This is a genomic window from Streptomyces termitum (assembly GCF_014650175.1).
In the GTDB taxonomy this organism is placed as follows: Bacteria; Actinomycetota; Actinomycetes; order Streptomycetales; family Streptomycetaceae; genus Streptomyces; species Streptomyces termitum.
This window is the reverse complement of sequence record NZ_BMUL01000005.1, coordinates 55,965-110,702: the sequence shown is the minus strand read 5'-3', so window position 1 is coordinate 110,702 and position 54,738 is coordinate 55,965. Positions and strand designations below refer to the sequence as shown.

Genomic DNA, 54,738 nt, shown 5'->3' with positions numbered 1-54,738 from the left:
AGGGGACGGTGACGACGACCTTGCCGTGGAGGCCGCCCGCGGCGTTGGCGCGCTGGGCCTCGGCGGTCTGCTCCAGCGGGAAGGTGCGGTCCACCCGGACGGTCAGGACGCCCTCGTCGGCGAGGTCGGCGAGCGCGGCCAGGTCGGCGGCGTCCGGCCGGACCCAGTAGTAGCGGCCGCCGAGCGCCAGCACCTCGCCGTCGGCGATCGAGGCGAGCCGTCCGCCGGGCGCGAGCAGCCGGGCCGCGTGCGGGAGGAAGGGCCCGCCGAGGGTGTCGAGGACCGCGTGGACGCCGTCCGGGGCCAGCTCCCGGACCCGGCGGGTGAAGGTCTCCTCGTCGAGGTCGACCGGCTCGGCGCCCAGCTCCGCCACCCGGTCGCGGCCGGACGCGCGGGCCGCCCCGAGGACCCGGCAGCCGAGGTGCCGGGCGATCTGCACGGCCAGGGAGCCGACCCCGCCGGCCGCCGCGAGCACCAGGACGGTCTCGCCGGGGCGCACCCCGAGCGCGGTGTGCAGCGACTGGTAGGCGGTGAGCCCGGCCAGCGGCAGTCCGGCCGCCTCCTCGAAGGAGTACGCGCGCGGCTTGCGGGCCAGGGTGCGGATCGGCGCGGCGACGTACTCGGCGAAGGTCCCGTGGCAGAGGAAGTCCTCCCGGACGTACCCCATGACCTCGTCGCCCTCGGCGAACTCGGTGACGGAGACGCCGGGCCGGACGACGACGCCCGACACGTCCCAGCCGGGGACGACCGGGAAGACCGTCTCGAACATGCCGTCCAGGTATCCGGCCTGCGCCTTCCAGTCGACCGGGTTGACGGCCGCCGCCCGGACCCGGACGAGGACCTCGTCCGGGCCGACCTTCGGGTCGGGCAGCTCGCCGTACTCCAGGACCTCGGGGCCGCCGTACCGGCGGTAGCTGATCGCCTTCATGCCTCGACCCTCGGCGGGGTCGGAGGACCGCGCAAGCGGGGCACGGCCAGGCGGGCCCCGGGCCGGTCCGTCGTCGGATTCCGGCCACCGGGCGGGCCGCCGGATGGCAGGCTTCGCCCTGTCCGTTCGATCTTCGTCTTCCGGGGGGAACCACCGTGCCTGCCACCGATCCGTACGTGGTCGCGCTCGCGCCGCGCGTCCACGCCTACGTCCAGCCCGACGGGGGCTGGTGCCTGAACAACGCCGGCTTCCTCGGCGACGCGGACGAGTCCCTGCTCGTCGACACGACCGCCACCGAGCGGCGCGCCCTGCTGCTGCGCGAGGCGGTGCTCGCCGAGGGGCTGCCGCTGCCCCGCACGATCGTGAACACCCACCACCACGGCGACCACACCTACGGCAACGGCGTGTTCCGGCCGGAGGCCCGGATCGTCGGGCACGAGAACTGCCGGTCCGAGCAGCTCGACGCCGGGCACCAGCTGCACCTGCTGTGGCCGGGGACCGACTTCGGCCGGGTCGAGATCACGCCGCCGGACCTCACCTACCGCGACCGCCTGACGCTGTACGCCGGCGGGTTCGAGGTGCGGGTGCTGCACCCGGGTGCCGCGCACACCACGGGCGACTCGATCGTGCACCTGCCGGAGGCCGGGGTGGTCTTCACCGGCGACCTGGTCTTCCAGGGCGGGACGCCGTTCCTGCCGATGGGCTCGCTGGCCGGGTCGCTGCGCGCCCTCGACGTGCTGCGGTCGCTGGACGCGGAGCGGGTGGTGCCGGGGCACGGGCCGGTGACCGACCCGTCGGCCTACGACGCGACCGAGCGGTATCTGCGGTGGGTGCGGGAGCTGGCGGCCGAGGGGCACGCCCAGGGCGATCCGCCGCTGGAGACCGCGCGCCGGGCGGAGCTCGGCGACTTCGGCGCCTGGCGGGAGAGCGAGCGCCTGGTGGCCAATCTGCACCGGGCGTACGCGGAGCTGGACGGGCTGCCGGAGGGGCATCCGCTCGACCCGGTGGCGGTCTTCGGCGACATGGCGGCGATGAACGGCGGCCGGCCGGTGGCCTGCCACGCCTGAGCCGTACGCGGGTGCGGGAAGGGGTCCGGGGAGCGTCCCGGGCCCCTTTCCCGTGCCCCCGGCGAGGCCGCCCGCCCCGGCTCCTCTTCCGGTCCCCGGGAGAGACCCCCGGAGGGCCCCTCTGGAGAGACCCCTCGGAGAGCCCCTCTGGACGACATACCGACTGGTCGGTCATCATGAACGCCGACCCGTCGCCCCACCGGAGGTACGCCCCATGAGCCCCGCTCCCCCGCCGCCCGGCCTCGACCCCGAGCGGCTCCGCCGCCATCTGGACCGCGAGCGGCCGGGCCTGGTCGCCGGCCCCCTGGAGGCACGGCTGATCGAGGGCGGCCGTTCGAACCTCACGTACGCCGTCACCGACGGCACCGGCCGATGGGTGGTGCGCCGCCCGCCGCTCGGCCACGTGCTGGCCACCGCGCACGACATGCGGCGGGAGCACCGGGTGATCACCGCCCTCGGCCCGAGCGCCGTACCGGTGCCGGGGACGGTGCTGCTCTGCGAGGACGAGGAGGTGCTCGGCGCGCCGTTCTACGTGATGGAGTTCGTCGAGGGGACCCCGTACCGCTCGGCCTCCCAGCTCGCGCCGCTGGGCCCGGAGCGGACCCGCGCCGCCGTCCTCGGCCTGGTCGACACCCTCGTCGACCTGCACGCCGTGGACCCGGCGGAGGCCGGTCTCGCGGACTTCGGGCGGCCGGAGGGCTTCCTCGACCGGCAGCTGCGCCGCTGGGGCAAGCAGCTCGCCGCCTCCCGGGGCCGCGAGCTGCCCGGCGTCGAGGAGCTGCACGCCGCCCTCGGCCGCGCGCTGCCCGGCTCCCCCGCGCCGGCCGTCGTGCACGGCGACTACCGCCTCGACAACGCCCTGGTCGGCGACGACGACCGGATCAGGGCCGTCCTCGACTGGGAGATGTCCACCCTCGGCGACCCGCTCACCGACCTCGGCCTCCTGGTCATGTACAGCACCCCGCTGGACCTGCCCGGCTCGCCGATCTCGACGACCGCGACCGCCGCCGGCCACCCCGCCGCCGCCGAGCTGGCCGAGCGGTACGCGGCCCGCTCCGGCCGGGACGTCTCCGCCCTCTCCTGGTACACGGCCTTCGCCTGGTTCAAGCTCGCCGTGATCCTGGAGGGCATCCACTACCGCTACACCCTCGGGCAGACCGTCGGCGCCGGCTTCGACCGCATCGGCGAGCTGGTCCCGGTCTTCATCGAGCACGGCCTGACCACCCTTCAGGAGGGCTGAACCGCCATGGACTTCGCCTACGACGCCCGCACCGAGGAGCTGCGCGGGAAGCTGCTCGCCTTCATGGACGCGCACGTCTACCCGGCCGAGGCCGTCGCCGAGGAGCAGCGGGCCGCGCTCGCCTCCCCGTGGGACGAGCCGCCGGTGGTCGCGGGACTGAAGGCCGAGGCCAGGCGGCAGGGCCTGTGGAACCTCTTCCTGCCGGACGAGGAGTACGGGGCCGGGCTGACGAACCTCCAGTACGCGCCGCTCGCCGAGATCACCGGCCGCAGCCCCCAGCTCGCCCCGACCGCCCTCAACTGCGCCGCCCCCGACACCGGGAACATGGAGCTGCTCGCCCAGTTCGGCGACGAGGCGCAGAAGAAGCGGTGGCTGGAGCCGCTGCTCGCGGGCGGGATCCGGTCCGCCTTCGCGATGACCGAGCCCGAGGTGGCCTCCTCCGACGCGACCAACATCGAGACCCGCATCCGGCGGGACGGGGACGCGTACGTGGTCGACGGCCGCAAGTGGTACATCTCCGGGGCGATGCACCCCGACTGCGAGATCTTCATCGTGATGGGCAAGACCGACCCCGACGGCGCCGACGTCCGCCGCCAGCAGTCGATGCTCCTCGTCCCGCGCGACACCCCGGGCGTCACCGTGCGCCGGGCGATGCGGGTGTACGGCTACGAGGACCACTACCACGGCGGCCACGCCGAGGTGCTCTTCGAGGACGCGCGGGTCCCGGCGTCGCACCTGATCGGCGGGGAGGGCGACGGCTTCGCCATCGCGCAGGCGCGCCTCGGGCCCGGCCGCATCCACCACTGCATGCGGCTGATCGGCATGGCCGAGCGGGCCCTGGAGCTGACCTGCCGCCGCGCCGTCTCCCGTACGGCCTTCGGCAAGGCGCTCGCCCAGCAGGGCGTGGTGCAGAACTGGATCGCGGACGCCCGGGTGACCATCGAGCAGCTGCGGCTCCTGGTCCTGAAGACGGCCTGGCTGATGGACACCGTCGGCAACAAGGGCGCCCACACCGAGATCCAGGCCATCAAGATCGCCACCCCGCGCGCGGTGGTCGACATCGTCGACAAGGCGGTGCAGGCGCACGGCGCGGGCGGTGTCTCGCAGGACTTCCCGCTGGCCGAGCTGTGGGCGGCGGCGCGGACGCTGCGGCTGGCGGACGGCCCGGACGAGGTGCACCAGCGGTCGCTGGCCCGCCGCGAGCTGAAGCGCTACCTCTGACGGGTCAGGGGCGCAGGGCCCGCAGCAGGAGGTCGGCGAGGTGGTCGGCGACCTGCTGCGGGGCCATCGGGCCGTCGGGGCGGTACCAGGTCGACAGGTGGTGCACCGAGCCGAAGTGGTAGTCGACGACCAGGTCGGCGGGGGTGGCGGCGGAGAAGACGCCCGCCCGCTGGCCCTCCTCGACCAGGGCGCGGAAGCGCTCGTGGTAGCGGCGGCGCTCGGCGCGGACCTGCTTGTTCTTCTCCGGGCTGAGGTGGTGCATGGAGCGGAAGAAGATCGAGGCGTCGTCGAGGTTGTCGATGGTGGTGACGACGACGTCGGCGGCGGCGGACCGCAGCCGCTCCTCGACCGGCGCGTCGGCGCCCGCGAAGGCGTCGAGCCGCTCCTGCTGGAGCCGCAGCACGCGCGCGTAGACCTCCTGGAGGAGGTCCTCCTTGGAGCCGAAGTAGTGGTAGAGGGCGCCCTTGGTGACACCGGCCGCCTCGACGATCTCCTGCACGGAGGTGCGGTCGTAGCCCTGCTCGGCGAAGAGCCGGGTGGCGGCGGCGAGGAGCCTCTGGGGGACGGGGGAAGCACCCTCCGCGTCCGTCGTCCTGGCCATGCTCCGTCGTCCTCCTGCTCGCCGTCCCCGGCCGGTGCGGCCGGGGGTTCCCTCGGTAGATCTTCCCATCCGCCGCCGGGTGCGCTACCGCGCGCCCGCCTCCCAGCTCCGCTGGAGCCGGTTCATGCCGCTCAGCCAGCGCTCGGGGTCCTGCGCGCGGGCCCGGTGGAAACCGGCGACCTCGGGGTGCGGGAGGACGAGGAAGCGGTCGGCGGCCATGGCGTCGAGGAGGGCGTCGGCGACGGCCCCGGGCTCGATGGCGGTGGGGGCGAGGACGAGGTCGCCGGCGGAGCCGGAGGCGGCGAGCATGTCGGTGCGCACGCCCTGCGGGCAGATGGCGTGGACCTTGAGGCCGCGGTGGCGGTAGGTGAGGGAGAGCCATTCGGCGAAGGCGTACGCGCCGTGCTTGGAGACGCTGTACGGGGCCGCGCCGATCATGGTGAGCAGGCCGGCGGCCGAGACGGTGGAGACGAAGCGGCCGGTGCCGCGCTCCAGCCAGTCGGGGAGCAGGGCGCGGGCGGCGCGGACGTGGGCCATGACGTTGACGTCCCAGGCGGCGGCCCAGACGTCCTCGTCGGCACAGGCGTCGCCGGGAGAGGCGAGTCCGGCGTTGGCGCACCAGACGTCGACGGTGCCGCCGAGGGCGGCGCGGGCCTCGTCGACGACCACGGAGGCGTCGCCGGGGACGGCGACGGCGCCGATCTCCGCCGCGACGGCCTTCGCGCGCGCGGCGTCGAGGTCGTTGACGACGACGCGGGCGCCCTCGGCGGCGAAGCGGCGGGCCAGGGCGGCGCCGATGCCGCCGCCCGCTCCGGTGACGACGACTCCGGCGCCCCGGATCTCGTGCGTGCCCGCGGTCATGGGTCCCTCCAGGGGTCGGGGCGGGCCGGGCCGCCCCGGCCGGGGCGGTTCCGGCGGCCGCGGGGCAGACTAACCGGTCGGTATGCGCGGGCGGAAGCCCCGGACCGGTCGGCGCCGGTCTCCGCACGCCTCGTTCCCCCGGGCCTCCCGGGGCGCTAGCCTGCGTGCCCATGTCACCCATGAGGCGTTCGGAGCTGTCGCGTCGGAGTCTGCTGGCCGCGGGAGGGGCCCTGGCCGTGACGGCCGCCCCGGCCGCCGCCGATCCGGGGCCGGGGCGGGGGCACGCGCGCGTGCGGACCGGTTTCGACCGGCTGGCGGCGGACGGGTACGCCGCGCTCGCCGGCGAGCGGGTCGGGGTGGTCACCAACCCGACCGGGATCACCGCCGACGCCCGGCACCTGGTCGACGTCATGCACGCCGACGGGCGGGTGGACCTGGTGGCCGTCTTCGGCCCCGAGCACGGCTTCCGGGGCACCGCGCAGGCGGGCGGTTCGGAGGGCCGGTACGACGACCCGGCGACCGGGCTCCCGGTGTACGACACGTACCTCAAGAGCGGGCGGGCGCTGGCCGATGTCTTCACCGCCTCCGGGGTGGACACCGTCGTCTTCGACATCCAGGACGCGGGCGCCCGCTTCTACACGTACATCTGGACGCTGTACGACTGCATGGTGGCGGCGGAGCTGGCCGGGAAGCGGTTCGTGGTCCTGGACCGGCCGAACCCGGTGAGCGGCCGGGCGGCCCTCGGGCCGGTCCTGGAGCGGGAGTTCGCGACCTTCGTGGGCCGCGAGCCGATCGCCCAGGCGCACGGGATGACGGTCGCGGAGCTGGCGCTGCTGTTCAACGCCGCCTTCCTGGAGCGGCCGGTGGAGCTGGAGACGGTCCGGATGACGGGGTGGCGGCGGGCGGACTTCTTCGACGCCACCGGGCTGCCGTGGGTGCCGCCGAGCCCGAACATGCCGACGCCTGAGACCGCGCTGGTGTACTCCGGGACCTGTCTCTTCGAGGGCACCAACCTCTCCGAGGGGCGGGGCACCACCCGGCCGTTCGAGCTCCTCGGCGCGGAGGGGATCGACCACCGCTGGGCGGAGGCGGCGAACGCCCTGGAGCTGCCCGGGGTCCGCTTCCGGGAGGCGTACTTCGCGCCGGTCTTCTCCAAGTTCCAGGGGCGGACGGCCGGCGGGGTGCAGCTGCACGTCCACGACCGGGAGGTCTTCGATCCGGTGCGGACCGGCATCGGGCTCCTGGTGACCGCCCGCCGCTCCTGGTCCGGCTTCGCCTGGCGGCCCGACCACTGGATCGACCGGCTGACCGGGTCCACCCGGGTCCGCACGCTGATCGACGCGGGCGCCGGCACCGACGAGGTGACGGGTTCCTGGGCCGAGGATCTGGCGGCCTTCCGGGCGGTGCGGCGGGAGCACCTGCTGTACCGGTGAGCCCCGGTGCCGCCGATCCTCCTCCCCCTTCGGAAGGATCAGTTCCGCATCTTCCCGGAACGCGGCGGCCCCTTCGTTCGTCCCTCTGATACCGCGGATGCGCGAAGCAACAGCGACGGAGGTGGCGGGCATGGCCGGTTTCCGGAGTCTCGCGAGACAGGTGCGCGACCCCGACTGCGACACCGCACTGCGCAGGTACTCGCTGCGCAAGTGCCTGGAGCGGTTCGCCCCGTACGGGCACCGGGCGACCTGGGACCACCTGTGCGTCAGGCACGGGTTCGGCCCCGAGGACCGGGAGCTGGACCCGGCGCGGCTGGTGGCCGCGCTGGAGGAACTGGAGGAGGCGCGGGCGGTCTGGCTCGCGTACGAGGAGGAGTTCGCGGCCCGGCGGCGGCGCGAGAAGCACGGCGGTCTGCGCGGTCTGGCGGCCCTGGACGACTGGCACCGGGACGTGTGGGGCGGCAACGGGGTGGTGCGGTGCGGCGATCCGGCCGTACACCCGAAGGACCCGCTGCCCGTGGTGGTGCGGCGGCTCGTGGCGGCCCTCGGGCGCGGCCCGGCCGAGGAGTGCCCGGTCTGCGCGGGGACGCGGATCGCCTGGGGCGGCGGCTCCGGGGAGGAGTGGTACGGGCCGGTGTGCGGGGACTGCGGGGTGGAGGTGCCCCGGGCGGTCCTCACCCCCCGCGTCCTGGCCCGCGCGCGGGAGGCGCACGGCCGCCCCCTGGTGTCGGCGGCCTGACACCGGGGCGGCCCGGCGCGACGGCCCCCGCCGTCCGGGCACCGGCCCGCCTCCCTCTTCACCGGCCGGCCCGCGGACGCGTACGCCCGGCTAACCCGCCTGCTCGCACACCGGCTCGCATGCCGGTTCGCCCGCCGGTTCGCCCGTCTGTTCGTCCGTCCGGTCGTCCGTCCCTTCGTCCACGGGGAAGCGGATGGGGAGCAGCCGGGAGCCGGCCATGGTCTCGCCCACGACGTCGTCGGGGTTGGAGAGCACGCAGGTCTCCAGAGAAAGGCAGCCGCAGCCGATGCAGTCCGTCAAGTGGTCGCGCAGCCGGCCGAGCTGCTGGATGCGGCCATCGAGCTCGGCGCGCCACGCGGCGGAGATCCGCGCCCAGTCCTCGCGGGTCGGCGTGCGCTCCTCCGGGAGGGAGGAGAGGGCCTCGCGGATGGTGGCGAGGGGGATGCCGACGCGCTGGGCGGCGCGGATGAAGGCGACCCTGCGCAGGGCGTCACGCCCGTATCTGCGCTGGTTGCCCGGGGTGCGCGTGCTGCTGATGAGGCCCTTGGTCTCGTAGAAGTGGAGGGCGGAGACGGCCGCGCCGCTGCGGGCGGAGAGCTGGCCGACGGTCAGTTCGTGGATCTTCTCTGGAATCTGCGGCACCCCGCGAACCCTAGTGGTCCGTTGACAGGGCCATCCCCACCCCACATGCTGAGCAAGCGCTTAGACACAGACCGCCGGGTATGCCGTACGAGAAGGGACCAGGGAGATGGCCGAGCCGAGGATCTTCACCTCCGCCGAGGAGCTGCGCGCGGGGGTCGGCGAGCAGCTGGGGCACAGCGACTGGCTGGAGGTCGACCAGAAGCGGATCGACCTCTTCGCCGACGCCACCGGCGATCACCAGTGGATCCACGTGGACCCCGAGCGCGCCGCCTCCGGCCCCTTCGGCTCGACCATCGCGCACGGCTACCTGACCCTCTCGCTGCTGCCGCTGTTCGTCCCGCAGGTGCTGCGCGTCGAGGGCATGCAGATGGGCCTCAACTACGGCACGGAGAAGGTCCGTTTCCCCGCGCCGGTGCCGGTGGGCTCGCGACTGCGCGCCACGGCGGTCCTGACGAAGGTGGAGGAGGCCGGCGGCGGGGTGCAGGTCACCGCGAAGGTGACGGTGGAGCGCGAGGGCGGCGACAAGCCGGTCTGCGTCGCCGAGTCGGTCTCCCGCTACTACTTCTGAACCCCTCGGGGGCCGTACCCCACCATGCGGAGCACGAGGTCGGCGTAGAGGGCGCCGACCTCGTCGGGGGTGCGGCGGCCCCGGGGGTTGAACCAGCGGGCCACGTCGATGCAGAGGGAGAGCACGGCGACGGTGGTGCCGGGCGCGTCCGCGACGTCGAACTCCCCGGCGGCCACGCCCTCCTCGATGATCCGGCACACGGTCGCGTCGGTCTCGCGGCGCAGCTCCACGATCTCGGCGCGGTGCTCGGGGCCGAGCGCGTCCAGCTCGTACTGGACGACCCGGGCGGTGGTGTGGTGCTCCGCGTGCCAGCGGACGAAGGAGCGGACGGCGTCGGCGAGCCGGTCGGCGGCGCCCGCCTCCCGCAGCTCGGCGGCCCGCAGGATCTCCAGGGCCTTGTCGTGGCCGATCCGGCTGATCCGGTGGAGCAGCTCTTCCTTGGTCTTGTAGTGGATGTAGAGCGCGGCCGGGCTCATGCCGGCGCGGCCGGCGATGTCACGGGTGGTGGTGGCGTGGTAGCCGCGTTCGGCGAACGCCTCGACGGCCGCGACCAGCAGCCTCCGGGCGGCCTCGGGCACGACCTCGTCCCAGGACGCGTCCTCGCCGCCGGGCGTCTGCTCCGCCGCGCTCATCCCACACTCCTCCTCGGACCGGTCAGGACGAACACCATACAACGAAGCTGAGCAAGCGCTTAGAGAGCGTGGGGGCTCAGAGCTTCTGCTGGAAGGGGTCGTGCTCGGCCAGGAGCTTCTCCAGGCGGGCCTGGTCGACGCGGCTGACGATCCGGTCGGTCTCCTGCCGGTCGCGGACCACCTTGGCCAGGGTGAAGGCCGAGGTGGTGAGGTAGAGGACGGAGACGGCGAGGAAGGCGCGCACCCAGCCGCTCGCCTCCAGCTGGTAGACCCCGACGGAGACGGCCGCCAGGGCGATCGCGAAGGAGGCGACGGCCTGGGTGTGGTAGGCGCCGGTGTTCTGCTGCTTGACCTGTGACTCACTCATGCCGCCAGGATCCGGCCGTGTGGCGGGTGCCACATCCGTGCGGATACTCACCCCGGCTGGGCCCCGGGACTCACGGACCGGACCGGGGGCCGCGGCCCCCGGAGGGCTCAGAAGGCGGAGACTCCGGTGAGCGCGCGGCCGATGATGAGCTTCTGGATCTGGCTGGTGCCCTCGTAGAGGGTCATCACGCGGGCGTCCCGCAGCAGCTTGCCGACCGGGTACTCGTCGATGTAACCGTAGCCGCCGAAGACCTGGAGGGCGTTGTTGGCGCAGCGGACGGCGGCCTCGGAGGCGTACAGCTTCGCCTGGGAGGCGGCGGTGGCGAACTCCTCGCCCCGGTCGATCAGGTCGGCGACCCGCCAGGTCAGCAGCCGGGCGGCCTCCACGTCGACGGCGATGTCGCTGAGGAGTTCCTGGACGAGCTGGTACGAGGCGATGGGGCGGCCGAACTGCTCGCGCTGCCCCGCGTAGCGGACGGCCGCGTCGAGGGCCGCCCGGGCGATGCCGACGCAGCCGGCGGCGACCGACATGCGGCCCTTGGCGAGGGCGGACATGGCGACGGAGAAGCCCTTGCCCTCGGGGCCGAGCATCGCGGAGGCGGGGACGCGCACGCCCGCCAGGGAGAGTTCGGCGGTGGCCTGGCCACGCAGGCCGAGCTTGCCGTGGAGGGGGCGGCGGGTGAGGCCGGGGGCGTCGGCGGGGACCAGGAAGGCGGAGACGCCCCGGTGGCCGGGGGCGTCGTTGGTGCGGGCGAAGAGCAGGACGACGTCGGCCCAGGTGCCGTTGGTGATGAAGGTCTTGACGCCGTCGATGACGTAGTCGCCGCCGTCGCGGACGGCGCGGGTGGCGAGGTTCCCGGCGTCGGAGCCGGTGCCGGGCTCGGTGAGGCCGAAGCAGCCGAGGGCCTCGCCGGAGCAGAGCCGGGGCAGCCAGGCGCGCTTCTGCTCCTCGGTGCCCCAGGCGGCGACCGTCTTGGCGACCAGGCCGAGGGAGACGGAGACGATGCCGCGCACGGAGGAGTCGCCGCGCCCCAGCTCCTCGGTGACCAGGCAGTACGCGAGGTGGTCGCCGCCCGCGCCGCCGTACTCCTCGGGGACGGTGAGGCCGAGGAAGCCGACCGCGCCGAGCTTCCGCACGATGCCCCGGTCCACCTCCTCGGCGCGGTCCCACGCGACGGCGTGCGGGGCGACCTCGCGGGCGACGAAGTCCTCGGCGAGCCGCCGGACGTCCCGCTGCTCCTCGCTCAGCGCCAGATCCACGGTGCCACCCCGCCCTCCATTTAATTACCACTGCTAGTTTTTAGGTGCGGGCCTACTATGTGCGCCATGGCCCGACCGCGCAAGCCCCTGCTCAGCCGAGACCGCATCGTCGAGACGGCGGGCGCGCTGGTGGACGCGGAGGGGCTCGCCGCCCTCTCCACCCGGCGGCTGGCGGCCGAGCTCGGGGTGAGCGGGCCCTCGCTCTACAACCACTTCCGCACCAAGGACGAGATCCTGGACGCGGTCGCGGACGCGGTCAGCGCCAAGATTGACCTGCGCATGTTCGCGCCCGACGACCCCCGCGACTGGCGGACCGCCCTGCACGACTGGGCGCTCTCCTACCGGGCCGCCCTCGCCGACCACCCGCACATCGTCCCCGTCCTCGCCCAGGGGCCCGGCCGACGGCCGGCGGGGCTCCGGGTCGCCGACGCCGTCTTCGGCGCGATGGTCCGGGCCGGCTGGCCGCCCGCCCAGGCCACCCACATCGGGGCCCTGATGCGGTACTTCGTCACCGGCTCGGCCCTCGGCTCCTTCGCCCGCGGCTTCGTCGACGACGAGACGGCCTACGACCCCGCCGACTATCCGCACCTCGGCCAGGCCCACCGCCTCGCCGAGCACCGCGAGAAGGTCGACGAGGGCGCCTTCGCGACGGGGCTGCGCGCCCTCCTCGACGGGCTGGCGGCCCAGTACCGGCAGTACGCGCACGTTTCGGGCGCGGCCGAAGCGTGAGCGGGGGACGCTGGAGCCATGGGAGCCAGTGATCTCGCCGCGTTCGCGGCACTCTTCGCGGAGGAGAGCCGGGCGGCGATGCTGCTCGCCCTGCTCGACGGCAGGGCCTGGACGGCCGGGGAACTCGCCCGCCACGCGCGCGTGGCGCCGTCCACCGCCACCGAACACCTGGGGAAGCTGGTCGCGGGCGGGGTCCTCGCCGAGGAGCGGCAGGGGCGGCACCGGTACGTGCGGCTGGCCGGGCCCGGCATCGCGCACCTCGTGGAGGAGCTGGCCGGACTCGCCGGCCCCGGCCCCGACCGGCCGCCCCGCTCGCTGGGGGCGGCGACCGCGGAGCGGGCCCTGGCCCGGGGCCGTACCTGCTACGACCATCTCGCCGGGCGGCTCGGCGTCGCCGTCACCGGGGCGCTGACCGCGCGCGGACTGCTCGACCAGGAGGCGGGGTTCGCGCTCACCGGGCCGGGCCTGGAGTGGTTCGCGGAGCTCGGCGTCCCCCTCGCGGCGAAGGGGCGGCGGCCGCTCGCGCGCGGCTGCCTGGACTGGACCGAGCGCCGCCCGCACCTCGCGGGCCTGGCGGGCGCGGCGCTCTGCGCGCACGCGCTGGACGCCGGCTGGTGCGTACGGATCGGAACCGGGCGCGCGGTGAAGGTCACCCCGGCCGGGGAGCGGGCGCTCCACCGCGCGCTGGGCATCGAGCCGGACGCCCTGCGCTGACCGGACGCCCTGCGCCGACCGGGAGGCCGGAGCGCGGCACTCCGCGCAGGGGGCGGGGCGGAACGCGGGGTTCTGTGAAGAGTGCGGTGCGGACCGAAGGGTCGGGGTCCTACCGTCGTGCCATGCCTGCTTCCGCGTCCTCCTCCGCCCGGCTCGCGCTCGCCGCCGCCGGGGTCACCGTCGTCCTGTGGGCCTCCGCCTTCGTCTCCATCCGCAGCGCGGGGGACGCCTACTCCCCCGGCGCGCTCGCCCTCGGGCGGCTGCTCGCCGGGACGCTGGTCCTGGTCGCCGTCCTCCTGTTCCGGCGCGAGGGGGTGCCGCCCCGGGCCGCCTGGCCGGGGATCGTCGTCTCCGGGCTGCTCTGGTTCGGGGTGTACATGGTGGTGCTGAACTGGGGCGAGCGGGAGGTGGACGCGGGCACGGCCGCGATGCTGGTCAACATCGGACCGGTGCTGATCGCGCTGCTCGGCGCCCGCTTCCTGGGCGAGCGGCTGCCGCCCCGGCTGCTGGCCGGCATGGCGGTCTCCTTCGCGGGCGCGGTGGCGGTCGGCCTGTCGATGTCCGGCGAGGGCGGCCACGCCTCGGTGCTCGGCGTCGTCCTCTGCCTGCTCGCGGCGGTCGCGTACGCGGGCGGGGTGGTCGCGCAGAAGCCGGCGCTGGCCCACGCGAGCGCGCTCCAGGTGACGACGTACGGCTGCGCGATCGGCGCCGCCGCCTGCCTCCCCTTCGCCGGGCAGCTGGTGACGGAGGCGGCGCGGGCGCCCCTGGCGGCGACCGCGAACATGGTCTACCTCGGGGTGTTCCCGACCGCGCTGGCCTTCACGACCTGGGCGTACGCGCTGGCGCGGACGACCGCCGGGCGGATGGGCGCGACCACCTACGCCGTGCCCGCCCTGGTGGTCCTGATGGCCTGGGCGCTGCTGGGCGAACTGCCCGGCGCCTGGACGCTGGCGGGCGGCGCGCTGTGCCTGGCCGGGGTGGCGGTCTCCCGCTCCCGGCCCCGGACCCGCGCGGCCGCGCCCGGCGCCACAACGCCCGAGGAGGCGCCGGGCCGGGCGGGGACCTGAGGCGTACGCCCCCGGCCGGAGGGCGTCGCCCCCGCGACCGGAGGGCGTACCCCCGCGATCAGCACACGTACCCCTGGGGTCGGAAGACGTGCTCGCGTGGTCAGAAGACGACGAGGGCGCGGCCGCCCCTGCCCGCGAGCATCGCCTCGAAGGCGCCGGGGATGCCCTCCAGGGTGATCCGCTCGGTGACGAGCGCGCCCAGGTCGAAGCGGCCGTCGCGAATGTGGGCGGCGATGACGGGCAGGTCGGCGGCCGGGTCCGAGTTTCCGTAGACGCAGCCGGAGAGCGTACGGCCCCAGTGGAAGAGCTCCAGGGCGTTGAAGGAGACCTGCTGGTCCTTGCCGCCGATGCCGACGACGGTGGTGCGCCCGCCGCGCCGGGTGGACTCCCAGGCGGTGCGGATGGCGACGGCGCGGCCCGCGCACTCCACGGCCACGTCGACGCCGTGCCCGCCGGTCAGCTTCCGGATCTCGCGGGCGGTTCCCTCCGACGCCACGACGTAGTCGGTGGCCCCGGCGGCGCGGGCCAGTTCCTCCTTCTCCGGGGAGACGTCCACGGCGACGATCGCGGACGCCCCGGCGATCCGGGCGGCCTGGAGGGTGGCGAGGCCGACGCCGCCGACGCCGAAGACGGCGACGGTCTCCCCCGCCCGGACCCGGGCCGCGTGGTGCACGGCGCCCCAGCCGGTGAGGACGGCGCAGCCCAGCAGCGCCGCGTCGGTGAGCGGGACGCCCTCGGGGGCGGGCAGCACGCAGTGCGCGGCGACGACCGTCTCCTCGGCGAAGGCCGCCACGTTGAGGCCCGGGTGCAGCTCGCGGCCGTCGGCGGCGCGGGCGTGCACGTCCGCCGCGCCGTTCAGGGCGTTGACGCAGAGCCACACCTCGCCGAGCGAGCAGGGGTGGCAGGAGCCGCAGGAGGGCGCCCAGTTGAGGACCACGCCGTCGCCGGGGGCGACGTGAGCGACGCCCTCGCCGACCGCGACGACGGTCCCCGCGCCCTCGTGGCCGAGGACGGCCGGGACGGGCACCCGCATGGTGCCGTTCGAGAGCGACAGGTCGGAGTGGCAGACGCCGGCGGCGGCGAGGCGGACCCGGACCCGGCCGGGGCCGGGTTCGGGCAGCTCGATGCCGGTGATCTCCAGCGGGGCACCGACGGCGGGCAGCACGGCGGCACGGATCACGGGTGGCTCCTTCTGCGGGGGCGGGTCCGGTGGGGTGGTGCGGGGCCGGCGGGAATCCGGCGGCGCGGCGGGCGCGTCAGAACTGGAGGGACTTGGTCTGGAGGTACTCGGCCAGACCGTGGGCGCCGAGTTCGCGGCCGACGCCGGAGCTCTTCCAGCCGCCGAAGGGGGCCAGCGGGTTGAACCGGCCGCCGTTGACGTCGACCTGGCCGGTCTCCATGCGGCGGGCGAAGGCGACCGCCGCCGCCTCCTCGCCCCAGACCGCGCCGCCGAGGCCGTAGTCGGTGCCGTTGGCGAGCGCGAGGGCCTCCTCCTCGTCCTCGTAGCGGAGGATCGACAGGACCGGGCCGAAGATCTCCTCACGGGCGATCGTCATGTCGGGGGTGACGTCGGCGAAGACCGTCGGGGAGACGTAGTAGCCGGTCTCCAGGGGGGCTTCGGGGCCGCCGGTGACGAGCCGGGCGCCCTCCTCGACGCCCCGCTCGATGTAGCCGCGGACCCGGTCGCGCTGGCGGGCGCTGACGAGCGGGCCGAGCCGCTCGCCGGGCACGTACTTCGCGGCGGCCTCGGCGGCGAGGGCGACGGCCTCCTCGTACCGCTCGGCGGGGACCAGCATCCGGGTCCAGGCGCTGCACGTCTGGCCGGAGTTGGACATGACGTTGCCGACGCCGACGGCGACCGCCTTCGCGAGGTCGGCGCCGGGCAGGATCACGTTGGCGGACTTGCCGCCGAGTTCGAGGGCGACCCGCTTGACCGCGCCGCCCGCGAGGGCGCCGATGCGGCGGCCGACGGCGGTGGAGCCGGTGAAGGAGACCAGGTCGACGCCGGGGTGCTCGGCGAGGGCCTGGCCCGCGACCGGGCCGAGGCCGGTGACCAGGTTGAAGACGCCCGCCGGGAGGCCCGCCTCGTGGACGGCCTCGGCGAAGAGCTGGGCGGTGAGCGGGGTGTCCTCGGCGGGCTTGAGGACGGTGGCGCAGCCGGCGGCGAGGGCGGGGGCGACCTTGGCGACGATCTGGTGGAGCGGGTAGTTCCACGGGGTGATCGCGGCGACGACGCCGACCGGCTCGGAGTAGACGGTGGAGTTGCCGACCTTCTCCACGAAGGGGTGGGTGGCGGCGAGTTCGGCGTACGAGCCGGCCACCGCGACCGGCAGCCCGGCGTGCACGGCGGCGGCGAGCTTCGGCGGGGCGCCCAGCTCGGCGGTGACGGTGGCGGCGATCTCCTCGGCGCGGGCGGCGAGCACGTCGCGCAGGGCGGCGATCCGGGCGGCCCGCTCGGCGGGCGGGGTGGCGGCCCAGCCGGGCAGCGCGGCGCGGGCGGCGCGCACGGCGGCGTCGACGTCCTCGGCGGTGCCGGCCGGGACGTGCGCGATGACCCGCTCGGTGGCGGGGTCGGTCACGGGGATCGTCCCGGAGGAGGCCGCGGGCCGCCACTCCCCGCCGATGTACATCGCGTCGTGGGCCTTCATCCGCTTCCCTCTCCACTCGCCGGCGGGGCCGATCGCTTCGGCCCGCCGCCCCAAACTAGCGCTGTTAGTTTTAGGGCGCCAGGGCCGGTGGGAGTGGGCCGGATCTCACCCGCACGCGCGCGTGCGCCCCCGCGACGGACACCGCGCCCCGGCGAGGGCGACGGTACCCGGCACGGGGGCGGGGCGGGGGGCGGGCCGGACGTCCTGCCCGCCCCGGCGGCCGGACGGGTGCGTCGGGGCCGGGTCAGATGGACGTGTCGGTGCCGGTGAGGTGGGCGAAGACCACGATGTTCGCGTCGTAGCCGGAGTCGCGTTCGTAGGCTCCGCCGCAGGTCAGCAGGCGCAGTTCGGGGCGACCCGTGGAGCCGTACACCTCCTTGTCGGGGAAGGCGGCCTTCGGGTAGGTGCGGACCCGGTCCACCGTGAAGACCGCGACCCGGCCGTCGGCGCGGGCGACCCGGACGGTGTTGCCCGGCCCGAGCGAGTCGAGGTCGAGGAAGACGGCCGGTCCGGTACGGGTGTCCCGGTGGCCGACCATGACGGCCGTGCCGCGTTCGCCGGGCGCCGGGCCGCGCGCATACCAGCCGACCCGCTTCGGGTCGTCCACCGGCGGCACCCCGAGCCGGCCCCGCGCGTCGAGCCCGAGGTCCAGGACGGGCGCCTCGATGGTGATCGCGGGGACGGCGAGGGCGGTGGGGCGGGAGCGGGCGAGCGGGGCGGGGTCCGCCGGAGGGGACGTCCGGCGGCTCGCGGGGGCTTTGGCCCGGTGGGCGGCGGCGGACGGGGCGCTCCCGGGAGCCGCCGCCGGGGTCCCGGCGCCGGCGGTGGGCTTGGCGTCGACCGCGGGGCGGGACGGGACGGGGTCCGCGTCGCCGCTCCACCACACGCACCCGGCGGCCAGGGCCGCGGCGACCGCCGCGGTCCTGGCCAGCCGGAGGAGCCGCCGCTGCCGGCGCGTCGGGCGGGCCTTACGCCGCGCCATCGGTGCGGCGGCGAGAGCGGCGGATCAGCACCACGCCGGCGGTGCCCGCGAGACCGGCGGCGACGGCGGCGCCGATGCCGAAGGCGGAGGAGTCCTGCTCGGCGGCGATCTGGGCGGCGCCGCCGCCGCCCGCGCCGACCGGGCCGTGCGGTCCGTGACCGCCGGTGCCGCCGCTGTTCCCGCCGTTGCCGTTGCCTCCGGTGGTGCTGCCGCCCGTGGTGCCGTTGGGGCAGTCGACCTGGAAGACCTTGTGCTTGCCCGCGCCGTTCTCACCGGCGAAGGTCCAGGTGAGCTTGTACATGCCGTCCGGCAGGGCGAGGGGCGCCGTGTGGCCCGTGCCGGAGAGCAGCGTGATCCGGCCGCTCAGTTCGGCGCCGCCGGGCTTGGCCGGCTGGGGCACGATGTCCCACTGGACGTCCTGCAACACGTCGAAGCCGAATCCGGCGAGATAGAAGGCGCAGACCTTCGGCTCGTTGCTCTGGTCGTCGAAGGGGGTGCCCACCTTGTGGATCTTCACGTCGCCGTTGTCGCCGGGGGCGGCGTACGCGGCCGGGGCCCCGCCCGCGAGAGCGAGGCCGGCGAGGGCGAGACCGGAGACGGCGGCCAGCGGCCGGGCGGTGCGAGCGGACATGCGGGTTCCTCCACGAGGGGACAGGGAGACGGCCGGGACTTGTAAGCCGATAATCCGACTATCTGTCACCCTTGGTGCGTTCAGGCCCCTTTCGTTCCCGCGCCGCGCCGCCGGTCCCCCGTCCGGCCGATCCCGCTCCCGGTCAGACGATCCCGAAGAGGGCGGCGGCCCCCAGGGCCACCAGCGATGTCAGCGCCGCCCACTTCACGGTGAACCGGGTGTGGTCGCCGAACTCCACCTTCGCCATGCCCACCAGCACGTACACGGCGGGGACCAGCGGGCTCGACATGTGCAGGGCCTGGCCCGCGAGGGAGGCGCGGGCGATCTCCAGCGGCGAGACCCCGTGGGCGGCGCCCGCCTCCGCGAGGACGGGCAGGACGCCGAAGTAGAAGCCGTCGTTGGACATGAAGTAGGTGAGCGGCAGGCTCAGTACGCCGGTCACCAGCGCCATGTGCGGGCCCAGCGCGTCCGGGATCGCGCCGACCAGCCAGTCGGCCATGTGCTCGACCATGCCGGTGCCGGTGAGGACGCCGGTGAAGACGGCCGCGGCGAAGACCATGCCGGAGACGTTGAGGACGTTGTCGGCGTGGGCGGCCAGCCGCTCCTTCTGCTCGGCGGGGCGCGGGAAGTTGACGGTGAGCGCGAGGGCGGCGGCGATCAGGAAGAGCACCGGGATCGGCAGCAGTTCGAGGATCATCGCGGTGAGCAGGGCGACGGTGAGGGAGGCGTTGAACCAGTACAGCCGGGGCCGGAGGGTGGCGCGGTCGGGGTCGAGCCCCTGGAAGCCGCCGCCGGGCACCTCGTCGGCGTCCGCCCCGGCGGAGGCGCCCGCCCCGGTGGTGCCCGCCCCGGTGGTGCCCGTGCCCTTCGCGCCCGTGCCCTTCGCGCCGGAGTCCGCGCCGCCGCCCGCGCCCACCAGGACCGTCTCGTCCGCGGTCTCGTGGACCAGGGCCTCGTCCAGGGTGAGGTAGCCGAGCCGCTTCCGCTCGCGGCGGCCGAGGACGTACGCGAGGGCGGTGACGAAGAGCAGGCCGACCCCGAGGGCGGGGATCATCGGGACGAAGATGTCACCGGCGTCGAGCTTGAGCGCGGTCGCGGCGCGGGCGGTGGGGCCGCCCCAGGGCAGCGTGTTCATCACGCCGTTGGCCATGGCGGCGACGCCGGTGAGGATCACGAGACTCATGCCGAGCCGCTTGTAGAGCGGGTACAGCGCCGAGACGGTGATCATGAAGGTGGTGGAGCCGTCGCCGTCGAGGGAGACGATCGCGGCGAGCAGCGCCGTACCGACGACCACGCGCATCGGATCGGCCTTGCAGAAGCGCAGGATGGCCCGGACGATCGGGTCGAAGAGGCCGACGTCGATCATGACGCCGAAGTAGACGATGGCGAACATCAGCATCGCGGCGGTGGGGGCCAGCTTGCCCACTCCGTCGATCACGTAGTCGCCGAGCTGGGCGCCCTGTCCCACGGCGACGCAGAAGAGGGCGGGGATCAGGACGAGCGCCGCGATCGGCGACATCCGTTTCGTCATGATCAGGACCAGGAAGGTCGCGATCATGGCGAAGCCGAGGACGGTCAGCATGGAGGCACCTCACGTTCGCCGTGGCACGGCCGCCGAGCGGCGGTGCGCACGACGGTAGGTGCCCCCCGTCGGCCTCAACAAGGGGTCGACGCATGAGCAATACGAGCAAAACCCCAGGTCACAGCGGTGATGATCGGGGCGCGGGCCGGGACGGCCACCCAGCGGCCCCGACGGCCCCGGGCCCGGACGGCCTCAGACCAGGGAGGGCGCCAGGTACGCGTGGAGGAGCTGGCGCGTCTCGGCGATCAGCGCCGGGTCGCCCTCCGGGTCGGCGCGGAAGGCCCGGCGGACGAGGGTGTCGGCGGTCTCCACGCCGACGAGGACCTTGCGCATCAGGGTCTCGTCGGCGGTGCGGCCGAGGTGGGCGGCGAGGAGGCCGCAGAGCCGTTCGGCGACCAGGCCGTTGGGGTCCTCGGCCCCGCTCCCGTCGGTCTCCTCGGCGGCGGGCGGGCCGAAGTCGACGAGGGCGAAGCCGGGGACGCTCCGCTTCATCGCGATGAACTCGTCGAGGACGCCGTCGATCGCGGCGCGCGCGTCGAGGACCTCGGTCCGCTCGAAGCGGGCCGAGATCCGCTCGGCGTACCGGTCGAGGTTGCGGTGGGCGAGCGCGGCGACGAGGGCCCGCTTGTTGCCGAAGAAGCGGTAGACGGAGCCGATCGGGACGCCGGCGCGGGCGGCCACGGCCCGGGTGCTCAGCTGTTCGTAACCGGTCTCGTCGAGGAGTCCGGCGCAGGCGTCGAGGATGCGGGCGAGCCGTTCGGCGCTCCGCTGCTGGACGGGGGTGCGGCGGAGGGCGGGCGGCGGGCCGTGCGGATGGGTCTGGGGCACGGGGTCCATGATGCCGTCCCGGTCGGTGTCAGGCGATGAGCAGGCCGATTCCCCCGAGGGTGTACGCGATCATCAGCACGAACAGCGGGAGTTGGCCGGCGACGGCGCGGGCGGGCGGGAAGAGCCGGACGGCCCGGTCGTGCGCGGCGACGACGCCGAGGACGTGGCCGGTGACGATCGCGGTGACCTGGAGGACGGCGAGGCCCGCGGGGCCCAGGGGCGGGGCGGGCGCGGCGGCGTTGTCGGTGCCGACCGCCATCATGACGGTACGCGGTCCTTCGACCGCGAGGAGTGAGAAGTAGTGGGCGGTGAGGTAGCCGAGGGCGATCGGCAGGAGCGAGTGGGCGAAGGAGGTGAGGGGGGTGGTGAGCGCGCGGTTCAGCAGGCGCAGGGTGCCGGCGCAGAGCCCGTAGCAGACGGCGGCGAGGGCGACGGCGGCGAGGAGGCCGAGGGTGGCGGTCGGGGTGGGGCCGAGCGGGGAGGTCTGGAGGGTGGTGATCCAGCGGGGGTTGTCGGAGAGGCCGTCGTAGGCGGTGGTGCCGAGGAGGACGCAGACGGCGGCGACCAGGCCGGGCGTCTCGGGGGTGGCGTCGAGGCCGTTGAGGGGGGAGCGCAGGACGAGGCGGCCGTCGGCGCGGCGGCCGAGCGGGGAGAGCCGGGCGAGGAGCGAGGAGTACGCCTCGAAGGGGTCGGCGTGCGCGAACCAGGCGGCGCCGTGGCGGGCGGCGCCGAGGAGCTGGACGGCGAGGTGGACGGCGAGGGCGGTGAGCAGGACGGGGCGCGCGGTGTTGTCGGGGGCGACGAGTTCGAGCCAGGCGAAGAGGAGGAGTCCGGCGGCGGCGGGCCGGATGCCGACGGCGGCGGGGACCGGCCGGGGGGCGCGCGGCGGGCGGAGCGCGAGGAGGGCGCGCAGGGGGTTGAGGAGGCGCCAGACGGGGCCGAGGAGGAGGGAGGCGGGGACCAGTCCGACCCAGAGGAGGACGTAGAGGGCTCCGGGGGCGGGGTTGCGGTCGGGGTCGTCGGGACCGAGGACGAGGTGGAGCAGGAAGAGGAGGGCGAGGGCCGCGCCGAGGACGCGCAGCGCGGTGCGGGTGGCGGGGGCGTCGGCGCACCGCTGCACGGCGGCGGGCAGGGCCCGGCCCGCCCGGTCGCCCCGGAAGCGGGAGGACGACCAGAGCAGGCCGAGGCCGAGGAAGGAGACGAGGAGGGCGGTGAAGGCTCCGGCGTAGGCGTAGAAGGGCGAGAGGGGCAGGTCGTGCTGGGCGCCGACGCCGTGGGCGAGCGGGAGGAGCGGGGGCGGCGGGGCGGTCACCGGACGACCAGCTGGGTGAGGACGAGGCCGGACTCGTGGGTCTCGACCTCGAAGAGGCCGGTGCGGTCGGCGGTGAGGGTGAGGGTGGCCGGGGTGCCGGGGGCGAGGGCCGCCTCGCGGTCGTAGCCGTGCACGTGGACGGTGTCGGCGCGGTCGGAGGTGACGCGGAGGGTGAGGCGCTCGCCCTTCTTCAGCTCGACGCGGGAGGGGGCGGGCGTGACGGTCGAGCCGGTGACGCGGATGTCGAGGGTGCGGGTGGCGGGGGTGGCGGGGGGCTCGGGGGTGCGGGACGGCGTGGCGGAAGGGGCGGAAGGGGTGGCCGCGGAGGCGGCGAGGGGGACGGTGGTCTGGACGGGGGCGCCGCCGGTGGCCCAGACGGTGTGGTCGTCGGCGTACAGCCGGACGGTGAGGGTGCGGGCGCCGGCCGGGACGTGGAACCAGGGGCCGTAGGCGCGGGCGGTCTCGCGGCCGTCGACGAGGAGGCGGGCGTGGCCCCGGCCCGCGAGGGCGGCGCCGCCGGTGGACTCGGGGGTGAGGCGGAACCGCTCCAGGGCGAGGTGGACGTTCCAGCCGCCCTCGGTGTCGGGGCGGACCTCGGCGCGGACGGCGGGGGCCTCGGCGGCGGGGAGTTCGCGGAGCCGGTGGCCGGACTCGTCGCGGGCCGCGAGCAGGGTCCCGTTGCCGCCGGTGGCCTGCTCGTGCCTGGTGCCGGGCTTGTGGTGCGTGGTGGCCCGCCCGCCGCACCCGGCGAGGGCCAGGAGCAGCACGGCGGCGAGGGCGGCGGCGGCCGGGACGGTGCGGCGGAGACCGGGGGCGGTTGCCTTGGGGGCGGTCGCCGGGCCGGGGGCGGGGGTGGTCACAGGGGTGGGGGTGGGGGTGGTTACAGGGGCGGGGGCGGGGGCGGGGGTGGTCATGCGGCGGGCTCCTCGGCGGGCGCGGGGGCGGTGCCGGCGGGCTGGGCGGGGGCGGTGGGGTCAGTGGGGTCGGCCGGGGTGGCGGGGTCGGCGGGGGTGGGGCGGGTACCGGCGGCGACGACGGCCCAGAGGACCCAGACGACGCCGAGGAGGAGCCGGAGCCAGGCGGGGCTGACGGGGGTCCAGGGGATCATCAGGACCGCCTTGTCGAAGGCGTCGAGGAGGGTGAGGAGGCCGAGGGCGACGGTGGTCCAGCCGAAGACGGGGCGGGCCGGGCGCAGCAGGAGGCCGGTGACGGTCCACCAGGCGCCGGTGAGGAGCAGCGCGAGGGCGGGGACGTACGTCGGGGTGAGGGAGAGGGTGGAGCCGGCGACGTCGAGGGCGAGTCCGGCGAGCCCGGTGGCGAGGGCCGCGGCGGCGAGGCGGCGGCCGCGCAGCCTGCGCCACCACAGGGCGGTGCCGACGAGGGCGAGGAGGACGGCGGCGGCCAGGGCGATCTGGGTCTCGACGCGCTGGAGGCCGCGGGCCCCGTACCAGTCGCAGCCGGCCGGGAGGCGGCGGGCCTGGACGTTGTAGTCGGCGCAGACGAGGAGCTGGGCCAGCTTGACGGGTTCGCCGACGAGCCGGGCGGTGGCGCCGGAGACCTCGCCGCGCGCGGTGCCGCAGGCGGGGAGGGCGCGGGGGCTGGAGGCGCCGGCGTCGTCCTGCCAGCAGTTCTCGCGGCCCTGGCCGTCCCACCAGACGTCGGTGCGGTTGGGCCGGGGGTTGCCGGCCTTGTCGACGCCGAGGCGGTTGTTCGCGTAGCGGTTGTGGTGGGAGGTGTCGGTCTGCTTGGCCCAGGCGGACTCGCCGCGGATGAAGGCGGGGACGGCGTTGAGGTAGAAGCCGGTCCGCTGGTGGCCGTAGACCCAGTTGTCCTCGTAGAGGTTCCAGTTGCCGCCTGCGGTGATGATGCCGGTGCCGGGCGGCATGGAGATCTGGGGGCAGACGACGCCGTTCTCGTAGCCGCGCTCGGCGGGCGGGCGGGCGCAGGTGCCGTCGGCGACGTACCGGTAGTAGTCCTCGTTGTTGTCGTGGATGGCGTTCCGCTCGAACTTCGCGTGGTTCTGCGGGAGTCCGGGGTGGCCGGGGAAGGCGGAGTCCATGGAGGCGCCGCCCATGTTGTGGTCGAACTCGTTGTCGTGGACCCAGACGGAGTCCCCGGCGGTGCCGGAGTAGCCGACCATGTTGTGGTGGCTGCGGCAGCCGGTGATCTCGATGGAGTGGCGGGGGACGTCGAAGCCGTAGCCGTCGTTGATGTTCGAGGCCGAGCCGGGGTAGATGCCGGAGTCGCCGTTGCCGTACGACTCGCAGTTCTTGTAGAGGCCGTGGTCGGAGGCGAAGGTGAGGAAGCCGTACTCGTCGTTCCAGCGGGTGAGGACGTCGTCGATGACGAAGCCGTCGGCGGCGAGCACGTACAGCGAGTTGAAGGTGGTGCGCTGGGCGGTGAAGTTGCGGAAGTAGACGCCGTCGGACTTGTCGGCGCGGATCGCGTTGAGCTTCGTGTACTTGGCGTCGATGACGACGTCGAGGCGGGAGGCGCCGGTGCCCTCGATCTGGAGGTCCTTCTTGCCGAGGATCGCGACCAGGTTCTGGTTGTGCGGGCACTGGGCCTGCTGCTCGTAGCTGAGGATCTGGTAGCCGAAGGAGGACTTCGGGGCCTTCAGGGAGGCGCAGGCTCCGGTGGGGGCCGGGAGCGAGGGCTCCTCCTCGTAGAGGCCGGGCAGGATCGCGATGGTCGTGCCGGGCTTGTCGACGGCGTCGACGGCCTGCTGGAGGTGGCGGTAGCCGCTGCGGCCGCAGCGGGCGAAGAGGTCGAGGTTGCGGGCCTTGAGGCCGGCCGGGAAGGCGGCGATCCGGCGCTCGAAGTCGGCGCGGTCCGTCTTGCAGACGAGGAGGTCGGGCTCCCCCGCGCGGTGCTTCGGCACGCTGCCGGAACCGTCGGGGAAGGTGACGGGCCGCTCCTCGTGCGCCTGGGCGCCGGGGGCGGTGAGGAGGCTCGCGGCGAGCACCGCGAGCACGATCGAGAACAGCGAGACGAACCTTCGGGTCCAGGGCATGGCCGCGAGAGTAGAGCATTGTTCATCTTTTTGACCCCGCCGTGCGGGCACGGATCACGAGTGGATCCGGGGGCGGGCCGCGACCTGGTCCGGAGGCGGTTCCCGACCGGGCCCGGGGGCGGGCCTCGCCCAGGCCCGGGAACGACTCCCGCCCGGGCCCGAGCCCGGATCGCGGCCGCCCCCAGGGGCGGTTCCCGGCCGGATCCGGCGGCGGGCCGCCGCCGGGCCCGACCGGGCCGCGGGCCGGGCCGCGGCTGCCCCGACCGGCCGGTCCCCGGCGGAACCGGGGCCGTATCCCGGCCGCCCGACCGGCGGTTACCGGACAGCGCCGGGGCCGGACGCCGGATCGGGCCGGAACGGATCGCGGACCCGTGCCGTCCGCCCCGTTGACGGGAGCCGCGCGGAATCCTACGGTCATCCATAGGATTCCTTTCGCGGGCACGGCCCGTGCATTCAGGACAGGAGCGGGCGATGACGACCGAGCAGGCCAGGAAGACGGCCGAGGCGCTCACCTACAGCACCGGTTTCGGCAACGAGCACGCGTCGGAGGCGCTCCCCGGGGCCCTCCCCGAGGGACGAAACTCGCCGCAGCGCGCCCCGCTCGGGCTCTACGCGGAGCAGCTGAGCGGCAGCGCGTTCACCGAGCCCCGGGCGTACAACCGGCGCTCCTGGCTGTACCGGATCCGCCCTTCGGCGGCGCACCCGCCGTTCGTCCGGGCCGACAACGGCGCCGTGCGCACCGCGCCGTTCACCGAGGCCGTGCCGGACCCCAACCGGCTCCGCTGGGACCCGCTGCCGGACCCGGCGCCCGGCACCGACTGGCTGGCCGGCCTGTGGACCCTCGGCGGGAACGGCGACGCGGCCCAGCGCGCCGGCATGGCCGTGCACCTCTACCACGCCGACACCTCCATGGAGCGGGTCTTCGGCGACTCCGACGGCGAGCTGCTGATCGTCCCCGAGCTCGGCGGCCTGCTGCTCCGCACCGAGCTGGGCCTGCTGGCCGTCCACCCCGGCGAGACGGCGCTGATCCCGCGCGGCGTCCGCTTCCGCGTCGAACTGCTCGACGCGACCGCCCGCGGCTACGTCTGCGAGAACTACGGCGCCCCCTTCCAGCTCCCCGACCTCGGCCCGATCGGCGCCAACGGCCTGGCCAACGCCCGGGACTTCCGCGCCCCCGTCGCCGCCTACGAGGACGTCGAGGGCCCGGTCGAGGTCGTCAACAAGTTCTGCGGCAACCTCTGGACCGCGACCTACGACCACTCCCCGCTGGACGTCGTCGCCTGGCACGGCAACCACACCCCGTACGTCTACGACCTGCGCCGCTTCAACGTCATCGGGTCGATCTCCTACGACCACCCCGACCCGTCGATCTTCACCGTGCTGACCTCCCCCTCCGACACCCCCGGCCTGGCCGGCGTCGACTTCGTGGTCTTCGCCCCGCGCTGGCTGGTCGGCGAGGACACCTTCCGGCCGCCGTACTTCCACCGGAACGTGATGAGCGAGTACATGGGCCTGATCGAGGGCGCGTACGACGCCAAGACCGCCGGGAAGGGCGGCTTCGTGCCCGGCGGCGGCTCGCTGCACAACATGATGTCCGCGCACGGCCCCGACCGGGAGACCTTCGACCGGGCCAGCGCCGCCGAGCTGAGGCCGCAGAAGATCGACGACGGCCTGGCCTTCATGTTCGAGACCCGCTGGCCGGTGACGGCGACCGCGCAGGCCGCCGACGCCGACCACCTCCAGCGGGGCTATGACGACGTGTGGCAGGGTCTGGAGCGCCACTTCCGGCCGTAGAGTCCGCCCAGCCGCCCCGCCGCGCCGTCGTACGGAGACCGCCGTGACCGCCTTCGCCCCCGACTCGCTGGTCCTGAACCGCAAGCTCCCGCTGTGGTACCAGGTCTCGCAGTCCCTGCGCGCCTCCATACTGGGCCGCACCTCCGACGCCTCCCTGCGGCTGCCCACCGAGGAACGGCTCGCCGCGCACTACGGCGTCAGCGTGCTGACCATGCGGCAGGCGCTGAAGGAGCTGGAGGAGGAGGGGCTGATCAGCCGGCACCGGCGGCGCGGCACCTTCATCGAGCCGGGCGCCCGCCGCTCCGCCCCGCGCCGGCTGCTCGGCTCGATCGACGCGATCGTGGCCCAGCAGTCGGGCGAGCGGACGACGGTCCTCGGCCACGGCCCGGAGCCGGTGCCGGGCGAACTGGCCGAGCACTTCGCCGACCTGACGGAGGTCGTGACCTACCGGCGGCTGCGCTCCGACGGCGAGAGCGACGAGCCGACGAACTGGGCGGAGAACGCGGTGCGGCCCGAGTTCGCCGCCGCCATCGACCCGGCCGACCTGGAGCGCTGGCCGATGACCAAGGTGCTCCGGGACGTCGTCGGCGTCCGCATCAGCCGGATCACCGACACCGTCGAGGCCCGGCTCGCCGACCCCGCCACGGCCGAACTGCTCCGCGTCCCGCTGCTCTCCCCGATCCTGCACTACACCGGCGTCACCTACGACGAGGACAACCGCGTCGTCGACGTCGCCCGCATCCGCTACCGCGGCGACCGCTTCTCCTTCACGGTGACCGTCGAGGCCCGCTGAGACCGGGCGGGCGGCGCTGGCCCCGCACGGACGGCGCTCGTTAGCATGCGGGGCGTGACTGAGGCTCCCCGGCAGCAGGCCCTTCCCCCGGGCGAGGACACGCCCCTGCTCGACGAGCTGATGCCGTGGTCGGCGGCGCCGCTGCGGTTCGGCCGGGCGTGGATCGTCGCGCCCGACGTCCGGACGCTGCGCGGGCGGTGGGACCGGCTGGTCGCGGCGGAGGGCGGCGAGCGGGCCGCGCTGTTCCGGCCGAGCCGGGCGCGCACCCCGGACACGGCGGTGGCGGCGCTGCCCGGGCAGCGCACCGGGACCGGGCGGTTCGCCCGCGAGGACGGCCCCTGCCCCGAGCCGGTACGGGTGCTGGCCGACCCCTTCGACGAGCAGTGGCTGCTCCCCGACCACCGGCTGATCGACACCGCGCGCCCGGAGCTGTGGCGGGTGGCGGGCGCGCCGCAGCTCTTCCTCGTGGAGCAGGGGTACGTGCCGGGGGCGGCCGGACCGGCACTGCTGGCGACCGGCGCGCTGCCCGAGGGGCGGTCCCCGGCGGGCCGGCCGGGCCGGATCCGGCCGCTCTTCCGGCGCCCCGGCGGCGCCGAGCCCAATCTGGCGCCAGGGCTGCTCGGCTTCCTCGGCGAGCGGTACGGCGCGGGGCGCGGTCCGGCGGACCCGCTGGAGTGGGCGGCCTGGGCGGCGGCCGCCGCGGTCCCCTCCCCCGCGGGCTGCCGGGTACCGCTGCCCGTGGACCGGGCGGCGTGGGAGGCGGGGACGGCGCTCGGCCGGGAGCTCCTGGACGTGCAGCTGCGGGGCGCCCTGTCGGGGACGCGGCCCCGGCTGCCGGGCGGCCGGAGGCCCTATGTGCGGGCGGCGCTCCCGGCGCGGCCCGGGGCTCCCTCGTACGACCCCGGCGGGGAGGTGCTGGAGGTCGGAGGGGGCCGGATCTCGCCGGTGCCGGAGGCGGCCTGGGCGTACCGGGTGGGCGGGGTGCGGGTGCTGGAGCGGTGGTTCGCCCGCCGGACCGCGCCGGCCGAGCCGGGCTCGCTGGAGGCGATCGGCCCGGCGGCCTGGCCGCAGGAGTGGACCTCGGAACTGCTCGACCTGGTGACGGTGCTGGCGCTGCTGGGCGGCCGGGAGGCGGAGCGCGCGCCGTTCGCGGCGGGCGGCGGGCCGGGCCGGGCGGCGCTGCGGGCGGCGGGGGTGCTGCCGGTGCCGGACCGGGCGCGCCGCCCGGCCTCGGTGCTCGACCACCGCGAGGAGGGCCCGGAGGGCCAGTTCACGCTGGTGTGACGGGGCGGGGCGGCCGCGCGCCCCGGTGCGGGGGTACGACGAAGCGCCGGACGGGCGGGGACGCGTCCGGCGCTCTCGGCGTGCGGGATGGGTGCGGGCGGCGGACCGGGGCGGGCGGAGCGCGTCGGGTACGCGGGTCCGGGCCCTGGTGCGCCGCGTGCGGTCAGTGGCGCGTGCCGAAGAGGGTGCGGCGCAGGCGGCGGAGCGGGGCGAAGAGGGAGACCCGCGCACGACCGCCGTGCGGGCTCTGGGCCGGCGTCTCGTGGCGACGCGTCGTCAGCTCCCGCATGAGGAGCGTCGCCTCGGCCGCCTCCCGCTGCGGTATGGCGGGTCCGCCGAGCACCGCGAGATGGCGGTCGAGCCGCGAACTGGTCGCACTGCTCCCGCAGGTGATGGCAGGCACACGCGGCCTGCTGCGCATCGTTGTCTGTTCCATGTCACTCCCCACCCGTACGAGGGCACCCGACCCGGGCAGGTTAACCCTATCGCCCCATGGTGACACGCGTGTATCCCGCCGTCAGGATGTACGGCACTCGTACGGGGGTTGACGGTGACCCTCCGAATCCATCTGATTCCAGGGCGACTTGGACAGCGTTCGAACACCTGCCGAACCGTCACGAACCATCCTGCACGCCGGGGGTCCTGATCCGGACACGGGGACCGGTGTGATCTCCGCCACCGAGGGGCGTTCCTCTGGGTCGCCACCCGCCAAGGGGGCGGCTACCGTGGGCCCATGACCCTGATCGCGGGCCGCTACCGGCTGCTCGACGCCCTCGCGGAGGGTGCGGCGGGAATCGTCTGGCGCGCCCGGGACGAGGCGCTCGGCCGCGAGGTGGCCGTCAAGGAGGTGCACGCGCCGCCGGGCCTCGACGCCTCTGCGGAACGGGCGTTGTACGCCCGGGTCGAGCGCGAGGCGCGGGCCGCCCGGGCGATCCGGTGCCCCGGCGTGGCCGAGGTGTACGACGTGGCCGTGGAGCACGGCCGGCCCTGGATCGCGATGGAGCTGGTCCGCGGGCTGACGCTGGCGGAGACCCTGGAGGCCGGCGGGCCGCTGCCGGACCGGGAGGCGGCGCGGGTCGCGCTCGGGGTCCTCGCGGCGCTGCGGGCGGCCCGGGAGGCGGGCGTCCCCTACCGCGACCTCGGCCCGGACCGGGTGCTGCTGGCCAATGACGGGCGGGTGGTGGTCACGGGCGTCGCGACCGGGACGGCCGGGCCGGATGCGGACGGCGCGGCGCCGGGCCCCGGGGAGGACGCGCGGTCGCTGGCGGCGCTGCTCGGCGGGATGACCGGGTCCCCCCTGCCGGGCCCCCTCGCCCCGGTGGTGGCCGGGCTGGCGGAGGGGGACGAGGACGCGCGCTCGGCGGCCGTCAGGGAGCTGGAGCGGATCGCCGGGGTGCGGGCGGCGGGTGACGGGGCGTCCGCGGTGAAGGGGACGCCGGGCCCCGCCGCGCACACGGGCGGGGAGGAGCGGGAGGAGCACGGGGGGCGCGGTGGAGCGGGCGGGGGGCGTCCGGCGGGCGCCGCCGCTCCGTCCGGCGCACCGGTGCGCCGGGGCGGCCCCCGGCGGGGCGCGGTGCTCGCCGCCGGGCTGGCCGGACTCCTCGTCATCGTCGGGGCGCTGGTGTGGCAGGCCGTCAGGGACGAGGGTCCGGGCACCGGTCCGGGCGGGGGCGGGCCGTCGAGCACCGCCCCCGCCGTTCCCGGCGCCCCGGGTGCGGGCGCGGACGGGTGACTTCCGTCAGGCCGCGTTCCTGAAGGTGGGCAGGTAGCCGCCGGACTGGCCCGCGGCCGTCGGGTGGTAGGACTCGCCGATGTTCAGCCAGTTGACGCTGTGCAGCCAGGCCGAGCCGGAGCAGATCTCGTGGCCGGTGAAGGCGGGGACCACGCCGGCGAAGGCGAAGCCGTGGTTGGCGGCGCGCTTGGCGACGGCGGCGTTGAGGTAGTCGGAGGCGTTGTTGATCGCGGTGCGCTCGGTCTCGCTGAGGCCGGCGATGCAGCTGCCGTTCAGCTGGTAGAAGCGCGGGTAGCCGAGGACGACGACGCGGGCGTTGGGGGCCTTGCTGCGGATCGCGTTGTAGGTGGCGTCGAGCCGGGCCGGGAGGGTGGAGTCGACGTAGCCCTTGGCCTGGTTCACCCGGCTGACGCAGGTGGACTCGGACTGGAGGACGCAGGTCGTCATGACGTCGGCGAAGCCCGCGTCGTTGCCGCCGATGGTGATCGAGACCAGGTCGGTGGAGGAGTTGAGCGGGCCGAGCTGCTTGCTCGTGACGTCGGTGGTGACGGCGCCGGAGCAGGCGGTGAAGGAGAAGGAGGCGGGCGCGTTGGCGTTCGCCCAGAGCCGCGGATACGCCTTGGTGGAGCGCTTGCAGTCGCCGCTGGCGCTGTCGTAGCTGCCGGCGCCGACGCCGGAGGAGTACGAGTCGCCCAGGGCCACGTAGTCGACGGCGGCGGTCCCGGCCGCCTGGGCGGCACCCGCCCCGGTGAGGGCGAGGACGGAACCGAGCAGGAGCGAGGACGCGAAAGCCGCGAACCGTGACAGTTTCATGGAACCTCCAGTAGCAGGATCTCTGCGCTACCAGGAAGTAGCATCGGATCGGCCGCCAGGGAAGTGTTCATGTCAAAACTGACTCTGGAGAGTGAGTGAACATCCCTCAAAGACCGATTTTTTCCGGCCACCTGAGGAGCCGTCCGTTCCGCGCCCGGGCGGACCGCCGGGAACCCGGCACCGCCACCCGCCGGGCGGCCCGCCGTCCCGCACCCCGGCGCACCGGCGCACGGCGGCGCACGAGAGGGAGCCCTCCCCCGGCCCTCCCCGCGCTTCCCCCGCCCCTCCCGCCGTTCCCCCGCCGTTCCTCCCGCCGTTCCTCCCGCCGTTCCTCCCGCCGAATGAACGGATTGATCTCATCCGATCGAGAAGATGCCTGTTCCAGGCGTTGATCGTTCGCCAAAATGCCGGAAACCGGCCCGGAGAAGCGGGACTTGCCCTACAGTCCCCTTCATCAATACCGTCATACATCTCACCCGGACCGAACCGTCGACAAAGCACCCCAAGGGGAGGGTGCCGACGAGGCGACCATCCGGAGCGGGGCGCGGTAGGGGGGTGCCGTGCCCGGTGTGCCCATCGGCGTGCCGGGTCGCGGATACCGCGCGGCCGGACATGCCGATTCGCCGTTTCCGCAAGGGAGTTCACCTCCGTGCGGGGAGGGCGGCAACCCCCCTTTCGAACCGGACACACGACCGGACCGCCCCGGGGTGGGCGGCCCACCGGACGAGAGGGATACCGACCAATGAGCTCGTTCCTGCGCCCGGCCGTCACGGGCCAAGAAATCACCGAGCCGAGTCGAATAGCGGCCCAGTACCGGGCCATCACGTCTCATCTGGCGATCACCCCACCGGTGAGCGTCGTCATTCCCGCGATGAATGAAGCGGAAAATCTTCCGTACGTGTTCAAGACACTGCCGGACTGGATTCACGAAGTCGTGCTCGTCGACGGAAATTCGACGGACGACACCGTGGAGGTCGCCCGCGCGCTGCGCCCCGACGTCAAGGTCGTGAAGCAGGTCGGGAAGGGCAAGGGCGACGCCCTGATCAGCGGCTTCGCCGCCTGCACCGGCGACATCATCGTCATGGTCGACGCCGACGGCTCGGCCGACGGCCAGGAGATCGTCTCGTACGTCTCCGCCCTCGTCGGCGGCGCCGACTTCGCCAAGGGCTCCCGCTTCGCCAACGGCGGCGGCACCGACGACATGACCGGAATCCGACGCCTCGGCAACTGGGCCCTGTGCAGTCTGGTCAACCGCAAGTTCGGCGCCCGCTACACCGACCTCTGCTACGGGTACAACGCCTTCTGGCGGCACTGCCTCGACAAGATCACCCTCGACTGCACCGGTTTCGAGATCGAGACCCTCATCAACATCCGGGTCGTCAAGGCCGGTCTGAAGGTGCAGGAGGTCCCGAGCCACGAGTACCTGCGCATCCACGGCGTCAGCAACCTCAACGCCGTCCGCGACGGCATCCGCGTCCTGAAGGTGATCCTCAGGGAGAAGCGCGTTCCCAGAGCCGTCCGGGCGCTCCGCCGCCCCGCCGCCTTCTCCGTCAGCGTGCCCCGGGGAGGGGCGTCTTGAGCGACCGCGCCGCCCCGGCCCGCTTCTCGGTGGTGATCTGCGTCTACACCGAGGAGCGGTGGACGGACATCCTCGCCGCCGTCGACTCCGTCCGGCGGCAGTCGCTGCCCGCCCTGGAGACCCTCCTCGTCGTCGACCACAACGAGCGGCTCCTGCACCGGCTCACCGGGCAGTACGCGGCGGAGCGCGGGCACGGCGGCGTCCGGGTGCTCGCCAACGCGGGCCCGCGCGGCCTCTCCGCCGGGCGCAACACCGGGATCGCCGCCGCCCGCGGCGAGTTCGTCGCCTTCCTCGACGACGACGCGGTGGCCGAGCGGGACTGGCTGCACCACTTCGCCGCCGGCTACGACGACCCCGGGGTCGTCGCCGTCGGCGGCCGCACCCTGCCCCTCTGGGCGTCCGGCCGCCGGCCCGCCTGGTTCCCGGAGGAGTTCGACTGGGTCGTCGGCTGCACCTACCGGGGCCTGCCCCCCGGCCGGGCCCGGGTCCGCAACGTCCTCGGCGGCAACGCCTCCTTCCGGCGCACCGCCTTCGACGCGGCGGGCGGCTTCGCCACCGGCATCGGCCGGGACGGCGACCGGCGCCCGCTGGGCTGCGAGGAGACGGAGCTGTGCATCCGGCTCGCCGGGGCGGTGCCCGGCGCGGTCCTCCTCATCGACGACCGCGCGGTCATCCACCACAAGGTGCCCGCCGTCCGCGAGCGCTTCGCCTACTTCCGCAGCCGCGTCTACGCCGAGGGGCTCTCCAAGGCCCTCGTCGCGCAGAGCGTCGGCGCGGGCAAGGGCCTGGAGTCCGAGCGGCGCTACACCAGCCGGGTGCTGCCCGCCGGGGTGCTGCGCGGGCTGCGGGACGCCCTGCTCCGGCGGCCGGGCGGCGCGGGCCGCGCGGGCGCGATCGTCACCGGCATGACGCTCGCCGCAGGCGGCTACGCCCTCGGCACCCTCCGCGCCCGCCGGGGCGGCGCCCCCGCCTTCTCCTGGGGCCCGATCACCCCGGCGGACGCCCCCGCCGCGGAACCCGGAGCCGTACCGGAGGAGACCGCGACCGCGGGGGACGGGACCGGAGCCGTACGGGAGGAAGCCGGGACCGGGGCCGTACCGGAGGAAGCCGGGACCGAGGCCGTACCGGAGCGGACCGGGGCCGTACCGGAGGAATCCGGGGCCGGGGCCGTGTCCGGCGCGGGCAGGGCGCTGCCCGGGAAGGCGGCGGTGTGAGCGGGGGGACGGACCGGGCCGGTGGCGCGCCCGCGCCGGTGCCGATCCTCATGTACCACGCGGTCTCCCCCGACCCGGCGCCCGCGACGCTCGGGCTCTCCGTGACCCCCGAGGCGTTCGCCGCGCAGATGGAGGTGGTGGCCGGGCGCGGCTTCACCCCCGTCACCACCGCCGCGCTCGCCGCCGCCTGGCGGACCGGCGCCGAGCCGCCCGGCCGGCCGGTCCTCGTCACCTTCGACGACGGCTACGAGGGCGTGCACCGGTACGCCCTGCCGGTGCTCGCGAAGCACTCCTTCCCGAGCACCGTCTTCGTCACCAGCGGCTGGCTGCCCGGCCGGCACGCCGCCGGCGGGGCCCTCGACACCATGCTCTCCTGGGAGCAGGTGCGCGAACTGGCCTCGGCCGGCACCGAGATCGGCGGCCACAGCCACACCCACCCGCAGCTCGACCAGCTCGACGCCCGACGGCTGCGGTTCGAGGCGCTGCGCTGCCGGGAGCTGATCGGCGAGGAGACCGGCACCGCGCCCGTCTCCTTCGCCCACCCGTACGGCTACTCCAGCCGCCGGGTGCGCACCGCCGTCCGGGAGGCCGGCTTCGCGCAGGCCCTCGCCGTCGGCAACGCGCTCGCGCGCCGCCGCCAGGGGCCGTACGCCCTGGAACGGGTCACCGTCCGCCGCTCCACCACCGTCGAGGAGTTCACCCGCCTCGTGGAGGGCCGGGCGATCGGCCGGAACTTCGCCGCCGACCGGGCCCTCACCAAGGCGTACGCCCTCACCCGGCGGGCCCGGGGCGCGGCGCGCGGGCACTGGATCTGAGCCGCCGGGGCCGGTCCGGGAGACCGGTCGGCCCCTTCCCCCGTCCCCGCCGCAAAATCCGGTGCGCGGCGGGGGCCGCCGGTGGATCATGGCGGCATGTCCGACACCTCCGCCGTGCCGTCCGGGCCGCGTCCGCCGCTGCCGGTCTCCATCCAGATCGACGACAGCGACTCGCCCACCGACGTCCTGGACGCCCTCGTCCTCGACCGGTTCACGACCGGCGAGCAGCCGCACTCCCGCAGCACCACCCTCGACCGGGCCAGGCCCGACGCGACCCTGCTGCCGCCCGGCGCCCGCGTGCTGCGCGGCGCCGAGGAGGACGACCGCAGCTCCGTGCTGGCCGAGGGCGACGGCTGGACGATCCTCTCCACCCGCTGGAAGCACCGCGCCGACGTCCTCGTCACCGCCACCGACCCCGAACTGGCCCGGCGCGTCCTCGACCAGGCCGTCGAGAACGCCCGGGACGAGCCCGAGCCGGAGCCCGAGGACGTGTCCATGGGCTTCTGGTACCTGACCCCGCAGCGCGGCCCGCGCCGGATGACCCGCCGGATCAGCGCGACCACCTGGGACGAGGCCCGCCCCAACTACACGGCGCCGGTGGCCGAGTCGATGGACCGGCTGATGACGCTGACCCCCGACGACGTCTCCGGACGGCTCCTGCTGCTGCACGGGCCGCCGGGCACCGGCAAGACGTCCGCGCTGCGCACCCTCGCCCGGTCCTGGCAGGAGTGGTGCCAGGTGGACTGCGTGCTCGACCCCGAGCGCCTCTTCAACGACATCGGCTACCTCATGGACATCGCCATCGGCGAGGACGAGGACGGCGAGAAGGAGCGGTGGCGGCTGCTGCTCCTGGAGGACTGCGACGAGCTGATCCGGGGCGGCGCCAAGGACGTCGCCGGACAGGCCCTCTCCCGGCTGCTCAATCTGACGGACGGCCTGCTCGGCCAGGGCCGGAAGGTACTGGTGGGGCTCACCACCAACGAGGACGTGGAGCGGCTCCATCCGGCCGTCGTGCGGCCCGGCCGCTGCCTGGCCCGGATCGAGGTCGGGCGGCTGACCCCGGCCGAGTCGGCGGCCTGGCTGGGCCGGGAGGACGGGGTGCCGGACGAGGGCGCCACCCTGGCGGAGCTGTTCGCGCTGCGCCGCGGGGCCTCCCCGGTCGGCCTGCCCGAACCCCGCCTCCCCGCCGCCGGCCTGTATCTGTGAGTCCCCGCCCCCACCACGCGGGGCTCCGGGTGCGGGCCGTGCCGAGGCGGCACGGCCCGCACCGGTTCACTCGGAGTCGTACGCGGCCCGCAGCGCGTCCCGGACGGCGCCCTCGGCCTCGTCCCGGGTGAGGCCCAGGCGGTACGCCTCCTCCGCGTACTGCGCGGCGGCGGAGGCCGCCCGGCGGCTGGCGGCGTCACCGGCCGCCGCGACGAAGGTGCCGTGCCGGCCCCGGGTCTCGATGACCCCGTCGGCCTCCAGGGCCTTGTACGCCTTGGCGACCGTGTTCGCGGCGAGCCCCAGCTGCTCCGCGAGTCCCCGGACCGTCGGCAGCTTGTAGCCGACCGGGAGTCTGCCCGACCGGGCCCGCTCCGAGATCTGGGCGCGCAGCTGTTCGTAGGGGGCGGTGGTGGACTGCTGGTCCACAACGAGAGTCAGTGTCACCCGCCCGATTCTGCCCCCACCCCGCCGGAAAATGGGAGGCGGCGGTACGGCCCCGCCCGTAGCGTGCGGCCCCATGACTGTGATCGTCCGTGATGTACGGCCCGAGGACGCCGGGGGTTTCGCCCGCGTCCGGCGGGCGGCCTTCCCCTACATGCTGGCCACCGCCGAGCAGACCGCCGCCGCCTGGGCACACGCCCATCCCGACGCCCGCGCCCGGCCGCTGGTCGCCGTGACGGAGGACGGCGACGTCATCGGCACCGCCGAGGTGGCCCTCGCCCACGAGTCCCCGGAGCCGGGGATCGGCTCGGTCAACGTGGGCGTGGACCCGGCGCACCGGGGCCGGGGCGCCGGGGCGCTGCTGCTGCGGGCGGCCGAGGAGCACCTGGCGGAGCGCGGCGCGACGACCCTGTACAGCTGGGTCCTGGACACCCCCGGGGACCGGGCCTTCGCCGGACGGCACGGCTACGCGCCGAGCCGGTCGGCCCGCTTCCTGCGGCTGGACCTGGCCTCGGCCGCGCTGCCGCCGCGCCGGGAGCCCCCGGCCGGCGTCGAGCTGCGCACGGCGGCCGGCTTCGCCACCGACCCCCGGCCGCTCTTCGAGCTGGACGCGGCGACCAGCGCCGACGAGCCGGGCGACGTCGCCGCCGTCCTCGACGACTACGCGCACTGGCTCGCCACCACCTGGAGCAACCCGCTGCTCGACCGGGAGCTGTCCGTGGTGGCGGTGGTGGACGGGGTGCCGGCCGCCTTCACCGCCGCCCTGACCGACGGCCTGGGCCGGTACGGCTCCGGGATGACCGGCACCGCGCCCGCCTTCCGGGGCCGGGGGCTGGCGAAGCTGGTGAAGAACGAGTCGCTGCACCGGGCGCGGGCGGCGGGCTGCCGGGAGGCGTTCACCGGGAACGACGCCGCGAACGGACCGATGCTGGCGGTCAACGCCTGGTTCGGCTACGAGGTGGCGGCGACGGAGGTGCGGCATGTCCGGACGCTCGGTTGAGGTCGCGCTGTGGAAGGCGGGCCGGCTGAAGATCCGCTACCCCGCCGAGGTGCTGGCCGAGACCGCCACCCGGCTGTCGGTGCGGGCGCCGTGGGCGGCCGAGGGGGTGCGCGACTTCGGGTTCGTGCGCTTCGAGCCGGGCGACGTCTTCGTCGAGCACTACTGGGCCGACCGCTGGTACACGGTGAAGGAGGTCCGGGCGGCCGACGGCGTCCTCAAGGGCTGGTACTGCGACGTCACCCGGCCCGCCGCGATCGGGCCCGCCGGGGTGGTGGTGGAGGACCTCGACCTGGACCTGTGGGTGTCGGCCGACGGCAGCGAGGTTCTGCGGCTCGACGAGGACGAGTTCGCGGCGAGCGGCCTGTCCGCCGCCGACCCGGAGGCCGCCGAGCGGGCCGTCGCCGCCCTCGACGAGCTGGCCCGGCTGGGCCGGCACGGCCTGACGGCCCTGCTCGCCGCCGTCTGAGCCCTCCCGCGCGCGAAGACGGGAGTACGCCCCCGGCCGTCCCGAACGGGGGTCGGGAGGGACGGGGGCGTACGTGCGGGGCCGCGCTCAGGAGGCGCGGCGGGCCACGGCCTTCCGCAGCAGCGGCCACCCCAGCAGGAGCAGCACCACCGCGTAGACCGTCACCGAGAACGGCGTGTTCACCAGGCCGGTCAGGGAGCCGTCGCTGATCTGGAGCGCCCGGCGCAGCTGCTGCTCGGCGGCCGGGCCGAGGATGACGCCGATCACCGCCGGCAGGACCGGCAGGCCGTACCGGCGCATGCCGAGGCCGAGGAGGCCCACGATCAGCAGGACGACCAGGTCGAGCGCCTCGCCGCCGACCGCGTACGCGCCGACCGCGGCGAAGAACAGGATGCCGGCGTACAGGTAGGGGCGCGGGATGCGGAGCAGCTTCGCCCAGACCGGGGCCAGCGGCAGGTTCAGCGCGAGGAGCAGCACCATGCCGACGAAGAGCGAGGCGATCAGGCCCCACACCAGCTCGGGCTCCCGCTCGAAGAGCAGCGGGCCGGGCTGGATGCCGTACTGCTGGAAGGCGGCGAGCATCACCGCGGCGACGGCCGTCGTCGGCAGGCCGAGCGTCAGCATGGAGACCAGGGTGCCGGCGGCCGAGGCCGAGGCCGCCGACTCCGGCCCCGCGACGCCCTCGATGGCGCCCTTGCCGAACTCGTCCCGGTGCTTCGAGAGCCGCTTCTCCGTCACGTACGCGAGGAAGGTCGGGATCTCCGCGCCGCCGGCCGGGATCGCGCCGAACGGGAAGCCGATGAACGGGCCGCGCAGCCACGGCTTCCACGTCCGCCGGACGTCCTCGCGGGCCAGCCACGGGCGGCCGACCGGCAGCGGGCGGCCGGAGGTGCGGCGCAGGTGCGCGGCCACCCACAGGGCCTCGCCGATCGCGAAGAGGCCGACCGCGACGATGACGACGTCGATGCCGTCGGCGAGCTGGAGCGAGCCGAAGGTCAGCCGCTGCTGGCCGGTGAGCTGGTCCAGGCCGACCAGGCCGATGGTGAGGCCGATCAGCAGGGAGGCGACGCCGCGGATCCGGGACGAGCCGAGGACCGAGGTGACCGCGATGAAGGCGAGGACCATCAGCGCCAGGTAGTCGGGGGCGCCGATGTCGACGGCGAGCGCGGCGACGACCGGGGCGAGCGCCACCAGCAGCAGCGTGCCGATCATGCCGCCGGTGAAGTGGCCGATCGCGGCGGCGGCGAGCGCCTGCGCGCCCCGGCCCGCCTTCGCCATCGGATGGCCCTCCATCGCGGCGACCACGGCCGCGCTCTCGCCGGGGGTGTTGAGCAGGATGGAGGTGGTGGAGCCGCCGAACATGGCGCCGTAGTAGATGCCGGCGAACATGATGAACGCGCCGGTGGGTTCGAGGCCGTACGTCACCGGCAGGAGCAGGGCGACGGCCATGGCGGGGCCGATGCCGGGCAGCACGCCGATCGCGGTGCCGAGGAGCACGCCGACGGCCGCCCACAGCAGGTTGACGGGGGTGAGGGCGGTCCCGAAGCCGTCCATCAGGGAGGTCAGGGATTCCATGGTCAGAGCACTCCCATCAGCGGGCCGCCGGGCAGCGGGACGCCCAGCAGCCGGTCGAAGACGCCGTAGGTGAGGAGGGAGAGGACGGCCGCGATCAGCGGGTCGCGGGCGGGGTGGCGGCTGCCGAGGACGTAGGCCGCGGCCCAGAAGAGCAGGGCGCCGGAGACCGGGAAGCCGAGCGGGCCGATGAGGACCGCGAAGCCGAGGAAGGAACCGGCGAGGAGGAGCACGGTGCGCCAGTCGGCGGGGGCGTCGAGGTCGACGTCCTCGCCGCCCTCGGCCTCGCCCCGGCCGCCGTGCAGCACGTCGGCGGCGAGGAGGACGGCGACGGCGAGGAGGCCGCAGCCGACGACGAGGGGGACGGTGGCGGGGCCGACCGGGCCGCGGGCGGCCACGTCGACGTCCAGGGTGAGGGCGTCGGTGAGGACGAGGACGCCCAGGAGCAGGAGGAGGGCGCTGACGCCCAGTTCGGAGTGGGCCCGCAGCCAGGCCCGCGCACCGCCGGTCACAGTCCCAGCTCCTTCAGTACGGTGTCGACGCGCTCGTTCTGCGCGGTGAGGAAGGCGCCGAACTCCTCGCCGGGCAGGAAGGCGTCCGTCCAGCCGTGGGTCTTCAGCGACTCCCGCCACTGCGGCGAGTCGTGCAGCTTCGTGACGAGTCCGACCAGCCGCTCCCGCTCGGCGTCGGTCAGGCCGGGCGGGGCGACGATGCCGCGCCAGTTGGTGAACTCGGTGTCGAGGCCGGCCTCGCGGAGGGTGGGGGCGTCGAGGCCGGGGACCCGCTCGGCGCCGGTCACCGCGAGGAGCCGCAGCTCGCCCGCCTCGATCTGGTCCAGGTACTCGCCGACGCCGGAGACGCCGAAGGCGACCTTGTCGCCGAGGATCGAGGCGAGGAGTTCGCCGCCGCCGTCGAAGGGGATGTAGTTGACGTCCCGGGGCGCGATGCCGGCGGCCCGCGCCATCAGCATCGGCGCCAGGTGGTCGGGGCCGCCGGGCGAGGAGCCGCCGCCGACCGGCAGCTTGCCCGGGTTCGCCTTCCAGGCCGCGAGCAGGTCCCCGATGGTCTTGTACGGGGAGTGCTTGGAGACCACGACGATGTCCTGCTCCTCGGTGAGCCGGGCGATCGGGGTGGTGTCGGCGAGGGTGCGGGGGGTCTTGTTGGTGTGGACGGCGCCGACGACGCCGAGCCCCATCGACATGGCGAGGCGGCCGTCGCCGCGCTCGCCGACCAGGCGGGTGAGGCCGACGGTGCCGCCCGCGCCGGGCAGGTTGAAGACCTCGATGCCGCCGGTGAGGCCGGCCTCCTCGGCGTTCTTCGCGACGGTGCGGGCGGTGATGTCGTAGCCGCCGCCGGGGGTGTTGGGGACCATGAACCGCAGGCCGGGTATGTCGGTGCCGGTGTCGGAGCCGGAGCCGCTGCCGGGGGTGAGCAGCGGGGGCCCCACGAGCACCAGCAGCGCCGCCCCGAGCAGGGCGAAGGGGGTGCGAAGACGCAACGAGGCCGCCTCTCGAAGGAAGGGGGGTGGGTTTCCGGGGCGGGCCCGGACGGGGGAAGTGCCCACATGTTGCCCGCGCGTGAGGAAGCTGTCGCGCTTCCGCAACCAATGGACGTTGTGGTCCTTGTGGTCGCGCCCTACCGTGTGCGGCGTGACGAAGGTGCTGGTGGTCGACGACGACTTCATGGTGGCCAAGCTGCACAGCCGCTATGTGTCGGCCGTGCCGGGCTTCTCCGTCGTCGGTGTCGCGCACACCGGCGCGGAGGCGCTGCGCGCCGCGCACCGGCTCCGCCCCGACCTCGTCCTCCTCGACATCTTCCTCCCCGACATGGACGGCATCGGGGTGCTGCGCGAACTGCGCGGGGCGGGCCTGGCGATGGACGCCCTCTTCATCACGGCGGCCCGGGACGCGGGCATGGTCCGGGCGGCGCTGCGGGCCGGCGCCCTGCACTACCTGATCAAGCCCTTCAACCAGGCCGCGCTCCACGAGCAGCTGCGGCACGTGGCCTCGCTGCGGACCCGCCTCGACGGCCTGGACGAGGCCCGTCAGGAGGACGTCGACCAGATCTTCGGCACCCGCCCCCGCGGCTCCCGCGAACTCCCCAAGGGCCTCGCCGCGCACACCGCCGACCTGGTCGAGGGCATCCTCCGCGCCCACCCCGAGGGCCTCTCCGCCACCGAGTGCGCCGAGGCCGGCTCCCTCTCCCGCGTCAGCGCCCGCCGCTACCTGGAGCACTTCGCCGCCACGGGCCGCGCCGAGGTGACCCTCCGCTACGGCGGCACGGGCCGCCCGGAACGACGCTACCGGCCGGCGGGGTGAGGGTCACCCGGCGCGGTACTTCCGGAGCAGACCCTCGGCATGGACCGTCCAGGGGTGCTCGGGCCCCAGGACCCTCCTCCGTCCCTCCACCAGGATCTCGCCCTGCTCGATCGCTTCCTCGCGCCGTCCGAGGGCGTAGAGGGCGGCGCTCAGGGTGGATCGGGTGTTGAGCAGCAGGGGATGGCCCGGCGGAAGGAGCCGCTCGTAGCCGGAGAGAGCCCGCCGGGCGTGGTGGAGCGCTTCGTCCGGCCTGCCTGCGAGGGCGAGCGCGCACGCGTACGACAGTTCGCCGCCGACGGTCAGCGGATGGTCGTTCCCCCAGGCCGTGCGGCAGTCCGCGATGACGGCGGGGCCTTCGGCGAGGAGCTCGTCCCGTTCCCGAGGGGTGCCGGCGTCCGGGTGGCCCGCCATCTCCAGAAGGCTCTTGCGGATGATGAGGGTGAGGGGGTGGGTGGGCCCCAGGGCCGCTTCCCGCTCCCGTGCCACCCGTCGGTTCAGGAGCACCGCGTCGGCGACCCGGTCGAGGTTGTAGAGGGGGCTCCCCAGTCGCCAGCACGCCTCCAGCGTCTCCGGGGCGTCAGGGCCGAGGACCCTCTCGCAGTCGTCGAGCACCTCCTGGTGGACCGCGGCGGACTCCTCGAACCGGCCGACGCGGAAGAGGGCGCGGCCCACCCGGGTGCGCAGCCTGATCAGGGGCACGGTGTCGGCGGGCAGCACCCGGCCGGCGATGTCGAGGGCTTCGCGCGCCAGGGCGAGGGCGGCTGCGAAGTCCCCGGAGCGGTGGACGGCGACGACGAGCCGCACGACCCGGTCGACCACCTCTCCGACGATCTCGGGGGCCACGCCCCACGTCACCGCGCGCCGCAGGAGCGCGGTGACGTGGGGGGCGAGCAGCAGGACCGCCGGGGGCTGCGCGCCGCGTTCGGGGACCTCCGGGAGGAGGGCGCCGAGAAGACCCGCGGCCGTGGTGACGAGGTGTTCGCGCTGCTCGGCGGGGGTCGCGCGGGCGACGCTGTCGAGGACGATGCCGTGCACCCTCAGGCATCGCACCTGTCCGGGGACGAGTTCGGCCAGGGAGTGGTCGAGGAGGCCGCGGAGGGCGGACTCGACGCGGGAAGGGTGGAGCGCGGTGCCGAGGCCGGCCCCGGCGAGGAGGCCGAGCGGGAGCGGGTCGCCCGCCCAGCAGGCGAGCAGCCGGAGCAGGGCGGTGGCCTCGGGGAGGCCCTGGGCGGTGAGGGCGTCGAGGGAGAGCTGCCAGGTGCGGCTGAGCAGGTGGCGGGAGTCCGCGCCGGTCTCGGCGCCCCGGTCGATGAGTTCGACGGGGTGGTGGCCGGCCGCGCCGTCGAGCCCCTGCCGGTACTCCGTGAGGTTCCACGGGTCGATGATCTGGTGGGCGAGGAAGCCGCCGGCCAGGGTGAGCGCCAGCGGGAGGCAGCCGAGGCGGTCGGCTACCTCGGCCGCCTCCTCCGTGCTTCCCGCGTGGGGGGCGAGGTCCTGGAGGACGAGGGCGGCGTCCGCTCGGGGAAGCACGCCGAACCTCAGGAGTTCGGCGCCGGGCCACCAGTGGGCCGCCGCCTGCCGGGTGGTGACGACGGCGGTGCCGGTGGGGCTGGTGCGCAGCCAACCGCCGTCACGGAGGACGGCGGGAGTGTCGGCGTTGTCCAGGACGAGCAGCCAGGGCCGGTCGGAGGCGTCGAGGTGGTGCCAGACGAGGTCGGCCGCCGGGCGCAGCCCGCTGCGCGCGCCGGTGAGTTCGGCGTCGCTGGCACCCCGGTCGGCGGCGACCGCGAGCATGCCCGCGCGCAGCGAGGACGGGTCGGAGGCGTTGACCCAGAACCCGATCCGGCCGGCGTGGTCGACGGCGTGCCGGAAGAGGGTGTGGGCGACGGCGGTCTTGCCGCAGCCGCCCATGCCGTGGAGGACGTAGACGCCGTTGCCCGCGCCGGGGGCGACGGCGGCCCGCAGGCGGGCCATCTCTTCGACGCGGCCGCGGAGCACGACGGGCGCGCGGCCGACCGCCGGGTGGCGCACCGAGTCGGGGCCCGACCAGTCGGGGGCGTGGTGGTGGTGCTCGACGATGTGCTGGTCGCCCAAGGCCTGGTAGACCCGCCCGTGGCCGTCGGCCCGGGCGTCGTTGGCGCCGGTCATGACGAGGCGATCTGCTGGTCGCGGCCCGCCTGGTACACCCGGGCGTGGCCGGAGGCGGTGGCGTGCTGGGTGACCGCGGGGACGTCGGGCAGGGCGGGCCGGAGTTCGTCGAGGAGTGCGCGGAGCACCTCGGCCTCCTCGGGGTGGGCCACGAGCAGGCGCCGGATCCGGCCCTGCCACTCCGCGCCCAGTTCGCCGCCGGTGCCGGAGTCGCCGGTCTCCCGCGCGGCCAGCAGGTCGGTTCGGGCCACCTCCAGTTCGGCGGAGATCGCCTCGGCCCGTTCCGGTTCGGCGCGGCGCCACAGCGATGTGATCCCGTCGCTGACACGCTGCCACGCCTCGGTGGTCAGCAAGGTGACCAGGGTCGTCCCCGCCGTGCCCGCCAGTACGGCCAACTCCGCTTCCACGAACCGCCCCTCCCCGTCGTTCTCGCTTGTCGGCCAGGGTATCCGGGCGGCTCCGGGAGCCACAGCGGATTCACGCCACTGAGAGCCGCCGGGGGGCGGTTCCTGAGGGGGTGCTTTGCTGTGCCTTAAAGGGAGCCTAAGGATCGGGGGGTGGGGGTTTCCGGGGGCGTTTCGGGGTGGGCGGGGGGTTAGCGTGCGGGGCAACCCCCCACTCTTTCCCCCTTGTTAGGAGCGTCCCCCCATGACTTCTCGCCGTACGGCCGCCGCCGTGACCGCCTCCGCCGCGGTCGTCCTCGTCGGGCTGGCCGGTTCTCCCGCGGCCGCGCACGGGTCGATGACCGATCCGGTGAGCCGGGTCGCGGCCTGTTACGCGGAAGGGCCCGAGTCGCCGACGTCGGCGGCCTGCAAGGCGGCGGTGGCCGCGAGCGGGAAGCAGGCGTTCTACGACTGGAACGCGGTGAACATCGCGAACGCGGCCGGGCAGCACCGGCAGCTGATCCCGGACGGGAAGCTGTGCAGCGCCGGGAACGCCACGTACCAGGGGCTGGACCTGCCGCGGGCGGACTGGCCGTCGACGGCGATGGCGTCCGGGGCGCACACCTTCCGGTACAAGGGGACGGCGCCGCACGCGGGGTCGTTCGAGCTGTACGTGACGAAGGACGGGTACGACCCGGCGAAGCCGCTGAAGTGGTCGGACCTGGAGGCGAAGCCGTTCGTGACGGTGACCGACCCGAAGATGGAGAACGGCGACTACGTGTTCCAGGGGACGGTGCCGAAGAAGTCGGGCCGTCACCTCATCTACTCGATCTGGCAGCGCTCGGACTCCCCCGAGGCGTTCTACACCTGCTCGGACGTGGTGTTCGGGAAGGACACCGCCGGGAGCGGCGGGGGCGCCACGAAGGCTCCGGCGCCGACGGCCTCCGCGCCGACCGAGAAGCAGATCGAGAAGGGGAAGGGGCAGTCCTCCGTCCAGCACGGCAACCACGGCACGGGCGGCACGGGCGGGGCCTCGGCGGCCGCGCCGGAGCCGGCCGGGAAGGCCCCGCAGGGCGGGCAGGAGGAGCAGGCCGCGACCGCCGTCGCCGGGGAGGGCGTGGAGCTGGCCGAGACCGGCGGCGACGGCGCCACCCCGTACCTGGCGCTGGGCGGCGCCGCCGTGCTGGCGGCCGGTGCGGCCGTGCTGTTCGGCGCGGGCCGGCGGCGTACCCGCCGGGGCTGAGCCGGGAGGGTCAGCCGATCACCGACAGGCAGGTGGTCGGGGTGGCGCGGGCCGGGTCGAGGGCGTTGGCGACCTCGTGGAAGGCGATCCGGTCCACGGTGCCGATGGCGACGTGCTCGGAGAGGTCGGCGGCGCACTTGTCCTGGAGGAGGACGTTGGTGACGTCCGGCCCGGTCAGGAACTGGCTGCGGTACGGGGTGACCACCTCGTCGTACCGGGTGGCGATGACGTGGTAGCGGACGCCGGGCACGGTGTCGCCGCCCTCGTTGAGCCGGGTGAGGAAGGCCGAGCCGGCGATCTGGTCGGTGAGGCCCGGGGTGGCCGCGGTGAGCAGGTCCTCGGCGCCGGGGAAGTACGGCAGCAGCCGGGTGAGGCCGAGCAGCGTGGTGCCGTGGTTGTCGGGGGCGATGCCGACGAAGGCGTTCACCTTGTCGGCGCCGCCGAGGAACTTGAGGTACCAGCGGGGCATCATGCCGCCCTGCGAGTGGCCGACGAGGTCGGCCTCGGGGGCGCCGGTGGCGGCGAGGACCCGGTCGACGAAGGCGTCGAGCTGTCCGGCGGACTTCTCGATGGGGCCGAGGCCGTTGAAGAGGGGGACGCCGGGCAGCTGCCCGTAGTCGAGCGAGTAGACGCAGTAGCCCCGGTTCACCAGGTAGGGGGCGAGGCCGAGCCAGTTGTCGACGGAGTTCCCGAAGGTGCCGTGGACGAGGACGACCGGGCGGGGGTGGGCGGCGGAGGGCTTGCAGGACCAGTCGTTCCAGCCCCGGGAGGGGGCCGCGGCCTGGGCGGCGGCGGTGGGGGCGAGGACGGCGGCGACGGTCAGGAGCAGGACGGAAAGGGCTCGGACGAGCTGTTTCCAGGGCAGCATCGGGCGATCTCCTTGCGGCTCAAGGGGATGGTGGGGGTGCTGTGCCCTGCGGCCCGGACCACAAGTGGGGATGCGCTCCCGCCAAGTTACGGGCGGGTAGCCGGGACGGGAAGCTACGCGTCGGTAAAAAACCTGACGCGGCGTCGTCCGTTCGGCCCCGTCCCGCCTGCGGGGACCGGCCTCCCGCCGGAGCCTGGGGGCATGAGTCTCGTCGACGAACTGAAAAGCGCCGTCACCCCCCGAGCCGCCCTGCTCGTCGTCGGGGTCTTCGCGCTCCAGCTCCTCTTCATCACCTCGTACGTCGGGGCCCTGCACAATCCGAAGCCGGTGGACGTGCCCTTCGGCGTGGTCGCGCCGGAGCAGGTCGCGGACCGGCTCGTCGGGCAGCTGGAGAAGCTGCCGGGCGATCCGCTCGACCCGCGGACGGTCGCGAGCGCGGACGAGGCCCGGGACAAGATCCTGAACCGGGAGATCGACGGCGCCCTGGTCGTGAACCCGGCGGGCCGCACCGACACCCTGCTCGTCGCCTCCGGCGGCGGTACGGTGCTCTCCTCCGCCCTGGAGAAGATCACCACCAGGGTGGTGGCGACCCAGCAGCGGACGGTGCGGACGGTGGACGTGGCCCCGGCCTCGCCGCAGGACTTCGACGGGCTCTCGGCCTTCTACCTGGTGGTCGGCTGGTGCGTGGGCGGCTACATCTGCGCCGCGATCCTCGCCATCAGCGCCGGTTCGCGGCCGGCCAACCGGGAGCGGGCGGTCATCCGGCTCGGGGTCCTCGCGGTCTACTCGGTGCTCGGCGGGCTCGGCGGCGCGGTGATCGTCGGCCCGATCCTGGACGCCCTGCCGGGTTCGGTCGCGGCCCTGTGGGGGCTCGGCGCCCTGGTGGTCTTCGCGGTCGGCGCGGCCACCCTCGCCCTCCAGTCGGTCTTCGGGATCGTCGGCATCGGCCTGGCGATCCTGCTGGTGGTGGTGCTGGGCAATCCGAGTGCGGGCGGCGCGTTCCCGGCGCCGATGCTGCCGCCGTTCTGGAAGGCGATCGGCCCGGCCCTGCCGCCGGGCGCGGGCACCTGGGCGGCGCGCTCGATCGCGTACTTCAAGGGCAACGACATGACGGCGTCGATGCTGGTGCTGTCCGCCTGGGCGGTGGTGGGCAGCGCGGTGACGCTGGTGCTGGCGTCGATGGGGCGGAAGCCGGAGGCGGATCCGATCGCCGCCGAGGTCGAGCGCTGAGCCCCGCCTCCCCCGTGGGTGAAGGGCCCCCGCCGCGGCGGGGGCCCTTCACACGGGCGGGGGCTACCGGCCGTAGTAGGCCCGGACCATGAGTTCCTTCATCTCCTCGATCATCGGCATCCGCGGGTTGGCGGGGGCGCACTGGTCGGCGTAGGCGTTCAGGGCCTGCTGCGGCAGGGCCGCCATGAAGGCCGCCTCGTCGACGCCCTCGGCCTGGAAGCCGGCCGGGATGCCGCACCGGTCGCGCAGGTCCTCGACGGCGCGGGCGTAGGACTCGACGCCCTCCTGCGGGGTCGCGGCCGGCAGGCCGAGCGCGCGGGCGATCTCCTGGTAGCGCTCGGGGGCGCGGTAGACCTCGGCCTTGGGCCACGGCACGGCCTTGTGGGTGACGGTGCCGTTGTGCCGGATGACGTGCGGCAGGAGGAGGGCGTTGGTGCGGCCGTGGGCGACGTGGAAGGTGTTGCCGAGGGTGTGGGCCATGGCGTGGACGAGGCCGAGGAAGGCGTTGGCGAAGGCCATGCCGGCGATGGTGGACGCGTTGTGCATCTTCTCGCGGGCCCGGGGGGCGCGGGCGCCCTCCCTCACGCAGGTCTCCAGGTTGTCGAAGATCAGCTTGATGGCCTGGAGGCACTGGCCGTCGGTGAAGTCGTTGGCGTAGGCGGAGACGTACGCCTCGGTGGCGTGGGTGAGGGCGTCGAAGCCGGAGTCGGCGGTGACGGCCGGGGGGAGGTGGAGCGGGAGGACGGGGTCGACGATGGCGACGTCGGGGGTGAGGGCGTAGTCGGCGAGCGGGTACTTCTGGGCGGCCTCGGGGTCGGAGATGACGGCGAAGGGGGTGACCTCGCTGCCGGTGCCGGAGGTGGTGGGGATCGCGACGAGCTTCGCCTTCTCGCCGAGCTTCGGGAAGCGGTAGGCGCGCTTGCGGATGTCGAAGAACTTCTCCTTGGTGTCCGCGAACTCGACCTCGGGCCGCTCGTACATCAGCCACATGATCTTCGCGGCGTCCATCGGGGAGCCGCCGCCGAGGGCGACGATGGTGTCGGGGCGGAAGCCGCGCATGGCGGCGGCGCCGGCCCGGACGGTGGCGAGCGAGGGGTTGGGCTCGACGTCGTCGATGACCTGGAGGGCGACCGGTTCGGGGCGGCCGTGGAGGATGTCGGTGATCTTCTGGACGAAGCCGATCTCGCCCATGGTGCGGTCGGTGACGATCGTGACCCGGTGGACGTCCTCCATCTCGCCGAGGTAGCGGACGGCGTTGCGCTCGAAGTAGATCTTCGGCGGGATCTTGTACCACTGGGTGTTCGTGTTGCGGCGTCCGATCCGCTTGATGTTGAGCAGGTCGACGGCGGTGACGTTGCCGGAGACGGAGTTGCGGCCGTACGAGCCGCAGCCGAGGGTGAGCGAGGGGAGGAAGGCGTTGTAGACGTCGCCGATGCCGCCGAAGGTGGAGGGGGCGTTAACGATGACGCGGACCGCCTTGACCCGCCTGCCGAACTCCTCGGCGAGGGCCTCGTCCTCGGTGTGGATCGCGGCGCTGTGGCCGAGGCCGTGGAATTCGACCATGGCGGCGGCGAGGTCGAGGCCCTCGGCGGTCGAGCCGGCCTTGAGGGCGGCGAGGACCGGGGAGAGCTTCTCGCGGGTGAGGGGTTCGTTCTCGCCGGCCTCGGCGCATTCGGCGAGGAGGAGGGAGGTGCCCTCGGGGACCTCGAAGCCGGCCTGTTCGGCGATCCAGGCGGGGGACTTTCCGACGACGTCCGCGTTGAGCCGGGCCCCGCCGCAGTCGGTGCCGAAGGCCGTGGCGCCGAAGAGGTACTCCTCCAGCTTGGTCTTCTCGGCGGCGGTGACGACGTGGGCGCCGAGCCGTTCGAACTCGGCGATGCCCTCCTCGTAGATCTCGGCGTCGAGGATGACGGCCTGTTCGGAGGCGCAGATCATGCCGTGGTCGAAGGCCTTGGAGAGGGCGATGTCGTGGACGGCGCGCTGGAGTTCGGCGTCCTTGGCGATGTACGCGGGGACGTTTCCGGCGCCGACGCCGAGGGCGGGCTTGCCGCACGAGTAGGCGGCCCGGACCATGGCGTTGCCGCCGGTGGCGAGGATGGTGGCGACGCCGTCGTGGTGCATGAGGAGGCGGGTGGCCTCCATGGAGGGCTCCTCGATCCACTGGACGCAGTCGGCGGGGGCCCCGGCGGCGACGGCGGCGTCGCGGACGATCCGGGCGGCCTCGGCGGAGCACTTCTGCGCGGAAGGGTGGAAGGCGAAGACGATCGGGTTGCGGGTCTTGAGGGCGATCAGGGCCTTGAAGACGGTCGTCGAGGTGGGGTTGGTGACGGGGGTCATCGCACAGATGACGCCGACGGGTTCGGCGATCTCGGTGATGCCGTTCAGTTCGTCGCGGGAGACGACGCCGACGGTCTTGAGACCGGCCATCGCGTTCGTGACGTGCTCGCAGGCGAAGAGGTTCTTGACGGCCTTGTCCTCGAAAAGGCCGCGGCCGGTCTCCTCGACGGCGAGGCGGGCTAGGTCGCCGTGGGCGGCGAGGGCCGCCAGCGACGCCTTCCTGACGACGCGGTCGACCTGCTCCTGGTCGAGGGCCTCGTACTCCGCCAGCGCGCCGAGGGCCCGCCGGACGAGCCCCTCCACCCTCTCCTTGGCCTCCATGACAGGCCCTCCTTCGCCGGTGACCGATTTCTTCGTCCCTTCCATTCGACACCCGGTGACCTGCGAGGAGGGGCGCGGAAAGACCTGTGGAGGGGGGCCGGAAGTCCTTTTGTGAAAGCTTTCACAAAGCGGTGCCGGGGAAGGCGGCGGGCCCGGCCGTGGTGACGGCCGGGGCCCGCCGGGCGGCTCAGGCCGTGCGCACCCGCCGCTCCCCCGCCTCCACCGCGAGGTCCAGGGTGTTCCCGGGCGGCGGGAAGGGGCAGATGAAGTGGTCGGCGAAGGCGCACGGCGGGAGCAGCGCCCGGTTGAGGTCCACCGTCACCGCGCCGTCCGCCGCCGGGGCCTCCGGCCGCAGGAACCGGAAGCGGAAGGTGGACCCCCCGCTGGTGGCGTCCGCGAAGACCGCCCACAGCGAGCCGTCGTCCTCGACGGCCGCCTGGAGCGCGTGCACCCGGCCGTCGAGCTCGAAGACCACCTCGCCCGAGAGCCCGAGCCCGCGCTCCCGGCCGTCCGCGTTCGCCACCCGGACGCTGCGCTCCTCCGCGTACGGCCGGTAGACCCCCGGCACCGTCCAGCGCGGGTCGTACGGGGCGGCCTCGATGCCCCGGAACGCCCGCCGCGCCGCCGAGCCGGGGTCGAAGTCCCGTACCGCCCACAGTCCTTCGCGGCGCAGCACGACCAGCCTGCGGTCGCCCGCCGCGACGCGGGACTCGTGGACCGGCGGGTGGTCGGCGGTGAGCCGGACCGTGCCGGCGAAGGGCTTGCCGTCGACGGTGAGGCCGTCGCCGGCGTCCGCCGTCAGGACCAGCTCGTCGCCGTCCTCCCGCCACTCCCCCGGCAGGCCGGGCAGGGCGCCGTCGGGGAAGTCCGCGAGCCAGTGGGTGCCGGTGAGGGAGAGCGGGCCGTACGAGGAGGCCACCGCCGCCTCGCGCCGCTCGTGCCAGTCCCGCCACGCGGCCCCGGGGTCCGGGGAGGTGCCGTCGGCGGGGTGGGTGCCATGCGTGTCGCTCATGGTGTGCCAGCCTTCCACACCGGTGCCGGGAGCCCGAGGTGCGAGCGGAGCGTCGTGCCCGTGTACTCCGTACGGAAGACGCCGCGCTCCTGGAGCAGCGGGACCACCCGGTCGACGAAGTCGTCCAGGCCGCCCGGGGTGAGGTGCGGGACGAGGATGAAGCCGTCGGCCGCCCCGGTCGCCACGTGCTCCTCCAGGGCGGCGGCGACCGAGGCGGGCGTGCCGACGAAGGAGTGCCGGCCGGTGGCCTCGATGACGGTCTCCCGGATCGACAGCCCCTTGGCCTCGGACAGCGCCCGCCAGCGCGCCGCGACCGCGAACGGGTCGGCGACCCGGACCCTGCCCTGCACGAGCGTCGACTCCGGGTCCGGGTCGGTCTCGGGGAACGGCCCGTCGGGGTCGTACGCGGAGAGGTCGCGGCCCCAGACCTGCTCCAGGGTGAGGATCGCGTTCTGCGGGGAGACCTGCTGCCGGCTGATGAGCGCGGCCCGCTCCCGGGCCTCGGCCTCGGTGTCGCCGAGGACGTAGGTGACGGCGGGGAGGATCTTCAGCTCCTCCGGCCGCCGCCCGTACCGGGCGAGCCGGCCCTTGACGTCGGCGTAGAAGGCCCGGCCGGCCTCCGGCTCCGAGTGCCGGGAGAAGATCACGTCGGCGGCGGAGGCGGCGAACTCCCGCCCCTCGGCGGAGTCCCCGGCCTGGATGACGACCGGGTGCCCCTGCGGCGGCCGCTCGACGGTGACCTCGCCCTCGATCCGGAACTGCGGCCCGTCGTGGGCGAAGCGGCGCCGCTCGCCGCCGGCCGGCCAGGAGTCCCACAGCTCGCGGACGGTGGCGAGGGCCTCGGCGGCCCGCGTGTACCGGTCGGCCCGGTCGAGGAAGCCGCCGCGCCGGAAGTTCTCGCCGGTGAAGGCGTCGGAGGAGGTGACGACGTTCCAGGCGGCCCGGCCGCCGCTGAGGTGGTCCAGGGAGGCGAGCCGCCGGGCCAGCTCGTAGGGCTCGTTGAAGGTGGCGTTGACCGTGGCGGCCAGGCCGAGGCGGTCGGTGACGGCGGCCAGCGCGTTCAGGACGGTGATCGACTCGGGGCGGCCGACGACGTCGAGGTCGTGGACGCGGCCGGCGTGCTCGCGCAGCCGCAGCCCCTCGGCGAGGAAGAAGAAGTCGAACAGGCCACGCTCGGCGGTGCGCGCGAGGTGCTCGAAGGAGGAGAAGTCGATCTGCGAGCCGGAGCGCGGATCGGCCCAGACGGTGGTGGAGTTGACGCCGGGGAAGTGCGCGGCGAGGTGGATCTGCTTCCTGGCCGGCCGGGACTCGGTCACGCGTCGGCTCCCTTCGGGGCGTACTGGCTGACGGGCCGGGGCAGGCCCAGGTGGTCGCGGAGGGTGGTGCCCGCGTAGGCGGTGCGGAACAGGCCCCGCCCGCGCAGCGCGGCCACCGTCCCGGCGGCGAAGCGCGGCAGGTCGCGGGCCGGGTCGGCCGGGACGAGGTGCAGGCCGTCGACGGCCCCGCCGCCGTGCCAGGCGGCGATCCGCTCGGCGAGGGCGGCGGGGTCGGCGAGGTCGGAGTCCCCGGAAGGGCCGGAGTGTCCGAAGGGGTCGGAGTGACCAGAGGGGTCGGAGTGACCGGGGAGACCGGGGAGACCGGCGGGGACGCTGAGCAGTACGCGCAGCAGTTCCGGATCGCGGCCGTGGGCGCGGGCCGCCCGGTGGAGTTCGGCGCGCAGCCCGGCGGCCTCCTCGGGCGAAGCAGCCCTGATCAGCGCCACGTCCGCGTGGCGGGCCGCCGTCTCGCGGGCCTCCGGGCGGGTCGCGTCGACCACGACGACCGGATGGCCCTGCGGGGGCCGGGGCACGATCGACGGGCCCTTCACGGAGAAGACGGACCCCTGGAAGTCGACGTGGTGGAGCTTGTCGCGGTCGATGAAACGGCCGGTGGGAACGTCCCTGATCTCGGCGTCGTCCTCCCAACTGTCCCACAGCCGGCGGGCCACCTCGGCGACCTCGCCCGCCTCCTGCCACAGGGCGGCGGTCGGCGGGGCGGCCCGGCGGCCGAACAGGGCGGCCTCGGCGGCGCCCCGGGACACCTCGACCCGCCAGCCGGCCCGGCCCCGGCTCACCCAGTCCAGGGTGGCGACGGCCGCCTGGACGTGGAAGGGCTCGGTGTGGGTGGTGGTGACGGTCGGCACCAGGCCGATCGACCGGGTCGCGGGCGCGACCCGGGAGAGGACGGCGAGCGCGTCGAGTCCGGGCCGGGAGAAGGAGTCGTCGTGGGTGAGGAAGTCGAGCCCGGCCTCCTCCCCGATCCGGGCGAGCGCCACGGCATCGGCGGCGGCCCGGGTGCCGACGGCCCCCGGGGCGATCTCGGCGGCGAGATGAAGCGGTCGGTACGGGTGCGCACGGGTCATGCGAGGTCCTCCGGAGGCGGTACGGGGTGGGGCGGGTCGGGTACGGACGGGACGGCCACGGGCCGGGAAGGCCGAACGGGTACGGCCGGGCGGGACGGCCACGGGCGGAAAGGCCGGACGGGTACAGGCAGACGGGACGGCCACGGGCCGGAAAGGCCGGACGGGCGGGTATGGGCCGGAAGGCGGACGGGTACGGGCGGACGGGCGGGTACGGGCGGGCGGTCACCGGCCGGGGGGCACCGGGGGGCCGGGGGCGCCGCGGGGGACGCCCCCGGGGCCGTACGGCCGCCCCGGACTGCGGGTCAGTTCGTGGTGCGGGGCAGGCCCGGGGGGTTGATCTCGGACTTCTCGACGGCCTCGGTGGACAGACCCCAGCGCTCCAGGACCTTCGCGTAGGAGCCGTTGCCGATGACGTGGTCGAGGGCTGCGGCGTACGCCTTCACCAGGCCGCTGTCCTTCTTCGTCGCGGCGGCGATCTTGCCCTGGAGGCCGGCGCCGGCGCCGGAGAACGTGCCGATCACCTCGGTCTGCCCGGCGGACGCCACGTGGTAGGCGGCGGACGGGTTCGGGCCCAGGTAGGCGTCGATGCGGCCGGACTGGAGGGCGAGGTAGTAGTCGGTGGAGTTCTGGAAGTAGGCGATGTCCACGCCCTCGCGGCCGGCCTTCTCGTTCTCCTTCGACCAGTCGACGAGGATCTTCTCCTG

Annotated in this window: 52 protein-coding genes (2 of these 52 running past the window's edge); 22 read left to right on the top strand and 30 right to left on the bottom strand. The window is 74.8% G+C overall.

Annotated elements, in window-relative coordinates:
* A protein-coding gene (locus IE219_RS11430) for an NADP-dependent oxidoreductase (RefSeq protein WP_189976531.1) crosses the window boundary here: on the bottom strand, positions 1 to 928 show its 5' portion. 2 nt of this gene lie to the left of the window's left edge; only the first 928 of its 930 coding nucleotides appear in the window; it begins with the start codon at positions 926 to 928; its stop codon straddles the left edge of the window (only 1 of its three bases is visible, at position 1).
* A gap of 155 nt (positions 929 to 1,083) precedes the next feature.
* Here IE219_RS11430 and IE219_RS11425 point away from each other — a divergent pair, with 155 nt between their 5' ends.
* From IE219_RS11425 to IE219_RS11415, 3 genes are all read left to right on the top strand, one after another.
* Positions 1,084 to 1,995 carry an MBL fold metallo-hydrolase gene (locus tag IE219_RS11425; RefSeq protein WP_189976530.1) on the top strand — a complete coding sequence of 304 codons (912 nt, stop codon included), beginning with the start codon at positions 1,084 to 1,086 and terminating at the stop codon, positions 1,993 to 1,995.
* Positions 1,996 to 2,209: 214 nt separating this feature from the next.
* Complete coding sequence (locus tag IE219_RS11420; RefSeq protein WP_189976529.1) at positions 2,210 to 3,235, top strand: phosphotransferase family protein; 1,026 nt, start codon at positions 2,210 to 2,212, stop codon at positions 3,233 to 3,235.
* A gap of 6 nt (positions 3,236 to 3,241) precedes the next feature.
* The gene (locus IE219_RS11415; RefSeq protein ID WP_189976528.1) at positions 3,242 to 4,456 is read left to right on the top strand and encodes an acyl-CoA dehydrogenase family protein; all 1,215 of its coding nucleotides are present in this window, start codon (positions 3,242 to 3,244) and stop codon (positions 4,454 to 4,456) included.
* Between the two features lie 4 nt (positions 4,457 to 4,460).
* Here IE219_RS11415 and IE219_RS11410 read toward each other — a convergent pair whose 3' ends face one another.
* Positions 4,461 to 5,057 carry a TetR/AcrR family transcriptional regulator gene (locus tag IE219_RS11410; RefSeq protein WP_189976527.1) on the bottom strand — a complete coding sequence of 199 codons (597 nt, stop codon included), beginning with the start codon at positions 5,055 to 5,057 and terminating at the stop codon, positions 4,461 to 4,463.
* Positions 5,058 to 5,141: 84 nt separating this feature from the next.
* A complete protein-coding gene (locus IE219_RS11405; protein WP_189976526.1) occupies positions 5,142 to 5,918 on the bottom strand; it encodes an SDR family oxidoreductase in 777 nt (258 codons plus the stop codon).
* 179 nt (positions 5,919 to 6,097) lie between these two features.
* Between IE219_RS11405 and IE219_RS11400 the strand changes: the two genes are divergently transcribed.
* The gene (locus IE219_RS11400) at positions 6,098 to 7,351 is read left to right on the top strand and encodes an exo-beta-N-acetylmuramidase NamZ family protein (protein ID WP_189976799.1); all 1,254 of its coding nucleotides are present in this window, start codon (positions 6,098 to 6,100) and stop codon (positions 7,349 to 7,351) included.
* Positions 7,352 to 7,481: 130 nt separating this feature from the next.
* Positions 7,482 to 8,090: a hypothetical protein gene (locus IE219_RS11395; RefSeq protein ID WP_189976798.1), complete on the top strand. Its 609-nt coding sequence runs from the start codon at positions 7,482 to 7,484 to the stop codon at positions 8,088 to 8,090.
* A 90-nt stretch (positions 8,091 to 8,180) separates the two neighbouring features.
* On the opposite strand, the gene soxR is transcribed toward IE219_RS11395, so the two are convergent.
* Positions 8,181 to 8,732: a redox-sensitive transcriptional activator SoxR gene (gene soxR, locus IE219_RS11390; protein WP_189976525.1), complete on the bottom strand. Its 552-nt coding sequence runs from the start codon at positions 8,730 to 8,732 to the stop codon at positions 8,181 to 8,183.
* A 106-nt stretch (positions 8,733 to 8,838) separates the two neighbouring features.
* On the opposite strand from soxR, the gene IE219_RS11385 reads away from it, so the two are divergent.
* Positions 8,839 to 9,300 (top strand): MaoC family dehydratase, encoded by a 462-nt coding sequence (locus IE219_RS11385; protein ID WP_189976524.1) that lies wholly within the window; start codon positions 8,839 to 8,841, stop codon positions 9,298 to 9,300.
* Here IE219_RS11385 and IE219_RS11380 read toward each other — a convergent pair.
* The 3 genes from IE219_RS11380 to IE219_RS11370 all read right to left on the bottom strand — a co-directional run bounded on the left by IE219_RS11380 (position 9,291) and on the right by IE219_RS11370 (position 11,558).
* Complete coding sequence (locus IE219_RS11380; RefSeq protein WP_189976523.1) at positions 9,291 to 9,932, bottom strand: TetR/AcrR family transcriptional regulator; 642 nt, start codon at positions 9,930 to 9,932, stop codon at positions 9,291 to 9,293. The genes IE219_RS11385 and IE219_RS11380 overlap by 10 nt on opposite strands.
* 76 nt (positions 9,933 to 10,008) lie before the next feature.
* A complete protein-coding gene (locus tag IE219_RS11375) occupies positions 10,009 to 10,299 on the bottom strand; it encodes a YiaA/YiaB family inner membrane protein (protein ID WP_189976522.1) in 291 nt (96 codons plus the stop codon).
* Between the two features lie 107 nt (positions 10,300 to 10,406).
* Positions 10,407 to 11,558, bottom strand: a complete 1,152-nt coding sequence (locus IE219_RS11370) for an acyl-CoA dehydrogenase family protein (protein WP_189976521.1) — start codon at positions 11,556 to 11,558, stop codon at positions 10,407 to 10,409.
* 66 nt (positions 11,559 to 11,624) lie between these two features.
* Between IE219_RS11370 and IE219_RS11365 the strand changes: the two genes are divergently transcribed.
* The 3 genes from IE219_RS11365 (at position 11,625) to IE219_RS11355 (ending at position 14,068) form a co-directional block, all read left to right on the top strand.
* On the top strand, positions 11,625 to 12,287 hold the full coding sequence (locus IE219_RS11365) for a TetR/AcrR family transcriptional regulator (RefSeq protein ID WP_189976520.1): 663 nt from the start codon (positions 11,625 to 11,627) through the stop codon (positions 12,285 to 12,287).
* An 18-nt stretch (positions 12,288 to 12,305) separates the two neighbouring features.
* Positions 12,306 to 13,001 carry an ArsR/SmtB family transcription factor gene (locus tag IE219_RS11360; RefSeq protein WP_189976519.1) on the top strand — a complete coding sequence of 232 codons (696 nt, stop codon included), beginning with the start codon at positions 12,306 to 12,308 and terminating at the stop codon, positions 12,999 to 13,001.
* Positions 13,002 to 13,123: 122 nt separating this feature from the next.
* Positions 13,124 to 14,068 (top strand): DMT family transporter, encoded by a 945-nt coding sequence (locus IE219_RS11355; protein ID WP_189976518.1) that lies wholly within the window; start codon positions 13,124 to 13,126, stop codon positions 14,066 to 14,068.
* A 100-nt stretch (positions 14,069 to 14,168) separates the two neighbouring features.
* On the opposite strand, the gene IE219_RS11350 is transcribed toward IE219_RS11355, so the two are convergent.
* The 9 genes from IE219_RS11350 to IE219_RS11310 all read right to left on the bottom strand — a co-directional run bounded on the left by IE219_RS11350 (position 14,169) and on the right by IE219_RS11310 (position 25,064).
* Positions 14,169 to 15,248, bottom strand: a complete 1,080-nt coding sequence (locus IE219_RS11350) for a zinc-binding dehydrogenase (RefSeq protein WP_189976517.1) — start codon at positions 15,246 to 15,248, stop codon at positions 14,169 to 14,171.
* 76 nt (positions 15,249 to 15,324) lie between these two features.
* Positions 15,325 to 16,716 carry an aldehyde dehydrogenase family protein gene (locus IE219_RS11345; protein WP_189976516.1) on the bottom strand — a complete coding sequence of 464 codons (1,392 nt, stop codon included), beginning with the start codon at positions 16,714 to 16,716 and terminating at the stop codon, positions 15,325 to 15,327.
* A 244-nt stretch (positions 16,717 to 16,960) separates the two neighbouring features.
* A complete protein-coding gene (locus tag IE219_RS11340) occupies positions 16,961 to 17,698 on the bottom strand; it encodes a class F sortase (protein ID WP_189976515.1) in 738 nt (245 codons plus the stop codon).
* Positions 17,685 to 18,329 carry a hypothetical protein gene (locus IE219_RS11335; RefSeq protein ID WP_189976514.1) on the bottom strand — a complete coding sequence of 215 codons (645 nt, stop codon included), beginning with the start codon at positions 18,327 to 18,329 and terminating at the stop codon, positions 17,685 to 17,687. The genes IE219_RS11340 and IE219_RS11335 overlap by 14 nt, the downstream gene beginning before the upstream one ends.
* A gap of 142 nt (positions 18,330 to 18,471) precedes the next feature.
* Positions 18,472 to 19,911: a CitMHS family transporter gene (locus IE219_RS11330; protein ID WP_189976513.1), complete on the bottom strand. Its 1,440-nt coding sequence runs from the start codon at positions 19,909 to 19,911 to the stop codon at positions 18,472 to 18,474.
* 192 nt (positions 19,912 to 20,103) lie between these two features.
* Entirely contained in the window at positions 20,104 to 20,748 is a 645-nt protein-coding gene (locus IE219_RS11325; protein WP_189976512.1) for a TetR/AcrR family transcriptional regulator, read from the bottom strand.
* Positions 20,749 to 20,767: 19 nt separating this feature from the next.
* Complete coding sequence (locus tag IE219_RS11320) at positions 20,768 to 22,051, bottom strand: hypothetical protein (protein ID WP_189976511.1); 1,284 nt, start codon at positions 22,049 to 22,051, stop codon at positions 20,768 to 20,770.
* Positions 22,048 to 22,965 carry a cupredoxin domain-containing protein gene (locus IE219_RS11315; RefSeq protein WP_268256842.1) on the bottom strand — a complete coding sequence of 306 codons (918 nt, stop codon included), beginning with the start codon at positions 22,963 to 22,965 and terminating at the stop codon, positions 22,048 to 22,050. The genes IE219_RS11320 and IE219_RS11315 overlap by 4 nt, the downstream gene beginning before the upstream one ends.
* Complete coding sequence (locus IE219_RS11310) at positions 22,962 to 25,064, bottom strand: right-handed parallel beta-helix repeat-containing protein (protein WP_189976510.1); 2,103 nt, start codon at positions 25,062 to 25,064, stop codon at positions 22,962 to 22,964. The genes IE219_RS11315 and IE219_RS11310 overlap by 4 nt, the downstream gene beginning before the upstream one ends.
* 471 nt (positions 25,065 to 25,535) lie before the next feature.
* Between IE219_RS11310 and hmgA the strand changes: the two genes are divergently transcribed.
* The 3 genes from hmgA to IE219_RS11295 are packed head-to-tail and all read left to right on the top strand — an operon-like array spanning position 25,536 to position 28,935.
* The gene (hmgA, locus tag IE219_RS11305) at positions 25,536 to 26,858 is read left to right on the top strand and encodes a homogentisate 1,2-dioxygenase (protein ID WP_189976509.1); all 1,323 of its coding nucleotides are present in this window, start codon (positions 25,536 to 25,538) and stop codon (positions 26,856 to 26,858) included.
* Between the two features lie 43 nt (positions 26,859 to 26,901).
* The gene (locus IE219_RS11300) at positions 26,902 to 27,651 is read left to right on the top strand and encodes a GntR family transcriptional regulator (protein WP_189976508.1); all 750 of its coding nucleotides are present in this window, start codon (positions 26,902 to 26,904) and stop codon (positions 27,649 to 27,651) included.
* A 45-nt stretch (positions 27,652 to 27,696) separates the two neighbouring features.
* Positions 27,697 to 28,935, top strand: a complete 1,239-nt coding sequence (locus IE219_RS11295; RefSeq protein ID WP_189976507.1) for a type ISP restriction/modification enzyme — start codon at positions 27,697 to 27,699, stop codon at positions 28,933 to 28,935.
* Positions 28,936 to 29,098: 163 nt separating this feature from the next.
* On the opposite strand, the gene IE219_RS11290 is transcribed toward IE219_RS11295, so the two are convergent.
* On the bottom strand, positions 29,099 to 29,371 hold the full coding sequence (locus IE219_RS11290; protein ID WP_189976506.1) for a hypothetical protein: 273 nt from the start codon (positions 29,369 to 29,371) through the stop codon (positions 29,099 to 29,101).
* A 297-nt stretch (positions 29,372 to 29,668) separates the two neighbouring features.
* On the opposite strand from IE219_RS11290, the gene IE219_RS11285 reads away from it, so the two are divergent.
* Complete coding sequence (locus IE219_RS11285) at positions 29,669 to 30,667, top strand: protein kinase domain-containing protein (RefSeq protein ID WP_189976505.1); 999 nt, start codon at positions 29,669 to 29,671, stop codon at positions 30,665 to 30,667.
* Positions 30,668 to 30,673: 6 nt separating this feature from the next.
* On the opposite strand, the gene IE219_RS11280 is transcribed toward IE219_RS11285, so the two are convergent.
* A complete protein-coding gene (locus tag IE219_RS11280) occupies positions 30,674 to 31,480 on the bottom strand; it encodes an SGNH/GDSL hydrolase family protein (RefSeq protein ID WP_189976504.1) in 807 nt (268 codons plus the stop codon).
* 742 nt (positions 31,481 to 32,222) lie between these two features.
* On the opposite strand from IE219_RS11280, the gene IE219_RS11275 reads away from it, so the two are divergent.
* From IE219_RS11275 to IE219_RS11260, 4 genes are all read left to right on the top strand, one after another.
* Entirely contained in the window at positions 32,223 to 33,059 is an 837-nt protein-coding gene (locus IE219_RS11275; protein ID WP_189976503.1) for a glycosyltransferase family 2 protein, read from the top strand.
* A gap of 29 nt (positions 33,060 to 33,088) precedes the next feature.
* A complete protein-coding gene (locus tag IE219_RS11270) occupies positions 33,089 to 34,273 on the top strand; it encodes a glycosyltransferase family 2 protein (protein ID WP_373298816.1) in 1,185 nt (394 codons plus the stop codon).
* 50 nt (positions 34,274 to 34,323) lie between these two features.
* Positions 34,324 to 35,088, top strand: a complete 765-nt coding sequence (locus IE219_RS11265; RefSeq protein ID WP_189976796.1) for a polysaccharide deacetylase family protein — start codon at positions 34,324 to 34,326, stop codon at positions 35,086 to 35,088.
* Between the two features lie 96 nt (positions 35,089 to 35,184).
* Positions 35,185 to 36,294 carry a DUF5925 domain-containing protein gene (locus IE219_RS11260; protein WP_189976502.1) on the top strand — a complete coding sequence of 370 codons (1,110 nt, stop codon included), beginning with the start codon at positions 35,185 to 35,187 and terminating at the stop codon, positions 36,292 to 36,294.
* Between the two features lie 66 nt (positions 36,295 to 36,360).
* Here IE219_RS11260 and IE219_RS11255 read toward each other — a convergent pair whose 3' ends face one another.
* Positions 36,361 to 36,738, bottom strand: coding sequence for a GntR family transcriptional regulator (locus tag IE219_RS11255; protein WP_189976501.1), 378 nt, complete (start codon positions 36,736 to 36,738; stop codon positions 36,361 to 36,363).
* Positions 36,739 to 36,811: 73 nt separating this feature from the next.
* On the opposite strand from IE219_RS11255, the gene IE219_RS11250 reads away from it, so the two are divergent.
* Positions 36,812 to 37,735, top strand: a complete 924-nt coding sequence (locus IE219_RS11250; protein WP_189976500.1) for a GNAT family N-acetyltransferase — start codon at positions 36,812 to 36,814, stop codon at positions 37,733 to 37,735.
* A complete protein-coding gene (locus IE219_RS11245) occupies positions 37,716 to 38,201 on the top strand; it encodes a ribonuclease FAU-1 family protein (RefSeq protein WP_189976499.1) in 486 nt (161 codons plus the stop codon). Before IE219_RS11250 ends, IE219_RS11245 begins: the two co-directional genes overlap by 20 nt.
* 87 nt (positions 38,202 to 38,288) lie before the next feature.
* On the opposite strand, the gene IE219_RS11240 is transcribed toward IE219_RS11245, so the two are convergent.
* The 3 genes from IE219_RS11240 to IE219_RS11230 are packed head-to-tail and all read right to left on the bottom strand — an operon-like array spanning position 38,289 to position 41,271.
* Positions 38,289 to 39,776 carry a tripartite tricarboxylate transporter permease gene (locus tag IE219_RS11240; RefSeq protein WP_189976498.1) on the bottom strand — a complete coding sequence of 496 codons (1,488 nt, stop codon included), beginning with the start codon at positions 39,774 to 39,776 and terminating at the stop codon, positions 38,289 to 38,291.
* A 2-nt stretch (positions 39,777 to 39,778) separates the two neighbouring features.
* Entirely contained in the window at positions 39,779 to 40,285 is a 507-nt protein-coding gene (locus tag IE219_RS11235) for a tripartite tricarboxylate transporter TctB family protein (protein ID WP_189976497.1), read from the bottom strand.
* On the bottom strand, positions 40,282 to 41,271 hold the full coding sequence (locus IE219_RS11230) for a Bug family tripartite tricarboxylate transporter substrate binding protein (protein ID WP_189976496.1): 990 nt from the start codon (positions 41,269 to 41,271) through the stop codon (positions 40,282 to 40,284). Before IE219_RS11230 ends, IE219_RS11235 begins: the two co-directional genes overlap by 4 nt.
* Before the next feature lie 151 nt (positions 41,272 to 41,422).
* Between IE219_RS11230 and IE219_RS11225 the strand changes: the two genes are divergently transcribed.
* Complete coding sequence (locus tag IE219_RS11225) at positions 41,423 to 42,091, top strand: response regulator (protein ID WP_189976495.1); 669 nt, start codon at positions 41,423 to 41,425, stop codon at positions 42,089 to 42,091.
* Positions 42,092 to 42,094: 3 nt separating this feature from the next.
* On the opposite strand, the gene IE219_RS11220 is transcribed toward IE219_RS11225, so the two are convergent.
* Positions 42,095 to 44,239 carry a tetratricopeptide repeat protein gene (locus IE219_RS11220; protein WP_189976494.1) on the bottom strand — a complete coding sequence of 715 codons (2,145 nt, stop codon included), beginning with the start codon at positions 44,237 to 44,239 and terminating at the stop codon, positions 42,095 to 42,097.
* On the bottom strand, positions 44,236 to 44,646 hold the full coding sequence (locus IE219_RS11215) for a hypothetical protein (RefSeq protein WP_189976493.1): 411 nt from the start codon (positions 44,644 to 44,646) through the stop codon (positions 44,236 to 44,238). Before IE219_RS11215 ends, IE219_RS11220 begins: the two co-directional genes overlap by 4 nt.
* Positions 44,647 to 44,887: 241 nt before the next feature.
* Between IE219_RS11215 and IE219_RS11210 the strand changes: the two genes are divergently transcribed.
* Positions 44,888 to 45,865, top strand: a complete 978-nt coding sequence (locus IE219_RS11210) for a lytic polysaccharide monooxygenase auxiliary activity family 9 protein (protein ID WP_189976492.1) — start codon at positions 44,888 to 44,890, stop codon at positions 45,863 to 45,865.
* Positions 45,866 to 45,875: 10 nt separating this feature from the next.
* On the opposite strand, the gene IE219_RS11205 is transcribed toward IE219_RS11210, so the two are convergent.
* Positions 45,876 to 46,733 carry an esterase/lipase family protein gene (locus tag IE219_RS11205; RefSeq protein WP_189976491.1) on the bottom strand — a complete coding sequence of 286 codons (858 nt, stop codon included), beginning with the start codon at positions 46,731 to 46,733 and terminating at the stop codon, positions 45,876 to 45,878.
* 201 nt (positions 46,734 to 46,934) lie between these two features.
* Between IE219_RS11205 and IE219_RS11200 the strand changes: the two genes are divergently transcribed.
* Positions 46,935 to 47,963, top strand: a complete 1,029-nt coding sequence (locus IE219_RS11200) for an ABC transporter permease (RefSeq protein WP_189976490.1) — start codon at positions 46,935 to 46,937, stop codon at positions 47,961 to 47,963.
* Positions 47,964 to 48,026: 63 nt separating this feature from the next.
* Here IE219_RS11200 and adhE read toward each other — a convergent pair whose 3' ends face one another.
* The 5 genes from adhE to IE219_RS11175 all read right to left on the bottom strand — a co-directional run.
* Positions 48,027 to 50,621, bottom strand: coding sequence for a bifunctional acetaldehyde-CoA/alcohol dehydrogenase (gene adhE, locus IE219_RS11195; protein WP_229849720.1), 2,595 nt, complete (start codon positions 50,619 to 50,621; stop codon positions 48,027 to 48,029).
* A 187-nt stretch (positions 50,622 to 50,808) separates the two neighbouring features.
* Positions 50,809 to 51,633 (bottom strand): DUF1684 domain-containing protein, encoded by an 825-nt coding sequence (locus IE219_RS11190; RefSeq protein WP_189976488.1) that lies wholly within the window; start codon positions 51,631 to 51,633, stop codon positions 50,809 to 50,811.
* Entirely contained in the window at positions 51,630 to 52,949 is a 1,320-nt protein-coding gene (locus tag IE219_RS11185) for an NtaA/DmoA family FMN-dependent monooxygenase (RefSeq protein WP_189976487.1), read from the bottom strand. The genes IE219_RS11190 and IE219_RS11185 overlap by 4 nt, the downstream gene beginning before the upstream one ends.
* Complete coding sequence (locus IE219_RS11180) at positions 52,946 to 54,034, bottom strand: LLM class flavin-dependent oxidoreductase (RefSeq protein WP_189976486.1); 1,089 nt, start codon at positions 54,032 to 54,034, stop codon at positions 52,946 to 52,948. The genes IE219_RS11185 and IE219_RS11180 overlap by 4 nt, the downstream gene beginning before the upstream one ends.
* A gap of 302 nt (positions 54,035 to 54,336) precedes the next feature.
* Positions 54,337 to 54,738, bottom strand: partial view of an ABC transporter substrate-binding protein gene (locus IE219_RS11175; protein WP_189976485.1) — the final stretch only. It continues 570 nt past the right edge of the window; only the last 402 of its 972 coding nucleotides appear in the window; its start codon lies beyond the right edge, outside the window; its stop codon occupies positions 54,337 to 54,339.

Excerpts from the sequence above, each read along its gene's own strand:
- IE219_RS11420 (WP_189976529.1), top strand. The coding sequence starts at position 2,210 with ATGAGCCCCGCTCCCCCGCCGCCCGGCCTCGACCCCGAGCGGCTCCGC.
- IE219_RS11415 (WP_189976528.1), top strand. The coding sequence starts at position 3,242 with ATGGACTTCGCCTACGACGCCCGCACCGAGGAGCTGCGCGGGAAGCTG.
- IE219_RS11410 (WP_189976527.1), bottom strand. The coding sequence starts at position 5,057 with ATGGCCAGGACGACGGACGCGGAGGGTGCTTCCCCCGTCCCCCAGAGG.
- IE219_RS11405 (WP_189976526.1), bottom strand. The coding sequence starts at position 5,918 with ATGACCGCGGGCACGCACGAGATCCGGGGCGCCGGAGTCGTCGTCACC.
- IE219_RS11400 (WP_189976799.1), top strand. The coding sequence starts at position 6,098 with ATGAGGCGTTCGGAGCTGTCGCGTCGGAGTCTGCTGGCCGCGGGAGGG.
- IE219_RS11395 (WP_189976798.1), top strand. The coding sequence starts at position 7,482 with ATGGCCGGTTTCCGGAGTCTCGCGAGACAGGTGCGCGACCCCGACTGC.
- IE219_RS11385 (WP_189976524.1), top strand. The coding sequence starts at position 8,839 with ATGGCCGAGCCGAGGATCTTCACCTCCGCCGAGGAGCTGCGCGCGGGG.
- IE219_RS11380 (WP_189976523.1), bottom strand. The coding sequence starts at position 9,932 with ATGAGCGCGGCGGAGCAGACGCCCGGCGGCGAGGACGCGTCCTGGGAC.
- IE219_RS11375 (WP_189976522.1), bottom strand. The coding sequence starts at position 10,299 with ATGAGTGAGTCACAGGTCAAGCAGCAGAACACCGGCGCCTACCACACC.
- IE219_RS11365 (WP_189976520.1), top strand. The coding sequence starts at position 11,625 with ATGGCCCGACCGCGCAAGCCCCTGCTCAGCCGAGACCGCATCGTCGAG.
- IE219_RS11360 (WP_189976519.1), top strand. The coding sequence starts at position 12,306 with ATGGGAGCCAGTGATCTCGCCGCGTTCGCGGCACTCTTCGCGGAGGAG.
- IE219_RS11355 (WP_189976518.1), top strand. The coding sequence starts at position 13,124 with ATGCCTGCTTCCGCGTCCTCCTCCGCCCGGCTCGCGCTCGCCGCCGCC.
- IE219_RS11345 (WP_189976516.1), bottom strand. The coding sequence starts at position 16,716 with ATGAAGGCCCACGACGCGATGTACATCGGCGGGGAGTGGCGGCCCGCG.
- IE219_RS11340 (WP_189976515.1), bottom strand. The coding sequence starts at position 17,698 with ATGGCGCGGCGTAAGGCCCGCCCGACGCGCCGGCAGCGGCGGCTCCTC.
- IE219_RS11335 (WP_189976514.1), bottom strand. The coding sequence starts at position 18,329 with ATGTCCGCTCGCACCGCCCGGCCGCTGGCCGCCGTCTCCGGTCTCGCC.
- IE219_RS11330 (WP_189976513.1), bottom strand. The coding sequence starts at position 19,911 with ATGCTGACCGTCCTCGGCTTCGCCATGATCGCGACCTTCCTGGTCCTG.
- IE219_RS11325 (WP_189976512.1), bottom strand. The coding sequence starts at position 20,748 with ATGGACCCCGTGCCCCAGACCCATCCGCACGGCCCGCCGCCCGCCCTC.
- IE219_RS11315 (WP_268256842.1), bottom strand. The coding sequence starts at position 22,965 with ATGACCACCCCCGCCCCCGCCCCCGCCCCTGTAACCACCCCCACCCCC.
- IE219_RS11310 (WP_189976510.1), bottom strand. The coding sequence starts at position 25,064 with ATGCCCTGGACCCGAAGGTTCGTCTCGCTGTTCTCGATCGTGCTCGCG.
- hmgA (WP_189976509.1), top strand. The coding sequence starts at position 25,536 with ATGACGACCGAGCAGGCCAGGAAGACGGCCGAGGCGCTCACCTACAGC.
- IE219_RS11295 (WP_189976507.1), top strand. The coding sequence starts at position 27,697 with ATGCGGGGCGTGACTGAGGCTCCCCGGCAGCAGGCCCTTCCCCCGGGC.
- IE219_RS11290 (WP_189976506.1), bottom strand. The coding sequence starts at position 29,371 with ATGGAACAGACAACGATGCGCAGCAGGCCGCGTGTGCCTGCCATCACC.
- IE219_RS11285 (WP_189976505.1), top strand. The coding sequence starts at position 29,669 with ATGACCCTGATCGCGGGCCGCTACCGGCTGCTCGACGCCCTCGCGGAG.
- IE219_RS11280 (WP_189976504.1), bottom strand. The coding sequence starts at position 31,480 with ATGAAACTGTCACGGTTCGCGGCTTTCGCGTCCTCGCTCCTGCTCGGT.
- IE219_RS11275 (WP_189976503.1), top strand. The coding sequence starts at position 32,223 with ATGAGCTCGTTCCTGCGCCCGGCCGTCACGGGCCAAGAAATCACCGAG.
- IE219_RS11265 (WP_189976796.1), top strand. The coding sequence starts at position 34,324 with ATGTACCACGCGGTCTCCCCCGACCCGGCGCCCGCGACGCTCGGGCTC.
- IE219_RS11260 (WP_189976502.1), top strand. The coding sequence starts at position 35,185 with ATGTCCGACACCTCCGCCGTGCCGTCCGGGCCGCGTCCGCCGCTGCCG.
- IE219_RS11250 (WP_189976500.1), top strand. The coding sequence starts at position 36,812 with ATGACTGTGATCGTCCGTGATGTACGGCCCGAGGACGCCGGGGGTTTC.
- IE219_RS11245 (WP_189976499.1), top strand. The coding sequence starts at position 37,716 with ATGTCCGGACGCTCGGTTGAGGTCGCGCTGTGGAAGGCGGGCCGGCTG.
- IE219_RS11240 (WP_189976498.1), bottom strand. The coding sequence starts at position 39,776 with ATGGAATCCCTGACCTCCCTGATGGACGGCTTCGGGACCGCCCTCACC.
- IE219_RS11220 (WP_189976494.1), bottom strand. The coding sequence starts at position 44,239 with ATGACCGGCGCCAACGACGCCCGGGCCGACGGCCACGGGCGGGTCTAC.
- IE219_RS11210 (WP_189976492.1), top strand. The coding sequence starts at position 44,888 with ATGACTTCTCGCCGTACGGCCGCCGCCGTGACCGCCTCCGCCGCGGTC.
- IE219_RS11205 (WP_189976491.1), bottom strand. The coding sequence starts at position 46,733 with ATGCTGCCCTGGAAACAGCTCGTCCGAGCCCTTTCCGTCCTGCTCCTG.
- IE219_RS11200 (WP_189976490.1), top strand. The coding sequence starts at position 46,935 with ATGAGTCTCGTCGACGAACTGAAAAGCGCCGTCACCCCCCGAGCCGCC.
- adhE (WP_229849720.1), bottom strand. The coding sequence starts at position 50,621 with ATGGAGGCCAAGGAGAGGGTGGAGGGGCTCGTCCGGCGGGCCCTCGGC.
- IE219_RS11190 (WP_189976488.1), bottom strand. The coding sequence starts at position 51,633 with ATGAGCGACACGCATGGCACCCACCCCGCCGACGGCACCTCCCCGGAC.
- IE219_RS11180 (WP_189976486.1), bottom strand. The coding sequence starts at position 54,034 with ATGACCCGTGCGCACCCGTACCGACCGCTTCATCTCGCCGCCGAGATC.